The organism is Enterococcus sp. DIV1298c, from assembly GCF_017316315.1.
In the GTDB taxonomy this organism is placed as follows: Bacteria; Bacillota; Bacilli; order Lactobacillales; family Enterococcaceae; genus Enterococcus_B; species Enterococcus_B mangumiae.
Map to the genome: position 1 here is coordinate 1 of NZ_JAFLWG010000039.1, position 57,671 is coordinate 57,671.

Annotated in this window: 61 protein-coding genes and 1 riboswitch (1 of these 62 running past the window's edge); of the genes, 57 read left to right on the forward strand and 4 right to left on the reverse strand. The window is 39.0% G+C overall.

From position 1 onward, the window contains the following. The first annotated feature begins 135 nt into the window (after nt 1-135). From JZO83_RS09335 to JZO83_RS09500, 34 genes are all read left to right on the forward strand, one after another. On the forward strand, nt 136-543 hold the full coding sequence (locus tag JZO83_RS09335; RefSeq protein WP_207115577.1) for a contact-dependent growth inhibition system immunity protein: 408 nt from the start codon (nt 136-138) through the stop codon (nt 541-543). Between the two features lie 265 nt (nt 544-808). Further along, nucleotides 809-1,165, forward strand: a complete 357-nt coding sequence (locus tag JZO83_RS09340; protein WP_207115578.1) for a hypothetical protein — start codon at nt 809-811, stop codon at nt 1,163-1,165. An 18-nt stretch (nt 1,166-1,183) separates the two neighbouring features. Next, entirely contained in the window at nt 1,184-1,585 is a 402-nt protein-coding gene (locus JZO83_RS09345) for a hypothetical protein (protein WP_242542559.1), read from the forward strand. 102 nt (nt 1,586-1,687) lie between these two features. Beyond that, nucleotides 1,688-2,077, forward strand: a complete 390-nt coding sequence (locus JZO83_RS09350) for a hypothetical protein (protein ID WP_207115579.1) — start codon at nt 1,688-1,690, stop codon at nt 2,075-2,077. Between the two features lie 142 nt (nt 2,078-2,219). Then, nucleotides 2,220-2,591 carry a VOC family protein gene (locus JZO83_RS09355; protein WP_207115580.1) on the forward strand — a complete coding sequence of 124 codons (372 nt, stop codon included), beginning with the start codon at nt 2,220-2,222 and terminating at the stop codon, nt 2,589-2,591. Nucleotides 2,592-2,781: 190 nt separating this feature from the next. Further along, nucleotides 2,782-3,720, forward strand: a complete 939-nt coding sequence (locus JZO83_RS09360; RefSeq protein ID WP_207115581.1) for a rhodanese-related sulfurtransferase — start codon at nt 2,782-2,784, stop codon at nt 3,718-3,720. A gap of 194 nt (nt 3,721-3,914) precedes the next feature. Further along, a complete protein-coding gene (locus JZO83_RS09365) occupies nt 3,915-4,652 on the forward strand; it encodes a metallophosphoesterase family protein (protein ID WP_207115582.1) in 738 nt (245 codons plus the stop codon). A gap of 162 nt (nt 4,653-4,814) precedes the next feature. Further along, on the forward strand, nt 4,815-6,995 hold the full coding sequence (locus JZO83_RS09370; RefSeq protein ID WP_207115583.1) for a Tex family protein: 2,181 nt from the start codon (nt 4,815-4,817) through the stop codon (nt 6,993-6,995). Next, complete coding sequence (locus JZO83_RS09375; protein ID WP_207115584.1) at nt 6,992-7,459, forward strand: SprT family protein; 468 nt, start codon at nt 6,992-6,994, stop codon at nt 7,457-7,459. The genes JZO83_RS09370 and JZO83_RS09375 overlap by 4 nt, the downstream gene beginning before the upstream one ends. Nucleotides 7,460-7,478: 19 nt before the next feature. Beyond that, nucleotides 7,479-8,237: a YdcF family protein gene (locus JZO83_RS09380; RefSeq protein ID WP_207115585.1), complete on the forward strand. Its 759-nt coding sequence runs from the start codon at nt 7,479-7,481 to the stop codon at nt 8,235-8,237. A gap of 137 nt (nt 8,238-8,374) precedes the next feature. Next, nucleotides 8,375-9,709: a UDP-N-acetylmuramate--L-alanine ligase gene (murC, locus tag JZO83_RS09385; RefSeq protein ID WP_207115586.1), complete on the forward strand. Its 1,335-nt coding sequence runs from the start codon at nt 8,375-8,377 to the stop codon at nt 9,707-9,709. Between the two features lie 327 nt (nt 9,710-10,036). Continuing rightward, nucleotides 10,037-10,510: a MaoC/PaaZ C-terminal domain-containing protein gene (locus JZO83_RS09390; protein ID WP_206857232.1), complete on the forward strand. Its 474-nt coding sequence runs from the start codon at nt 10,037-10,039 to the stop codon at nt 10,508-10,510. 1 nt (nt 10,511) lies between these two features. After that, nucleotides 10,512-11,192 (forward strand): Bax inhibitor-1/YccA family protein, encoded by a 681-nt coding sequence (locus tag JZO83_RS09395; protein WP_206857234.1) that lies wholly within the window; start codon nt 10,512-10,514, stop codon nt 11,190-11,192. A 250-nt stretch (nt 11,193-11,442) separates the two neighbouring features. Continuing rightward, nucleotides 11,443-14,088, forward strand: coding sequence for a DNA polymerase I (gene polA / locus JZO83_RS09400; RefSeq protein ID WP_207115587.1), 2,646 nt, complete (start codon nt 11,443-11,445; stop codon nt 14,086-14,088). Between the two features lie 139 nt (nt 14,089-14,227). Continuing rightward, nucleotides 14,228-15,064 carry a DNA-formamidopyrimidine glycosylase gene (gene mutM, locus JZO83_RS09405; protein ID WP_206857245.1) on the forward strand — a complete coding sequence of 279 codons (837 nt, stop codon included), beginning with the start codon at nt 14,228-14,230 and terminating at the stop codon, nt 15,062-15,064. Beyond that, nucleotides 15,028-15,657, forward strand: a complete 630-nt coding sequence (gene coaE / locus JZO83_RS09410; RefSeq protein WP_242542560.1) for a dephospho-CoA kinase — start codon at nt 15,028-15,030, stop codon at nt 15,655-15,657. Before mutM ends, coaE begins: the two co-directional genes overlap by 37 nt. A 58-nt stretch (nt 15,658-15,715) precedes the next feature. Then, entirely contained in the window at nt 15,716-16,048 is a 333-nt protein-coding gene (locus tag JZO83_RS09415; RefSeq protein ID WP_207115588.1) for a CsbD family protein, read from the forward strand. 466 nt (nt 16,049-16,514) lie between these two features. Continuing rightward, entirely contained in the window at nt 16,515-17,000 is a 486-nt protein-coding gene (nrdR, locus tag JZO83_RS09420; RefSeq protein ID WP_207115589.1) for a transcriptional regulator NrdR, read from the forward strand. A gap of 22 nt (nt 17,001-17,022) precedes the next feature. Next, complete coding sequence (locus JZO83_RS09425) at nt 17,023-18,405, forward strand: DnaD domain protein (RefSeq protein WP_207115590.1); 1,383 nt, start codon at nt 17,023-17,025, stop codon at nt 18,403-18,405. Next, a complete protein-coding gene (gene dnaI, locus JZO83_RS09430) occupies nt 18,405-19,331 on the forward strand; it encodes a primosomal protein DnaI (RefSeq protein ID WP_010735315.1) in 927 nt (308 codons plus the stop codon). Before JZO83_RS09425 ends, dnaI begins: the two co-directional genes overlap by 1 nt. 187 nt (nt 19,332-19,518) lie before the next feature. After that, nucleotides 19,519-19,950: a hypothetical protein gene (locus JZO83_RS09435; protein ID WP_207115591.1), complete on the forward strand. Its 432-nt coding sequence runs from the start codon at nt 19,519-19,521 to the stop codon at nt 19,948-19,950. A gap of 229 nt (nt 19,951-20,179) precedes the next feature. Beyond that, nucleotides 20,180-20,872, forward strand: coding sequence for a tRNA (adenine(22)-N(1))-methyltransferase TrmK (locus JZO83_RS09440; RefSeq protein WP_207115592.1), 693 nt, complete (start codon nt 20,180-20,182; stop codon nt 20,870-20,872). A 2-nt stretch (nt 20,873-20,874) separates the two neighbouring features. Continuing rightward, complete coding sequence (locus tag JZO83_RS09445; RefSeq protein WP_207115593.1) at nt 20,875-21,996, forward strand: Nif3-like dinuclear metal center hexameric protein; 1,122 nt, start codon at nt 20,875-20,877, stop codon at nt 21,994-21,996. A gap of 14 nt (nt 21,997-22,010) precedes the next feature. Next, nucleotides 22,011-23,243 (forward strand): peptidase T, encoded by a 1,233-nt coding sequence (gene pepT, locus JZO83_RS09450; RefSeq protein WP_206857260.1) that lies wholly within the window; start codon nt 22,011-22,013, stop codon nt 23,241-23,243. Between the two features lie 200 nt (nt 23,244-23,443). Continuing rightward, on the forward strand, nt 23,444-24,382 hold the full coding sequence (locus tag JZO83_RS09455; RefSeq protein WP_207115594.1) for a YegS/Rv2252/BmrU family lipid kinase: 939 nt from the start codon (nt 23,444-23,446) through the stop codon (nt 24,380-24,382). Further along, complete coding sequence (locus JZO83_RS09460) at nt 24,363-24,635, forward strand: DUF1294 domain-containing protein (protein WP_206857271.1); 273 nt, start codon at nt 24,363-24,365, stop codon at nt 24,633-24,635. Before JZO83_RS09455 ends, JZO83_RS09460 begins: the two co-directional genes overlap by 20 nt. Before the next feature lie 10 nt (nt 24,636-24,645). Then, complete coding sequence (locus JZO83_RS09465; RefSeq protein ID WP_207115595.1) at nt 24,646-25,698, forward strand: lysylphosphatidylglycerol synthase domain-containing protein; 1,053 nt, start codon at nt 24,646-24,648, stop codon at nt 25,696-25,698. 216 nt (nt 25,699-25,914) lie between these two features. Beyond that, nucleotides 25,915-28,524 carry an ATP-dependent chaperone ClpB gene (gene clpB / locus JZO83_RS09470; RefSeq protein ID WP_206858872.1) on the forward strand — a complete coding sequence of 870 codons (2,610 nt, stop codon included), beginning with the start codon at nt 25,915-25,917 and terminating at the stop codon, nt 28,522-28,524. 281 nt (nt 28,525-28,805) lie between these two features. Next, nucleotides 28,806-30,713 (forward strand): BglG family transcription antiterminator, encoded by a 1,908-nt coding sequence (locus JZO83_RS09475; protein ID WP_207115596.1) that lies wholly within the window; start codon nt 28,806-28,808, stop codon nt 30,711-30,713. A gap of 1 nt (nt 30,714) precedes the next feature. Continuing rightward, nucleotides 30,715-31,104, forward strand: a complete 390-nt coding sequence (locus tag JZO83_RS09480; RefSeq protein ID WP_207115597.1) for a PTS sugar transporter subunit IIA — start codon at nt 30,715-30,717, stop codon at nt 31,102-31,104. 23 nt (nt 31,105-31,127) lie between these two features. After that, nucleotides 31,128-31,442, forward strand: coding sequence for a fructose PTS transporter subunit IIB (locus tag JZO83_RS09485; protein ID WP_206858876.1), 315 nt, complete (start codon nt 31,128-31,130; stop codon nt 31,440-31,442). Nucleotides 31,443-31,469: 27 nt separating this feature from the next. Continuing rightward, entirely contained in the window at nt 31,470-32,579 is a 1,110-nt protein-coding gene (locus JZO83_RS09490; RefSeq protein WP_206858878.1) for a PTS fructose transporter subunit IIC, read from the forward strand. Nucleotides 32,580-32,581: 2 nt separating this feature from the next. Continuing rightward, nucleotides 32,582-35,164 (forward strand): glycoside hydrolase family 38 C-terminal domain-containing protein, encoded by a 2,583-nt coding sequence (locus JZO83_RS09495; RefSeq protein ID WP_207115598.1) that lies wholly within the window; start codon nt 32,582-32,584, stop codon nt 35,162-35,164. A gap of 150 nt (nt 35,165-35,314) precedes the next feature. Then, complete coding sequence (locus tag JZO83_RS09500) at nt 35,315-36,169, forward strand: GRP family sugar transporter (protein WP_207115599.1); 855 nt, start codon at nt 35,315-35,317, stop codon at nt 36,167-36,169. Between the two features lie 80 nt (nt 36,170-36,249). Here JZO83_RS09500 and JZO83_RS09505 read toward each other — a convergent pair whose 3' ends face one another. From JZO83_RS09505 to JZO83_RS09515, 3 genes are read right to left on the reverse strand one after another with little or no spacing between them, the layout of a single operon-like run. After that, entirely contained in the window at nt 36,250-36,918 is a 669-nt protein-coding gene (locus JZO83_RS09505) for a hypothetical protein (protein ID WP_206858882.1), read from the reverse strand. Continuing rightward, nucleotides 36,911-37,405, reverse strand: coding sequence for a nucleoside 2-deoxyribosyltransferase (locus tag JZO83_RS09510; RefSeq protein ID WP_206858883.1), 495 nt, complete (start codon nt 37,403-37,405; stop codon nt 36,911-36,913). The genes JZO83_RS09505 and JZO83_RS09510 overlap by 8 nt, the downstream gene beginning before the upstream one ends. 20 nt (nt 37,406-37,425) lie before the next feature. Next, nucleotides 37,426-38,643: a GNAT family N-acetyltransferase gene (locus JZO83_RS09515; protein WP_207115600.1), complete on the reverse strand. Its 1,218-nt coding sequence runs from the start codon at nt 38,641-38,643 to the stop codon at nt 37,426-37,428. A 148-nt stretch (nt 38,644-38,791) separates the two neighbouring features. Here JZO83_RS09515 and lepA point away from each other — a divergent pair, with 148 nt between their 5' ends. The 13 genes from lepA (at nt 38,792) to eutP (ending at nt 48,583) form a co-directional block, all read left to right on the forward strand. Beyond that, nucleotides 38,792-40,627, forward strand: a complete 1,836-nt coding sequence (gene lepA / locus JZO83_RS09520) for a translation elongation factor 4 (RefSeq protein WP_207115601.1) — start codon at nt 38,792-38,794, stop codon at nt 40,625-40,627. 174 nt (nt 40,628-40,801) lie between these two features. After that, the gene (locus tag JZO83_RS09525; protein WP_207115602.1) at nt 40,802-41,065 is read left to right on the forward strand and encodes a hypothetical protein; all 264 of its coding nucleotides are present in this window, start codon (nt 40,802-40,804) and stop codon (nt 41,063-41,065) included. A 413-nt stretch (nt 41,066-41,478) separates the two neighbouring features. After that, nucleotides 41,479-42,615, forward strand: a complete 1,137-nt coding sequence (locus JZO83_RS09530) for a Fic family protein (protein WP_207115603.1) — start codon at nt 41,479-41,481, stop codon at nt 42,613-42,615. 360 nt (nt 42,616-42,975) lie between these two features. Then, on the forward strand, nt 42,976-44,364 hold the full coding sequence (locus JZO83_RS09535) for a C39 family peptidase (protein WP_207115604.1): 1,389 nt from the start codon (nt 42,976-42,978) through the stop codon (nt 44,362-44,364). A 261-nt stretch (nt 44,365-44,625) separates the two neighbouring features. Next, nucleotides 44,626-44,985, forward strand: coding sequence for a YxeA family protein (locus JZO83_RS09540; protein ID WP_207115605.1), 360 nt, complete (start codon nt 44,626-44,628; stop codon nt 44,983-44,985). Between the two features lie 255 nt (nt 44,986-45,240). Further along, complete coding sequence (gene rpsN, locus JZO83_RS09545) at nt 45,241-45,510, forward strand: 30S ribosomal protein S14 (RefSeq protein WP_207115606.1); 270 nt, start codon at nt 45,241-45,243, stop codon at nt 45,508-45,510. An 18-nt stretch (nt 45,511-45,528) separates the two neighbouring features. After that, nucleotides 45,529-45,696 carry a 50S ribosomal protein L32 gene (rpmF, locus tag JZO83_RS09550; RefSeq protein WP_206858898.1) on the forward strand — a complete coding sequence of 56 codons (168 nt, stop codon included), beginning with the start codon at nt 45,529-45,531 and terminating at the stop codon, nt 45,694-45,696. Between the two features lie 30 nt (nt 45,697-45,726). Beyond that, entirely contained in the window at nt 45,727-46,107 is a 381-nt protein-coding gene (locus JZO83_RS09555; protein ID WP_207115607.1) for a hypothetical protein, read from the forward strand. Nucleotides 46,108-46,146: 39 nt separating this feature from the next. Continuing rightward, on the forward strand, nt 46,147-46,554 hold the full coding sequence (locus tag JZO83_RS09560) for a NusG domain II-containing protein (RefSeq protein ID WP_206858902.1): 408 nt from the start codon (nt 46,147-46,149) through the stop codon (nt 46,552-46,554). Between the two features lie 288 nt (nt 46,555-46,842). Continuing rightward, entirely contained in the window at nt 46,843-47,007 is a 165-nt protein-coding gene (locus JZO83_RS09565) for a type II toxin-antitoxin system HicA family toxin (RefSeq protein WP_207115617.1), read from the forward strand. A gap of 34 nt (nt 47,008-47,041) precedes the next feature. Continuing rightward, nucleotides 47,042-47,470, forward strand: a complete 429-nt coding sequence (locus JZO83_RS09570; RefSeq protein ID WP_207115608.1) for a type II toxin-antitoxin system HicB family antitoxin — start codon at nt 47,042-47,044, stop codon at nt 47,468-47,470. 274 nt (nt 47,471-47,744) lie between these two features. Beyond that, the gene (locus tag JZO83_RS09575) at nt 47,745-48,098 is read left to right on the forward strand and encodes a BMC domain-containing protein (RefSeq protein ID WP_206858906.1); all 354 of its coding nucleotides are present in this window, start codon (nt 47,745-47,747) and stop codon (nt 48,096-48,098) included. Between the two features lie 50 nt (nt 48,099-48,148). After that, complete coding sequence (gene eutP, locus JZO83_RS09580; RefSeq protein WP_207115609.1) at nt 48,149-48,583, forward strand: EutP/PduV family microcompartment system protein; 435 nt, start codon at nt 48,149-48,151, stop codon at nt 48,581-48,583. 69 nt (nt 48,584-48,652) lie between these two features. After that, nucleotides 48,653-48,822, forward strand: a riboswitch (cobalamin riboswitch). Nucleotides 48,823-48,947: 125 nt separating this feature from the next. On the opposite strand, the gene JZO83_RS09585 is transcribed toward eutP, so the two are convergent. Beyond that, nucleotides 48,948-49,856 (reverse strand): PocR ligand-binding domain-containing protein, encoded by a 909-nt coding sequence (locus JZO83_RS09585; protein WP_207115610.1) that lies wholly within the window; start codon nt 49,854-49,856, stop codon nt 48,948-48,950. A 279-nt stretch (nt 49,857-50,135) separates the two neighbouring features. On the opposite strand from JZO83_RS09585, the gene JZO83_RS09590 reads away from it, so the two are divergent. The 10 genes in view from JZO83_RS09590 to pduL are tightly spaced (at most 29 nt apart) and all read left to right on the forward strand, a layout consistent with a single transcriptional unit that may run on beyond the window. Further along, nucleotides 50,136-50,417, forward strand: coding sequence for a BMC domain-containing protein (locus tag JZO83_RS09590; protein ID WP_206858911.1), 282 nt, complete (start codon nt 50,136-50,138; stop codon nt 50,415-50,417). Nucleotides 50,418-50,427: 10 nt separating this feature from the next. Beyond that, nucleotides 50,428-51,237 (forward strand): propanediol utilization microcompartment protein PduB, encoded by an 810-nt coding sequence (gene pduB, locus JZO83_RS09595; RefSeq protein WP_206858914.1) that lies wholly within the window; start codon nt 50,428-50,430, stop codon nt 51,235-51,237. A 20-nt stretch (nt 51,238-51,257) separates the two neighbouring features. Continuing rightward, complete coding sequence (locus JZO83_RS09600; RefSeq protein WP_206858916.1) at nt 51,258-52,919, forward strand: propanediol/glycerol family dehydratase large subunit; 1,662 nt, start codon at nt 51,258-51,260, stop codon at nt 52,917-52,919. A 12-nt stretch (nt 52,920-52,931) separates the two neighbouring features. After that, nucleotides 52,932-53,609 (forward strand): propanediol/glycerol family dehydratase medium subunit, encoded by a 678-nt coding sequence (locus JZO83_RS09605; protein WP_206858917.1) that lies wholly within the window; start codon nt 52,932-52,934, stop codon nt 53,607-53,609. A gap of 13 nt (nt 53,610-53,622) precedes the next feature. Beyond that, a complete protein-coding gene (locus JZO83_RS09610; RefSeq protein WP_206858918.1) occupies nt 53,623-54,129 on the forward strand; it encodes a diol dehydratase small subunit in 507 nt (168 codons plus the stop codon). A 29-nt stretch (nt 54,130-54,158) separates the two neighbouring features. After that, a complete protein-coding gene (locus JZO83_RS09615) occupies nt 54,159-55,988 on the forward strand; it encodes a diol dehydratase reactivase subunit alpha (protein WP_207115611.1) in 1,830 nt (609 codons plus the stop codon). Next, entirely contained in the window at nt 55,981-56,340 is a 360-nt protein-coding gene (locus JZO83_RS09620) for a glycerol dehydratase reactivase beta/small subunit family protein (protein ID WP_206858921.1), read from the forward strand. The genes JZO83_RS09615 and JZO83_RS09620 overlap by 8 nt, the downstream gene beginning before the upstream one ends. Then, nucleotides 56,337-56,855 carry a BMC domain-containing protein gene (locus JZO83_RS14490; RefSeq protein WP_206858929.1) on the forward strand — a complete coding sequence of 173 codons (519 nt, stop codon included), beginning with the start codon at nt 56,337-56,339 and terminating at the stop codon, nt 56,853-56,855. The genes JZO83_RS09620 and JZO83_RS14490 overlap by 4 nt, the downstream gene beginning before the upstream one ends. A 13-nt stretch (nt 56,856-56,868) precedes the next feature. Then, the gene (locus tag JZO83_RS09630; RefSeq protein WP_206858931.1) at nt 56,869-57,150 is read left to right on the forward strand and encodes a BMC domain-containing protein; all 282 of its coding nucleotides are present in this window, start codon (nt 56,869-56,871) and stop codon (nt 57,148-57,150) included. Then, nucleotides 57,143-57,671, forward strand: partial view of a phosphate propanoyltransferase gene (gene pduL, locus JZO83_RS09635; RefSeq protein ID WP_207115612.1) — the 5' portion only. The gene runs 98 nt beyond the window's last position; only the first 529 of its 627 coding nucleotides appear in the window; the start codon lies at nt 57,143-57,145; its stop codon lies off the right edge, out of view. Before JZO83_RS09630 ends, pduL begins: the two co-directional genes overlap by 8 nt.

The window sequence follows — 57,671 nt, forward strand, 5'->3', positions numbered from 1 at the left end:
GATAGTGAGTTAATCGGATTATTGAAAAGAGTTAAAAAGAGTTTAGAAATATAATTTATAGGTTTACTTAGAGCCATTAAGACGAGAATCTCAGAAATATAGATAACTTATTTATGAATATGGATGGATAGATCAATGGCAGAAAAAATAAAAGATATTTATCATATAAATGACGATTTTCCTATTGTAAGCAAGAAGTATGATATTTGGTTAAATAAATTATTGAATAAAACAGAAGATGATATAGATGAAAATGATGTTTACACAATGTTTTCTCAGCATGAGGTTGAGGAGTTAGCAATAAAAAAAGCGTTAGAATTTATTATAAACGATCCATTGGCTGGTGAATTATGGGACGGACAATTTTTAGAACAGTTAGCAAATGTGTCGATTGAGAAATTGAAAAAATATACAAAAGAACTAAAAGAATTACCTTCACACATAGATCAAAACATAGATAATCATCTGTGGGATTTTGCTTTTGAAAGAGACGAATTTATGGAGAAATATGAACAATTAAAAAAAATAATTTCTAACTTGTAAACTTTAGAAAGAGTGAAAAGATACTTTGAGCCAAAATCAATCGTCAATCAACAGAAAACATTCTTCGTACGAAATAAATGTCTTTACCGTGCAATCCGGCGATATATGGATCAATGAAACTAAATATTGCCTATTACGCATCGCATCAAGTATTACTGACTAGAGGCTTAAAACAGGTGAAGAACAGTACGATACAATAACTGAAAAAAGCAGGGAATATTACTACAGAACAATTAAATAAAGGTCAATGGAAGGAATGGATTCTATGATTGACAATAGGTTTTATGAAGGTTTTGAAGGAGAAGCGGAGCTTTCTTTTGTAGCTACTGATAATAAACTTATCATTTGGAACGGCTATTTTGAAACTATTTTAGATCATTTATTAGATTGTAATGTCGAAAAAAAGGGGATGGTGAAAGAATATTTTCATCATGAGGGATGGTATGATGATTCACCGTGGTTGATCAAGGATAAGTCGCTTATTATTGATCAATTAAGGTGTTTCGATATCAGCAAGATCAATCAAACTTCAATAAAAGAGATATTAGAAGAAGTAGTACAAGCAATTGTTTTATTTTTAGAAAATAATTATTTGAGTAAAATCTATATCAACTATGAGTAATAATTTTGGAGGTAAATGTTGAATATTGAATTATTACAAAAGAAAATTGATGATACGAAGTACTGGGATATGTCAATATTGGATATTCAAACTCAGTATTTTAATGACGAAGTATACATTTTTATAGAAAATGATGAAGAAACTTGTTGGAAAATTTGTTTTTTATCTTGTTATAAAGTTAGTTATGAGACCGATGCTAATTGGCGAAAGATAGATAACGTAAAAGAGATGCGAGGGGGACAACTTGGCTATGATGGACAAGATATCTCTTTGAAAAAATATGAAGGAAATCAGAACTTCGTGGAATGTTTCCTTGATCTATCGATTATGACAATGAATATCGTTTGTAAAGAGATTCAGGTGAAAAATAAATATGCAAGAAAATCGATTCTTTTGGCAAGAAAAATCAATTTGAAATAAATGTTTTGGTTTCTGACGAAAGTTAGAGGATCGAGCAGTAACGAATCAACCGATTTACCAACAAGAGCAATCCACGTAACTATTTAAACTAGGAGGATGCACATGTATAGACTACTTTCCGTAGAAGAATCAGTAGCTACACGGAATTTAGAGTTGGAAAATTTAGATACAGCTACAATTGATTTATGTTTTGATGATTCTGCGGTTACTAGTTTTAAAAATTTTGATTTTATGCAAATAAATGAAGTATATGATTGTAAAATTTTTCTTTTTGGTGGACAAGATGATAGTGGTGAAAAATTTCAATATATTAATGATGTTTCAATCGGCAGAACAGTTTTATCAGAAGTTGCAAACGAAAAAGGAGATGTTTACTATATCAATAAAATTTCTGCAAGCAAGTCCATTAGTAAACAAAAAAAGTTAAGCTACAAATATAGTCGAAAAGATCTTATTCAGGTGAATGCTATTATTCATCCCGATTTCGAATAATACTATATTAAAATATTTTTTAACTGATTTCTCTCATAATGAAAGACAACAATAACTCTCCTCATCCGCACCTCTCCAACATAGATTTTCAGTATAAGCTATGCTAAACTAGCAAAGACGAAAAAAGTGGAGGAATGAATGAATGTTTACGAATGAAATGAAAATAATGTTATATGTCGATGACGTCGAAAAAAATGCTACGTTTTGGCAGCAGATTGGTTTTGTGGAATTAGATCGTCAAGAGATGGATGGTACGTTGATTATTGAGATTGCGCAATCGAAAGATGCTGATACAGCGTTTGTCTTATATGATCGTGAATTCATTGAACAGCATTCACCAGGAACTGCTAGTGGCGCACCTTCATTGATGTTCTATAGTGAAGGGATTTTTGATCTATACAAAAAGATGCAAGAATTAGAAGTGACATTAGGTGATTTGGTTCAACTAGGGGAAGAATATGTCTTTAATTTTGCAGACCCTGATGGCAATTACTTTGCTGTGACTGGAAAATAAAGTAGTAAGAATGAAGTGAGGACTCCGGCTGGAAATTTCAGTCGGATTTTTTGTGACCTTAGAAATATAATTACAATAATTATTTTATGTAAACTGCCTCTTGCGCATAAATACACAAGCAGAAAAATCGTCATTTTATTTAGACTTCTTTATACTATTATGGAATGAATTGTAGGAAGGAAGTAACTAAATGGATTACCAAGTACTATTATATTATAAATATACAACGATCACTGATCCTGAACTTTTTGCGAAGGAGCATCTTGCTTTTTGTAAATCTTTGAATTTGAAAGGTCGTATTCTTGTCGCAGAAGAAGGAATCAACGGCACGGTTTCTGGAACGATTGCAGAGACTGAGGCATACATGGAAGCGATGCTAGCAGATGAACGTTTTGCGGATACATTCTTCAAAATCGATCCTAGCGAGGGGCATGCGTTCAAAAAAATGTTCGTTCGTGCGCGTCCTGAACTGGTTTCGTTAAAACTAGAAGATGATATTGATCCGAAAGAAATGACAGGGGCTTATTTGTCACCGAAAGAATTTAAAGAAGTGATTCTGGATGAAGATACTGTTGTCATCGATGCACGGAATGATTATGAATATGATCTTGGTCATTTTAGAGGGGCGGTTCGTCCGGATATTCGTAGTTTTAGAGAACTGCCACAATGGATTCGCGATCATAAAGAAGAATTCATGGAAAAACGTGTCGTGACTTACTGTACAGGTGGGATTCGCTGTGAAAAATTCTCTGGTTGGTTAGTGAGAGAAGGATTCAAGGACGTAGGTCAGTTACATGGTGGTATTGCGACATATGGTAAAGATCCAGAGGTCCAAGGGGAACTATGGGATGGCAAAATGTACGTTTTTGATGAGCGTATCGCGGTCGACATCAACCACGTTGATAAGCAGATTGTTGGTAAGGACTGGTTTGATGGTACGCCATGTGAACGTTACATCAACTGTGCAAATCCAGAATGTAACCGTCAAATGTTAGCATCCGTTGAAAACGAAGAAAAACATTTAGGCTCATGTTCCGTAGCATGTGCAAAACATCCACATAATCGCTATGTCAAAGAAAGAAATCTTTCTACAGAAGAAATCGATGCACAATTAGCAGTGTTTGCTTAATTCGTTTTTTTTAAAACTTAAAATAGAAGGTTAGCGACCATAAAATAAAATGAGAGTCATGAAATTTGTTTTGCAAATTTTCGTGGCTCTCATTTTAGCCTGAAATCAAGCGGTTGTTCCTTTAGCAAAGCGAAAAATGTTGCTACCTTTGAGGGAGAAATTGAGCTATAATCAAATGAAAAGGTGGTGTTATCATGAATCAACCATTTGTTTATGCAATCGGTGATGTCCATGGAAGTTATGATCTTTTTCAAAAATTACTGACATACTACGATCCACGTATCCATCAATTAGTGTTGATTGGTGATCTAAATGATCGCGGGCCAAAAACAAAAGATTGCTTGTTGTTAGGCATGAAGTTAGCAAAAGAGACGGGTGCGGTCTATTTGCGAGGAAACCATGAAGAATATTTCTTACAATTTCTCCAAGACCCTGAAGATTGGTATCCATCTTATTTACGAAACGGTGGAAGAGAAACAATGGAGAGTCTCTTGCATCCAGGTGCAGCAGAAGAGTATTCACCGACGGAGATCGCGATGATGATCCGTTCAAGATATTCAGAACTAGTTGATTTTTTATGCAATTTACCTTTATATTACGAATGGAAAGATTATCTTTTTGTTCATGCAGGTGTTGATTTAACAAAAAAAGATTGGCGAAAGACAAGTCCTAGTGATTTTTTATGGATCAGGGAACCTTTTCATGAGCGAAAGAATTTGACTGGTAAGACGATCGTATTTGGTCATACGATCACTCCATTGCTCCATGGGGATATGCAGACGACCGATTTATGGATACGAGATCAGAAAATAGGGATCGATGGGGGAGCTGTTTTTGGTGGCTCGATGCACGGTGTTGTTTTTGATCAAACTGGAATCATCCAAGATATCGAGTATCAAAACAATCAAGGTCCATGGCAACCTCGTTATTGACAGAAAAGGGCTGGAGAGCATTCTTATCCAGGCCTTTTTAGTTACATTTAGAAATACGAGATTCTATGATAAAATAGACCAGAATGACTTTTTTCGATTCTTGCTATTTATAAGTATAACCGAGAGCAAGTTTCGATTTTGACTTAGAAAAGAGGCTATGTAATGACAGACAAAATAAATCCAACGATTCTAGATCTTGTAAAAAAAGAATTGGCAGATTATCAAGCAAAGCAGTTAACGACTGTTTTAAATTTATTAGCAGAAGGCAACACGGTACCATTTATTGCCCGTTACCGCAAAGAAATGACCGGAAGTTTAGACGAAGTACAAATTCGTGAAATCGAAGAGCGCTATGCTTATTTGGAAAATCTTGAGAAACGTAAAACAGAAGTTTTGCGTCTGATCGATGAACAAGGGAAATTGACGCCAGAATTACAACAAAGTATTACGCAATCAGTGAAGATGCAGCAAGTAGAAGACTTGTATCGTCCTTACAAACAAAAACGAAGAACGAAAGCAACGATTGCCAAAGAAAAAGGCTTAGAACCGTTAGCCACTTGGTTATTGACGCTTACGTCGGCGGAGGTTTTTGCTGAAGCAGCGAAATACGTCACTGAGGAAGTCCCTACGCCGGAAGAAGCATTGCAGGGCGCACACGAAATCATTGCGGAGCAAGTCAGTGACAATGCAAAATTCAGGACATGGGTCCGTTCATATACGTACAACAAGGGTCTTTACGAAAGTACGGTCAAAAACAAAGAAAATGACGAAAAAGGCGTATACGAAATGTATTACGAGTTTTCTGAACCTATCCATAAAATCGTTTCGCATCGGATCTTAGCTACTAATCGCGGGGAAAAAGAAGAAGTATTGAAAGTCAGTTTAACGGTTGATGAAGCTGCAATTTTGACTTACTTGGAAAAACAATTGATTCATGATACAACTTCCCCTTCTGCTAGCTATGTTCGTTTAGCGATCCAAGATAGTTATAAGCGATTCATCCAGCCAGCGATTGAAAGAGAAGTTCGTAATGAGTTGACCGAAAAAGCCGATGAACAAGCAATCGCTATATTTGGTGAAAATTTACGTAACTTGTTGTTACAACCTCCTTTGAAAGGAAAAGTTGTCTTAGGCTTTGACCCGGCTTATCGTACAGGTTGCAAATTAGCAGTCGTTGACGCGACAGGTAAAGTGTTGGCGATCGAAGTGATCTATCCGCATAAACCAGCTAATCAAGCAAAAAGAGCCGAAGCAGGGCCTGCATTTGTAAAATTGATCGATCAGTATCAAGTGGATATGGTTGCGATCGGTAATGGTACTGCTAGTCGTGAATCGGAGTTGTTTGTTGCGGAACAATTGAAGCTAGCCAAACATCAAGCTTTTTATGCGATCGTCAATGAAGCAGGCGCTTCTGTCTATTCTGCGAGTGATATTGCTCGGAAAGAATTTCCAGAGTTACAAGTAGAAGAGCGTAGTGCTGTATCGATTGCAAGAAGACTACAAGATCCATTGGCAGAATTAGTGAAAATCGATCCTAAAGCAGTCGGAGTCGGACAATATCAACATGATGTTTCTCAAAAAAGATTAGCTGAACAGTTGGACTTTGTTGTTGAAACAGCTGTCAACCAAGTAGGGGTGGATGTCAATACGGCTAGCCCTCAGTTATTGCAGCATATTTCTGGACTTAACAAGACGACTGCACAAAATATCGTAACTTATCGTGAAGAGCAAGGGGCTTTTGCTTCTCGGGTGCAATTGAAGAAGGTCCCACGTTTAGGACCAAAAGCATATGAACAAGCCATTGGTTTCTTGCGTGTGCCTGGTGGCAAAAACGTGCTTGATAATACCGCGATCCATCCAGAAAGCTATCCAGTAGCAAAAGAAATCTTAAAGGCGAATCAACTATCTGAAAAAGATTTAGGAAGTAAAGAAGCCATCGAAAAATTAAGTCAGCTTTCACCGCAACACTTAGTGAAACAAGTACCGGTCGGTGAAGAAACGTTGAAAGATATTTTAGAAGGCTTGACTCAGCCAGGAAGAGATATGCGGGATGAAATGCCTGCACCGCTATTGCGTTCGGATGTATTGAGTATGGAAGATTTGAAGCCGGGTATGGAATTAAAAGGAACGGTTCGGAATGTGATCGATTTTGGCGCATTTGTTGATATCGGTGTGAAACAAGATGGTTTAGTCCATATCTCCAAATTAAGCAATAAGTTTGTCAAACATCCAACTGATGTCGTTTCGGTCGGGGATGTAGTGACTGTGTGGATCGAACAAGTGGACACGAACAAAGGGCGTATCAGCTTGACGATGCTCTCACCTTACGAGGAAAAAGCGTGACGCAAGAAGAATTACAGCAGTTGGTCGAAGAAGTTTCGTTGACCAGCTTCAATCGTCCGTTCAGTCATGAAGCAAAGTTCAATCAGCGGTTGAAAACAACGGGTGGCAGATATCATTTGAGCGATCATCACTTGGATTTTAATCCGACGATGTTTGCGGCAACCAATCAAGAAACGATTATCGGGATCATCAAACACGAGCTGTGCCATTACCATCTCCACTTGACCGGAAAAGGCTACCGTCATCGTGATGCGGATTTCAAACAGTTATTGGCAATGACCGGTGGGTTGCGCTATGCACCAGCAACCCCTCCAAACCGAAGACAAAAAATTGAAAGCTATCAATGTCAACGTTGTGCCAATTGGATCTATCGTAAAAGAAAAATCAATACAGATCGCTATTTATGTGGACGTTGCAGAGGACGTTTGGTATGGAAAGAAACCACGTATTCGAATGTTGAGTAATGCATGAGGAGTGAGAGAAATGACAGATGAACAAGCAAGAAACGCTGACTGGAATCGTTTATTGGCTTTTTTAGCAGAAGCTGATCCACAGAACTATTCGGAATTAAAAGCCCCAATGCTGATTTTAGCTGGGAACTGTTTACCTGTATTAGCAGATGAAGCGGCAAAGGCTTATTTGAACCAGCAAATTGACCAAATCGTTTTAGTCGGTGGGATCGGACATGCGACGAAGTATCTCTATCGAAATTTCGAGAAACAAGGGTATGATTTTGAACAAGGATTAAGCGAAAGTGAACTTTGTGCCAAGTATCTTATTGAAAAATATCAGTTACCTGAAGAAGCCATGCTATTAGAAACGAAATCGACAAATAGTGGTGAAAATGCTTTGTTTTCCTATGAGTTGTTAAGCAAACTTGGCTCTTTACCTGAGCGGATCTTGTTGATGAATGATCCTACTTTGCAACGACGGACAAAGGCAACTTTTGAGAAAGAATGGGGCAAGACATCGGTAGATTTTTATAATTATGTGCCGATTCTTCCTCAAGTGACAGAAAGTACCAAGGGATTCAGTTTCTCTGATCAAAGACTAAATGACTTATGGCCTGCTGATTATTTTCAAGCATTGGTATTAGGAGAAATGGTTCGTTTGAAAGATGATGCCCAAGGATATGGTCCCAATGGGAAAGGGTTTATCGGTCATGTCGATATCCCAGATGAAGTGTGGTCTGCTTATTTACGTTTGATTGCGATCAATGAAAAAGCGTCGCTCCAAAGGTGATAGGAAAGCTGATAGTTAAGTAATAGAGGGTCATCCGAATAAATTTGGTTGAAATTTTTTATCGTTTATAAGATAATGGGTTTCGTGTTGAATGTATGAATAAAATAATGGATGATAGTTAAGAGAAGAGGATTCAAATGAAAAATCAAGAAAACTTGTACCACTTTGTTGGTATTAAAGGCTCAGGAATGAGCTCGTTGGCACTTGTATTACATGAAAAAGGGTTAGATGTTCAAGGATCAGATATTGAAAAATATTTCTTTACTCAAAGAGATTTAGAAAAAGCCAATATTCCGATCTTGCCGTTTAATGCAGAAAACGTGAAACCAGGAATGATCGTAATCGCGGGCAATGCATTTCCAGATTCGCATGAAGAGATCCAACGAGCAAAAGAGCTTGGGTTAGAAGTGATCCGTTACCATGATTTTATTGCCGATTTTATCCAAAATTATACTAGTATCGCTGTCACTGGTTCCCACGGGAAAACAAGTACGACAGGTTTATTATCTCATGTATTGACAGGTATTCGTCCCACAAGTTATTTGATTGGTGACGGTACTGGCCATGGTGATCCAGAGGCAGAATTCTTTGCTTTTGAAGCATGTGAATATCGTCGTCACTTTTTGGCTTACTCACCTGACTATGTGATCATGACGAATATCGATTTTGATCATCCTGACTATTACACAAGTATCGATGATGTTTTCTCTGCTTTCCAAACGATGGCAAAACAAGTGAAGAAAGCGATCTTTGCTTACGGAGATGACGACTATTTACGAAAATTAGAAGCAGATGTGCCAATTTATTATTATGGTATGAATGAAGATGACGATATCCAAGCAAGAAATATTGAACGTACGACCACTGGTTCAGCATTTGATGTGTTCCATGGGGATGAATTTGTTGGCCACTTTACAGTTCCAGCATTTGGAAAACACAATATCTTAAATGCTCTTGGTGTCATTGCTGTTGCTTACTTTGAAAAATTAGATGTCAAAGAAGTGGCGGATGAAATGTTGACATTTCCTGGTGTGAAACGCCGTTTTAGTGAAAAACTCGTGGCTGACATGACAGTCGTTGATGATTATGCTCACCATCCAGCTGAAATCAAAGCAACGATCGATGGCGCGCGTCAAAAATATCCAGATAAACAAATCATTGCGGTCTTCCAACCACATACATTTACTCGTACGATTGCCTTGATGGATGAGTTTGCGGAAGCGTTAGATTTAGCGGATGAAGTATATCTATGTGATATCTTTGGTTCTGCCCGTGAAGAACAAGGGGACGTTAAGATCGAAGACTTAGGTGCAAAAATCAATAAAGGCGGTCAAGTAATCAAAGAAGACAATGTTTCGCCATTGCTAGACTATCATGAAGCAGTCATTATTTTTATGGGTGCTGGCGATGTTCAAAAATTTGAACAAGCTTACGAAAAATTGTTGAGCAGTACGACGAAAAACGTTCTTTGATCATTTAACGGAAAAAGAATTTAGTGCCAAAGAGGTTGTCTTGTGACGGCCTCTTTTTGCGTTTAGTTGCGGATGATTTTTTCTCAAAGCTCGTCTGTTTCTTTTTTAGTTATTGAATCTATCTGGTGTAGTTAAAAAATCTTAAAATATCCAGACAAAATACGACCGGTTTTTGTTCAATTGTGGTATAGTTCTCGATAAATAACGTATGGCAATTCATGCGCTGACTTACATAAGTGAAAGACATAAGCATGTTCTGTAACTTGCGTTTTTTGTATGATTTGGTACAATTGGTACGAATGAATAAATAAACTGGAGGGTTTAAACTTGAACATAAGTAAACCGCGTAAATTAGGAAAAACAATCAATGAGATCGAGGAAGGTGACTCGTTATCTTTAACAGAATCAATCGAAGATAACCAGTTATTATTGTATTTAGGATTAACAAATGATGCCAACCCTTTATATATCCAACATGATTTTGCACAGAAAACGGAATATCATCAACCAATCGTTCCATCTGTGATGTTAATGGGAATCATTACAAGTGCAGTGTCTAAACACTTGCCTGGTCCAGGTTCTCATGTGGTGAATTTTTCAGCTAATTTTGTCGAGCCGGTTTTTCATTATGAAACATTGACGTTTCAGTTTGAAGTCATTCGAGTGGATAAAATGAAAAATGTCGTGACTATTTCAGTGGAGGCAGCAAATACACAAGACAACCGTGTGTTAGATGCCGTAGTCATGGTCCAACCACCAGAATTAGAGCAAGAACCAACTCTTGAAAGTGAAGGTGAATAATATGAACAATCAAATTATTTCAAATAGTATCAACCGCTTTTATGCGAAAGTCTACGGATTTTTAGGAATCGGTCTAGCGTTAAGTGCGCTTACTTCTTATCTAGCAATCCAAGTCTTTCCGTATCAAGTAGCAAGCTTTATCAACAACTTCCCATTAGGTTTTATGGGATTATGGATCGTCCAAATCATTTTGGTGTTAGTTTTAGGCACGAAAGCTCAAAAAAATCCAAGCTTAGCCATTGGCGGATTCGTCGCATATTCCTTGCTGAACGGTCTCGTTTTAGCTGTCACTTTAGCTTTTTATGACATTGGAACGATCACGACTGCTTTTATCTCAGCAACAGGGATGTTTATTGGGATGTCAGCGATCGGGATGTTTACGAAAAAAGATTTGACAGGTGTTGGTCGTGCGGGAATGGCAGCATTGATCGGTGTGATCATCGCGATGGTCTTGAATGTCTTTATCTTGAGAAGTAGTGCAGTTGAACTGTTTATCTCATTACTACTTGTAGTGATTTTTGCAGGGATCACAGCTTACGACAATCAAAAGATCGGTAATGTTTATGTCCAATCAAATGGACAAGCAAATAGTGGCGTTGCCGTATTCTTAGCACTTCAACTATATCTTGATTTCATCAACTTGTTCTTAGCGTTCTTACGAATCTTTGGACGCAATAACTAAGCAATCAAGAAACATGGTGTAAGAGATAAAAATAGTGAATAACGAGAGAATCCACAGAGTTTGATGATCAAATTCTAGTGGGTTCTTTTTTTGTTCGATTAATGGTTTAGAAACCATTCTCAATTTTCTGTCTTCCGCCTTAGTGCTGACCGCTTTTCTCACAACCTTTCCCTTATCCGTTTTTTCTTTTCGCATTCTTAGGCATTCTTTGTTAGAATGAGAAAGAACTTTATAGTAAGGAGTTAAGCGGATGACAAAAAATAAATTATTACTCGTTGACGGAAATAGTGTGGCATTTCGTGCATTCTTTGCGCTGCACAATTCGTTGGAACGTTTTAAAAATCGTAATGGGTTACACACAAACGCTATTTATGCCTTTCATAATATGTTTGAGAACGTCATGCAAAAAGAGCAGCCGACGCATGTTTTGGTTGCTTTTGATGCAGGGAAAACGACATTTCGAACAGAGATGTATGCAGAATACAAAGGTGGACGTTCAAAAACACCGGGAGAATTTAAAGAACAAATGCCTTATATCCGTGAACTTTTAACAGGACTAGGCGTGAAATATTACGAGCTGCCAAACTATGAGGCGGATGATATCATCGGGACCTTAGCAGAAAAAGTAGATAAAGAAAAATTTGATGTGGTTGTCTTATCAGGTGACCGAGATTTGACACAGCTGGCATCAAAAGAAATCAAAGTCGATATCACAGTGAAAGGTGTAAGTGACATTGAAAGCTATACGCCAGAACACGTAGCAGAAAAATATAATGGACTTACACCAAATCAAATCATCGATATGAAAGGGTTAGCAGGTGATGCGTCAGATAATATCCCTGGTGTAACTAAAATCGGTGAAAAAACAGCAATCAAGCTGTTGAACCAATATGGCTCAATTGAAGGGATCTATGAGCATATCGACGAAATGAAACAAAGCAAGATGAAAGAAAATCTGATCAATGATAAAGAGCAAGCTTTCTTATCTAAAAAATTAGCAACGATCGATACCGATGCACCTGTGGAAGTCGATATTGACTCTCTTGCATACCAAGGGAAAGATTTGGAAAAGTTAGTGCCTTTCTTCAAAGAAATGGATTTCAAACAATTCCTTGCTAAATTAGATGTTGTCGAAGAACAAGCAGAAATGAAAGATATTTTATTTGAAGTCGTCCATGAATATGATGAAAGCATGTTCCAGACGAATATGGCTTTATATGTCGAAATGATGGGAGATAACTACCACACAGAAGACATCGTTGGTGTTGCTTGGGGAACATCAGAAAAAATCTATGTCACAAATGACTTAGCGATTTTTGAAAATGAAGCATTTCTTTCATGGGTCGGGGATAAGACGCGTTTGAAAAATGTCTATGATGCGAAACGTACGTATGTAGCATTGAACCGCTATGCGACCAAATTACAAGGAATCGACTTCGATGTCTTATTAGGTGCTTACTTATTGGATACCAATGAGAAAAGTGACGACATTGAAGGTGTTGCTACGCATTATGGCTATCATGATATCCAATCGGATGAAGCGATCTACGGAAAAGGCGCGAAGAAAGGATTGCCAGAAGATGAAGAAGTTTTCTTTGCTCACTTAGCACGGAAAGTTTCAGCAATCAATGGGTTGACTCCTAAACTAAGCCAAGAACTTGCAGAAAAAAATCAAGAGGATCTTTTCCGCAAAATGGAATTGCCTTTGTCGATTATTTTAGCTGAAATGGAGATCAGCGGGATCAAAGTGGATGCCACACGTCTACAAGAAATGAAAATCGAATTTTCAGATCGTTTGCGAGAGATCGAGCAAAAAATCTATGAAGAAGCTGGCGAAGAGTTCAATCTGAACTCGCCAAAACAATTAGGTGTGATCCTGTTTGAAAAAATGGGTCTACCAGTGATCAAGAAAACGAAAACTGGCTATTCAACAGCTGTTGATGTCTTAGAACAATTACGTGAGCAAGCACCAATCGTGGATGATATTTTGATCTATCGCCAAATCGCTAAAATCCAATCGACCTATGTCGAAGGCTTGTTGAAAGTGATCCAATCGGACGGCAAAGTCCATACTCGTTACGTTCAGACATTGACACAGACAGGTCGTTTGAGTTCGGTCGATCCTAACTTGCAAAATATTCCGATCCGTTTGGATGAAGGGCGTAAGATCCGTCAAGCCTTTGTTCCGCGAGATAAAGATTGGTTGATCTATTCTTCTGACTATTCACAGATCGAATTACGTGTGTTGGCGCATATCTCAGATGATGAGCATCTAAAAGCTGCCTTTTTAGAAGGGCAAGATATCCACTCAAGTACTGCCATGCGTGTATTTGGGATTGAAAAAGCAGAAGATGTGACACCAAATATGCGTCGTCAGGCAAAAGCAGTCAACTTTGGTATCGTTTATGGGATCTCTGATTATGGTTTATCGCAGAATCTAGGAATCACTCGTAAAGCAGCACAACAATACATCGATACTTATTTTGAAAAGTATCCTGGTGTGAAAGAATATATGGAACGAATCGTTCGTGAAGCGAAAGATCAAGGTTTCGTGGAAACTTTATATCATCGCCGTCGTTATTTGCCGGATATCAATTCAAGAAACTATAACATTCGTTCATTTGCGGAACGTACAGCGATCAACACGCCGATTCAAGGAAGTGCGGCGGATATCTTGAAAATCGCCATGATCGAATTGGACAAACGTTTGAAAGAATCGAACCTCCAAGCGACGATGTTACTTCAAGTACACGATGAACTAGTATTTGAAGTGCCAGAGAGTGAATTGGAAATGTTAGATAAATTAGTGAGTGAAGTAATGGAACAGGCAGTTACCTTACATGTCCCATTGATTACAGATAGCAGCTGGGGCAAAACATGGTATGAAGCCAAATAATTCTTTACTGTTATACCGATAAACAAACAACGAGGGAAGCTCTTTGGTCGGTTTCGTTCGATTTAAGAGCTTCTTTTTTCGATGAAAAAAGAACGTGGGAGTTCAATCAAATAAGTAAAAATTGCAGGTGAGAAAAAGCATGCCCGAATTACCAGAAGTTGAAACGGTCCGCAAAGGATTAGAGAAATTAGTGAAAAACAAAAAAATCAAAAACGTCCAAGTGTTGTGGCCGAGAATCATTGAACAACCAGAGGTACCGATTTTTGAAGCAACCTTAGTTGGTGAAACTATCGAAGCAATCGGTCGTAGAGGGAAATTTTTGATTTTTCATTTAAGTCATTATGACATGATCTCTCATTTACGTATGGAAGGAAAGTATCAATACGTTGAAAACGATGAACCAATCGATAAACACACGCATGTGATTTTTTCTTTTGAAGATGGCAGCCAATTGCGTTACCACGATGTCCGGAAATTTGGTCGTATGACGATTGTGGAAAAAGGTGCGAGCAATACGTATAAAGGAATCTTGAAATTAGGTCCAGAACCTTTACCAGATTTATTTTTATTGAAAGATTTCACTTTAGGTCTACAAAAATCACATAAAGCCATTAAACCATTATTACTTGATCAAAAACTTGTTACTGGTCTTGGAAATATCTATGTAGATGAAGCGTTATGGGAAGCGAAGATCCACCCAGAACAACCCGCAGATTCTTTACGTCCTAAAGAAATCAAGCTGCTTCGTCAAGCAATCATCGATGTGTTATCTCGAGCAGTTGAAGCTGGTGGCACAACGATCCGAAGTTATCTCAATGCGTTAGGAGAATCCGGTAGTTTTCAAGTAGCGTTACATGTTTATGGTCAAACAGGCGAGTTGTGTGTGCGTTGTCAAACACCAATCGTGAAAACGAAAGTTGCGCAAAGGGGGACGCACTATTGTCCAACATGTCAGAAACTAAGAATACCCAAGTAGGATTTGTGTTAGGGTTGACCGGTGGGATCGCAACGGGTAAAAGTACTGCGGCGGCTGTATTTCAGCAATATGGTTTTCCGGTGATCGATGCAGATCAAGTGGCAAGAGAAGTCGTTGAACCAGATACACCTGGACTCCAGGCGCTGGTTCAAGCTTTTGGAAAAGAAATACTGCAAAAGGATGGTCAATTAGATCGGCAAAAACTTGGCCAATTGATTTTTGGTTCTGTGACCGCTCGTGAGCAATTGAATCAAGTATTGGATCCATTTATCCGCGGGAAAATCACTGAAGAAATCGTGAAGAACAAAGCAACACATCCGTTGGTGGTAGTTGATATTCCATTATTATTTGAGGGACATTATGATGCTCAAATGGATGCTGTTGCAGTCGTTTATATTCCCGAATCCCAACAAATCGACCGATTGATGGCACGGAATCAACTAACGAAGCAAGAAGCGGAACAACGGGTCAAAAGTCAATTATCCATTGAGGAAAAGAAACGTCGCGCAGATATTGTATTCGATAATCGTCAAACAAAAGAAGATTTATCGGACGAAATCAAAAAATGGTTGTCGTTTAATCGCTTTCTTTGAGTAAATTGCAACATTTTGCTATGCTATTTATATAAAAGAAAGAGGGGGAGATGATACGATGGGTACATTCAAAAACCAAAAAGACAAGGTAGTAGGTTCTGCGAAAGAAAAAATTGGCGAGATTTTCCATAAAGAAGACTTGCTGGAAAAAGGACAGATCCAAGCGGAAGAAGGGAAGATCCGTGAAGATGAGTACCGTGCTAGAATTGCTGAATTAGAAGATCAACATGCTGAAAAAGAGTCAAAACGACAAGATTTGACTAAAGAACGTCAAGATCCTGAAGAAATTCGTAAAGAAAACCAAGACCCCCAAATGGATCATCGCTCAACAGAACAAAAGATCGAAGAAGAGCGTATGAAACGATACACCGGCATTGAAGAAAAGCTGTAAAGCTTTTTAGACGTCAAAATGACACAGAAAATCAAGAAGAAAAGAAACAGACTGGTCAGACTATGACCAGTCTGTTTTCGTTTGTCTACAAGAAAACACAGCAAATCTTTCACATCATGCGTTTTTTTGACTAGGACAGTCGCATTGTGGAATTGTTTCATGTTATACTAAAAGCAGTAATAAGAAAACGTTTATTACGATCCACATGATCTTTTCTTAGAGACTCCGTGGATGAAAAAATCAACAGATACTCAGCAATGAGGTTGTGAAAAGTACATTGACCTGAGCAGTAAGATAAAAATTGAAAAAATTCTTTTCATATTTTATAATTTTTAAGCTTAGTGTTGCAACTCAGCGTTTTGAACACCATAGATTCTTTCTGGTGTGACGAGTTGACTGATGTACCAACTTCATCTGATTCAAACAAATAAGCGATCAAATTACACCAAGAGAGGTGAAAATTACGATGAGATGTCCAAGATGTCAACACAACAATTCAAGAGTGATCGATAGTCGCCAAGCGGACGATGGTCGAGCAATAAGAAGACGCCGCGAGTGCGAAAAATGTTCCTTCCGCTTTACTACCTTTGAACGAATCGAAGCGGCACCACTATTGGTCATCAAGAAAAATGGTGAACGTGAAGAATTTAATCGTGATAAGATTTTACGAGGCCTGATCCGTTCGGCTGAAAAACGGCCTGTTGCGATGGAGCAAATGGAACAAATCGTCAACCATGTAGAAAATCGAGTAAGAAGTCTTGGCGAAAATGAAGTTTCAACGAATCTGATTGGCGAATATGTCATGGAAGATTTAGTAAACTTAGATGAAATTGCCTATATTCGTTTTGCAAGTGTGTATCGTCAGTTCAAAGATATGTCTGTCTTTTTAAAAGAACTGCAAGACATTGTCGATAAAGCAAAAGATACAAGCAAGAACGAAAATGACGCGTAATTAATAAAGGAGGGTGTATTCCTTGGAAAATGCGTGGAAAGAATTACAACCGAAAAATATTTACCAAGGAAGAAAAAGCAGTCCTTTGAAAGAAGAAGGAAAGTCTGCCTTGTTATCCCTTTACCAACCTTTGATCGGCGGAGAAGCGTTGAGTCTGTACTTGACGTTATACTCTGAGATCTCGTTAGAAACTGGGACAGGTCCAGAAAGCTTACATGCTGATCTATTGAGCAGTTTGAGTTGTGGCTTACCACAATTTTATGAAGCACGAAAGAAATTAGAAGGAATCGGTCTTTTAGAAGTTTATTTCAAAAACGATGAAAGCTTAGGCAGTTGTTTTCTTTATGAGCTGTTAGAACCGATGGATGTGACCGCCTTTTTCAACGATACGTTACTTTCTTTTTTACTTTTAGAAAAAGTCGGTGAACGTCGTTTTAGCCAATTGACCAAGTTATTCGAACCAAAAAATCTTTCGCATGAAGGGTATCAAAAAGTCACTAAAAAGTTTTTAGACGTGTATCGGTTCAATGAAACAGTCTATGCAGCAAATCAAGAACAAGTGGAATCGATCCAACAAAGATTCACACCAAGTGAAACAAAAACACTGATTGAAGAGTCTAGCTCGTTTGACTGGACGTTTTTGACTGATTGGTTGAAGAAACAACACATCAACCAATTGAAAGAAGAAGTCCTTAAACAAGTCAAAATGTATCAGCAGCTCTATGGTTTTGATGAGCTGACTTTAGGAGAACTGATTTTACAGTCCTTTGATTTTACAACAGAAGAAGTGTCTTTAAAAGAACTCCAAAGAATCGTCTTAGTACGCCAGCAACAACAACGTACATCACAGCAAGCAGACAGCACCTTAGATCCGGAGGAACCGCCTGAAATGAGTACGGCAGTCAATCAAGCTTTACCTAGTGCGGCACAACAATTGATCCAAGTGGCACGACAAACCCCACCAATGCGTTATCTCGAAGCGATAAAAAAAGAAAAAGGCGGGTACGTCTCTAAACAAGAAAATTGGCTGTTGCAAGATCTAGTTTCACAATCCGGTTTATCTAGCGGTGTTATCAATATTTTGATCAACTACGTATTAGTCATCAAGAATCATGCAAGCTTAAATGCGAGCTTTGTCAATACGATTGCGAATGAGTGGGCGCAAAAAAAGATCAACACCCCTGAAGAAGCCATCGAACATCTTCATACCTTGAAGACAAAGGCGAAACAACCGAAGACGACCAAACAAAACAATTCCTCAAATTATCGACGCAATGTCCGAAGAGAAAAATTACCAGATTGGGTCAATCAACCGAAAGACGAAACACAAATCAGTACAGAGAAAAAAGCCGAGATCGATCGTCGCTTTAAAGAGTATCTGGCTAAAAAGGAAGGTGAGAGCTAATGGAAGATGTGGGAAAAGAACTGAAGAAAATCATCAGTAAACGCAACTACCAAGAAAAATATTCCGAGATGATTGCTGAAGTTTTGAATGATGCGGATGTTCAAGCCTTTCTGTCAGCCCATCAAGACCGATTGACTCAAGCAGATATCGAAAAAAGTTATGCCAAACTTTATGAATACGTACAGGAAAAAAGGAAATATCAAACAAACGATCCAACCATGATCGCTCCAGGATATGAACCTAAATTGACTTTGAATTTCCATTACGTCGATGTGACGTATGTACCGACAGAAGCACTTTTAGCTCGTCAAAAACAAGAAGAGATCAAGAGCCGTGTCAAAGCAATGGATATGCCAAAAGACATCCAGTCTGCTTCCTTTGAAAACTTCGAACGAACAGATGGACGTGGATATGCCAGCTTAGAAGCATTAGACTTTGTTGAACAATACTCAGCTGATCCTAAAAGCTTCCATAAGGGGTTATATTTGGTAGGTAGTTTTGGTATCGGGAAAACCTATCTTTTAGGCGCAACAGCAAAAGAATTGGCAATCAAAGGATTTACGACCACATTGGTTCATTTTCCAACGTTTGCAGTTGAAATGAAGCAAGCGATCGGCAAAGACCAAGTGGCGGAAAAATTGGATGCTGTGAAGAAATCACCGATTCTGATGATCGATGATATCGGAGCAGATGCAATGAGCAGTTGGATTCGTGATGAAGTTTTTGGCGTGATCCTACAATATCGCATGCAAGAACAATTACCAACTTTCTTTTCATCAAACTTCACGATGAACGAATTAGAACAGCATTTGACTGTGACACAACGTGGCGATGAAGAACCATTGAAAGCAAAACGGATCATGGAACGGATCCGCTATTTAACAAAAGAGATCGAAATGACAGGACGAAATCGCCGAAATGGCTAATGTCTCAATCGCTCATCGAAAAATACAGGTTGGAGTATCTACTCTACTGTCACTGATTTTCACCTTTTCAAATAAAATTTTCATAAAATGAACAAAGTTAAGATGAAACGAATCCATGGACTTGAAGAAATAACCGGATGGAATCATCAAAAACGAGTAACGCAAGAAATTACACGGAGGATATATGATGAAAGCTATTTTAACTGGTCTAGTTGCTGCCGGTCTCTTATTTACATTGACAGGCTGTGGTAACGAAGAAGGAAGTACAGGTTCAATCGATTCGATCAATGCAGAATCGACAGTGGAAACAGATAGTTCTACCGAACAAAAACAAAGTGTATTTACTGGTACGATCGAAAGCTTCGGTGAAGCTGAAGGTGATGTTTATCAAATCACCATCAAAGATGTAAAAGAAATAGAAGATCCAGCGAATATTGGTTCTTCATTCAGCAATGATGGCGTGATCTTGAATGCCTCAGTGGATCAAATCACTGATGGTGTCGATTCCTTGAAAGAAGGAGAAAAAGTCGAATTCAAATTAGTCGAAATGGCAGTTATGACAATGTCGATCCCGCCACAAGTTCCTGGGAATTCGATCATTGAAATCACTGTTCAATAATTAAGTAAAGAAATCGAACAACGTTTTTTTGATTGATGAATGAAAAAGACTGGGACAAATGCCCAGTTCTTTTTTCTATTAAACGTAAACTAGTGTTATGATAGGTGTTAGAAAAAAGTTGTCGAATAAAATAAGATAACAACTAGTAAGTTTATGCTTATAGACATGTTTTGGCTAAAGGCATAAAAATTGTTCATAGCCAAGCATTCAGTAGTTAAGGAGTGGAAAAATGAATCACACAGATTTATCGAAACGTCTTGAAACTGTCGGACGTTTCGTACCAGATGCTGCTCGTCTAGCAGATATCGGTTCAGATCATGCTTATTTGCCTGTTGCATTAATGCTAAAAGGTAAAATCGACTATGCGGTAGCCGGAGAAGTCGTTAAAGGACCTTTTGAATCAGCGAAACGACAAGTGATGAAAAATGGATTGGCAGATCGGATCGAGGTACGCTTAGCCGATGGATTAGATGCAATCGAAAAGAAAGATCAAATCAATGCGATCACGATTGCAGGAATGGGTGGTTCTCTGATTCGTGACATCTTGGAAGCTGGGCGAAAAAATCAGCGAATATCTGGTGAGGAACGTTTGATCTTACAGCCTAACATTGGGGAGAAAACCTTGCGAACATGGCTGAAAGAAAACAACTACCAAATTATTGCAGAAGAGATCCTCGAAGAAAATAAAAAAATCTATGAGGTCATCGTAGCAGAAAAGAAAGAGCAAACGATCGAGTATTCTGAAAAAGAATTGATGTTTGGACCACACTTACTCGCAGAGAAAAACGAAATATTTTTAGCAAAGTGGCAACGTGAGTTGAAACAACGTGAAGTGATCTTAGAGCAGTTAAAAAATGCGAGTGAAAAAAACAGACGGGAGACGATCCAGCAAGAAGTGGATTGGATCAAGGAGGTTTTATAGATATGGCCATCAAAGCGCAAGAGTTCATCAAAAAATTTGAAAGTTATTGTCCACAATGGTTAGCAGAAGACGGCGATCCTGTGGGGTTGCATATCGGTACTTTGGATAAACCAATCGAACGTGTCATGATGACATTAGACGTCCGTCCAGAAGTTGTTGCTGAAGCCATTGAGAAAAAAATCGATCTTTTGATTGCCAAGCATCCGCCAATCTTTCGACCAGTCAAACGCTTGATCACTGATTCTCCGCAAGAGAAAATGTATGCTGATTTGTTAAAGCATGATATTGCTGTTTATGCGGCACATACAAATATGGATATTATCGAAGATGGCTTAAATGATTGGTTTTGCGAAAAACTAGGACTTGACGTAACCGGCTATCTCGTCAAAACGCATGAACAAGGTTATAAAAAATTGATCAGCTATCTGCCAGTCGACGATGCCCCAAGTTTAAGAGCTGCTTTAGCCAAAGCAGGTGCAGGTGAACAAGGCGCATACGACAGTACAAGTTTTACTTCTGTCGGACAAGGTCGTTTCCGACCAAAAGCAGGGGCAAACCCAACAATTGGTGAAGTGGGCCGTCCCGAACAAGTCCAAGAAGCAAAAGTTGAAGTGATTTTTCCAGAATCAATTGAAAAAAATGTTTTAGAAGCGATGTTTGCAGCGCATCCTTACGAGGAACCAGCCTTTGATCTGTTCTCGATCGATGCCCCAGTCAAAACATGGGGACTTGGTCGTATTGGTGAATTACCGATGGAACAATCATTGGATGATTTTGCTGAACAGGTGAAAGAAGTCTTTCAACTAGACGGTTTACGTGTGGTTCGACCAACAAATCCGCAAAAAATGATCAAACGCGTGGCAATCTGTGGCGGTAGTGGGGAGAAATTTTATCCCGCAGCGCTAGCACAAGGCGCAGATGTCTATATTACGGGGGATATTTATTTCCATACCGCACAAGACATGCAAAGTGCCGGATTGGCGGCAATCGATCCTGGTCATTATATCGAATCATTATGCAAAGAAAAATTTGTTGAAAAGTTTGAGAGTTGGAAAAAAGAAGAGAATTGGCAGGTTGACTTTTTTGTTTCAGAAACATCAACCAATCCATTTGAATTTAAATAAAAGGAGAGTCATCTATGTACGAAAATCTATTACCACGTTTTTTAAGATACGTCAAAACGGAAACACAATCCGATCCAACAAGCAACACTACGCCATCTACTCAAACACAAGTAGAGTTTGCGCAAGTATTGAAAAAAGAATTAGAAGATCTAGGCTTATCTGATGTGACTTACAATGCTGACAACGGCTTTGTGATTGCTACATTGCCAAGTAATGTCGATCATGACGTGCGTTCGATCGGTTTTATTGCCCACATGGACACAGCTGATTTCAATGCGGTAGGTGTCAATCCGCAAATCATTGAAAACTATGACGGTGAGTCAACGATCGTGTTAGATAAAGAAGGTCGTTTCACATTGAATACCAAAGACTTTCCTAATTTAACAAATTATGATGGGCATACATTGATCACAACTGATGGCACGACTTTATTAGGTGCAGATGACAAAGCCGGGATTGCAGAAATCATGACAGCGATGGAGATCTTGCTTAAAAATCCTTCGATCCCTCACGGTGAGATCAAAGTTGCCTTTGGTCCAGATGAAGAAATCGGGGTGGGGGCAGATAAGTTTGACGTCGAGCAATTCAATGTGGACTTTGCATACACGATCGATGGCGGGCCATTAGGAGAATTACAGTATGAAACATTTAGTGCTGCACAAGCGAATATCACGATCCAAGGGAAAAATGTCCATCCTGGTACAGCGAAAAACACAATGATCAATGCCTTGCAATTGGCGATCGATTTTCATAATGAATTACCAGCAGATGAAGTACCTGAAAAAACTGAAGGGTACGAAGGATTCTTCCATTTGATGGCATTGACAGGCAGCCCTGAAGAAGCGAAGATGAGCTATATCATCCGTGACCACAAACGTGAGTCATTTGAAGCACGAAAAGCGATGATCACAAGTATCCAAGAAAAAATGAATCAACGATTTGATCAAGAACGTATCCAAGTAGACATGTATGATCAATATTACAATATGCGTGAAATCATTGAAAAAGATATGAGTATCGTTGATTTAGCTGAAAAAGCGATGATCGAATTGGAGATCAAGCCAGTGATCGAACCAGTACGCGGTGGAACAGATGGTTCAAAAATCTCTTATTTAGGGATTCCAACACCGAATTTATTTGCCGGTGGCGAAAACATGCATGGGCGTTTTGAATTTGTCTCACTACAAGTGATGGAAAAAGCGACTGATGTGATCGTTAAAATTGCAGAATTGAATACACAAGCGTAATCGCTCTGTTTTCAACAAATAAAAAAGAGTAAAATTCAAACAAACATTTGGGATTGTTGGTTGATTGCCAGACTAAGTTGGCATATGATTGAAACGAGGGGACTTCGGTCAGCACTCGTAACACTGTTCATTGGGGGAGGGTGAGTGTTTTTTGCATCCATCCCCCTTGTTTTTTGCAGGAAGTAGGAGGAATAAGTCGCATGAAAAAATTACTCGTGTTTTATAACAAAAGTTCAGGAAGTGACGAAGGGGAAGACTTAGCAAACTGGTTCAAAGACTATGTTGCTGAACATCGTCCAGAACTTGAGGTCTACTTAACTGAAACTGGACCATCGATCAAAGATGAAACATTGAGACAAAAAGCGAAAGAACATGCAGTAGATACATTGGTCATCATCGGTGGCGATGGCACCATCCACCATATCATTCAAGCGTTCCAAGATGAGTTAGACCAGTATCAAGTTGGTTTATTGCCAGGTGGAACGATCAATAACTTGGCGAAAGTGTTGGGCATTCCTTTTGAAAAAGAAGAAGCCGCAGCAGCGATGTTAGAAGAATCGATCCGTAAAATCGATTATGGGAAAGTAAATGATAAAGTAGTGATTTCTACTTTGACGATCGGTATATTAGCCGACACAGCCGTTTGGATCAGTCAAAAAGAAAAGCAAAAGTATGGTTCATGGATTTTTATCAAACGTTTCGTGAAATTATTATTGAAAAAGAAAAAATATCATTTAGATATCAAAACAGAAGAAGAGCATTGGCAAGGAAAGACACAATTACTAACGATCACGATGTCCAACTCAGTCGGAGGATTCACTCGTTTCGATGATTCCGCAGCGCCAGATGATGGCAAGTTCCACATTACCATCGTGCCTTCATTAGATTTTTTCCGTTTTGCTTTTTATTTACCTCGAATGATCAAAGGAAAAATCTATTCTGTTCCTGGTATCAAGTACATGACTGCAAGTCAAATCAATATCCAAGCACGAGAAAAGAAAGTAACGACTCGAACAGATGGCGATATCACAGACGACTTGCCGATCGAATTAAAAGTCATTCCAGAAGGTATTGCAATCTACGTACCAAAAGAAGAAAATCAATCGTTGGAGGAAAGCGATGGAAGTATTGATGTATAATCCCTTGTGGTTTTACTTGTTCATTGTCAATGTGTATCTTTTTGGCTTGATGGGGTATGATAAACGTCAGGCAAAAAAAGGCGCATGGCGTGTTCCTGAAAGTAATTTGTTGTTTGTCAGTTTGTTAGGCGGAGGTTTGGGTGGTCTGATCGCTCAGCGTGTATTTCGCCACAAAACCAAAAAAGTAAAGTTCACGGTCGTTTTCATACTAGGAATTATGATCGATCTCATCTTGATCTATTTTTTCCATTAAGGAGTCATACATGTCTACTAAAGGAACAAAAATCAAAATTATCATTAATCTATTATTAGTAACTACTATTCTTGCTATTATTTATTATTTGATCAATCAATCTTTTGCAGATATTTTTAAAGAGTTGCTTTCAACAAGTGTCCAAGTACTTCTGGCAATGTTTTTTTTCGGCACACTTTACCAAGTCGTTGAAGGGCGTTCGATCAAAGAGATCGCAAAACCTTTTTCTGACTCGTTCAGCACAAGCGATGGCTTCTGGACTTCTTGTTATATTGCCTTTTACCGAATCGTCTCTTTTGGGACTGGTACACTAATTTCAGAAATTTATTTTTACAATAAAAAAGGAATGAAATTTTCTCAAGGAGCGGGAGTCACTGCGCTGCATATGATCATGTATAAACTAGCAGTGATCACTTATGCGGTCATTGGCTTGATCGTTCAATTCTCCTTGTTCTACGAAAAAGCACCAAATATGATTTGGTTCATCATTGCAGGGATCATTTTAACGGCTTTGATCATCTTATTTCTAGTAACAATATCTGTGAGTTTGAATCTGCAAGTCTTTTTCGTCAAAGTCTCCAATCGGTTATTCAAAAGTGACCGCCTGCGAGGCTGGGTCGATACGTGCAACACGCAAATTTATTCTTTAAGAGAAACTGTACAAACGATCATTAAAGACCGCACTGCGCTGCTCAGGATCTATTGTTGGAACCTATTGAAACTACTATGTTGGTATGTCATGCCCTACCTTTTTCTAGTAGAAAATCATCCAACACTTGATTTTCTTTTGACATTTTCATTTATTAGCTTTGCAGTCGTCTTGTCAGGAGTGTTGCCTACACCCGCGGGCATTGGTTCGTTTGAGTTTGTTTATCTTTTACTGTTTCGTCCAGTGGTTGGAACAGTTGATGCGGTTTCTTCCTTATTGCTTTACCGATTTGGTTCGTTTATTTTACCGTTCATCTATGGTTTTTTCTATGTGATTGCAGAAAGACGGAACATCTTACGTCAAGAAATCAACGAAGTAAAGGCAGAAAAAAAGCGTGCAAAAGGAAAAATCTGATTTGCTTTTGATACTCATATACTTAGAATCCGGAAGAAAAAATCTTCCGGATTTTATTTGTTTTTAGTGAGTATAATCTTTGACCAAAACTGACCAAATGAGTATAATAAGCATGTAAAGGTTAAAGAAAACGAGACTTTAGACGGATTGATTCGGACTAGAGACAACGCTATAGTTGACTTTGACTAAACAACTTCTACCATAGGAGGAAAATATATGAATAGCGAAAAAATGACAACTACGCTCCAAGAAGCGATTGCAGAAGCACAACAAGTAGCAATGACAAGAAAACACCAAGAAATCGATATCGTCCATTTATGGAAGATTTTTTTACAGCCAAATCATTTTGGGCGTAATCTTTATACGGATGCAGGGATCGATGCAGACGCATTTGAACAAGAAATCGATCGAGTGTTAGATGAATACCCAACGGTTTCAGGTAGCAATGTCCAATATGGTCAAAACCTTAGCCAAAATCTTTTTCATTTATTGAACGAAGCCGATCAGTTGAGAGAAAGCTTTGGGGATGAATTCTTATCGACTGAAATCGTGCTTTTAGCTTTGATGAAATTAAAAAATTACCCCTTGACTGTTTATTTGACAAAACAAGGACTGAATGAAAAAGAATTACGTAAAAATATCGAAGACATGAGAGGAGGAGAGCGTGTGACCTCTAAAAACCAAGAAGAACAATATAAAGCGTTAGAAAAATATGGTGTCGATCTAGTGCAACAAGTCCGCAGCGGAAAAATGGACCCGATCATTGGTCGAGATGAAGAGATACGTGATGTGATCCGTATTTTATCACGTAAAACCAAAAATAATCCAGTGTTGATCGGAGAACCTGGTGTTGGTAAAACAGCAATCGTTGAAGGATTAGCCCAACGAATCGTACGTAAAGATGTACCTGAAAACTTAAAAGACAAAACGATTTTTTCTTTAGACATGGGCGCCTTGATCGCTGGAGCAAAATTCCGTGGAGAATTTGAAGAGCGGTTAAAAGCAGTCTTGAAAGAAGTCAAGAAAAGTGATGGGCGGATCATCTTATTTATCGATGAGATCCATAACATCGTGGGGGCAGGTAAAACAGAAGGCAGTATGGATGCCGGTAACTTACTAAAACCGATGTTAGCGCGCGGAGAACTTCATTTGATCGGCGCGACTACGTTAGATGAATACCGTCAATATATGGAAAAGGATAAAGCGTTAGAACGCCGATTCCAAAAAGTATTGGTCAAAGAGCCAACTGTCGAAGATACGATCAGCATTCTTCGAGGATTGAAAGAGCGCTTTGAGATCCACCATAGCGTCAATATCCATGACAATGCTTTGGTTGCGGCAGCTACACTTTCCGATCGTTATATCACCGATCGCTTTTTACCTGATAAAGCCATTGATTTGATCGATGAAGCAAGTGCTACGATCCGCGTGGAAATGAATTCCATGCCAACTGAATTGGACCAAGTTACTCGTCGGCTTATGCAGTTGGAGATCGAGGAAGCCGCTTTGAAAAAAGAATCTGATGATGCAAGTAAGAAACGTCTAAAAAATCTCCAAGAAGAGTTGGCAGATCTTCGAGAAGAAGCCAACGCGATGAAGATGCAGTGGGAAACAGAAAAAGAAGAAGTAAACACTGTTTCCTCAAAACGTGCAGAAATCGACAAAGCAAAACATGAGTTAGAAGATGCAGAAAACAATTATGATCTTGAACGTGCCGCTGTTTTACGCCATGGAACGATTCCACAATTAGAGAAAGAATTACAAGAATTAGAGGCAAAAACGAAAGACAGCGACATCAAGATGGTGCAAGAATCTGTTACTGAAAATGAAATTGCCCAAGTCGTTGGTCGTTTAACAGGGATTCCAGTGACGAAACTAGTGGAAGGTGAAAGAGAAAAACTGATCAAGTTGAACGAAACACTCCACAAACGTGTCATTGGCCAAGATGAGGCCGTAGATGCAGTCAGTGATGCGGTGATCCGCTCGCGCGCTGGGTTACAAGATCCTAACCGCCCATTAGGTTCTTTCCTTTTCTTAGGACCTACAGGTGTAGGGAAAACGGAATTAGCCAAAGCATTAGCAGAAAACTTATTTGATTCTGAAGACCATATGGTGCGGATCGATATGAGTGAATATATGGAAAAACATGCCGTCTCTCGTTTAGTCGGAGCGCCTCCAGGCTATATCGGCTATGAAGAAGGCGGACAGCTTACAGAAGCGGTGCGAAGAAATCCATATACGATCGTCTTGTTGGATGAAATCGAAAAAGCTCATCCAGATGTCTTTAATATTTTATTACAAGTACTGGACGATGGCCGTTTAACTGATTCAAAAGGTCGTGTCGTTGACTTTAAAAACACGGTGATGATCATGACAAGTAACATTGGTTCACAATTGTTACTTGAAGGCGTCACAGCAGAAGGGACGATCCCAGAAGAAGTCGAAGAACAAGTGCGAACGATCCTACGTGGTCATTTCAAACCAGAATTCTTGAATCGAATCGATGATACAATTCTCTTTACGCCACTAAGTCTAAATAATGTCAAAGGAATCGTTGAAAAAATGGTCACTCATTTGGCTCACCGTTTAGAAAGCCAAGATATTCTCTTGGAAATCAGTGATGAAGCGAAAACGTGGATTGCCGAAAATGCGTATGAACCTGCTTATGGAGCTCGTCCATTGAAACGATTCATCACAAAAGAAGTCGAAACGCCATTGGCAAAAGAAATCGTAGCAGGCAAAATCATGCCAAAATCAAAAGTAACGATTACTTTGTTTGATAACCATTTAGCATTCGCAACAGAAAGTTTACCTGAAGAGGAATAACAGCAACTGTTCATCTAATTCTGTTGGTTGATGGAGTTGAACCCAGAACCTGTCAAAGCAGAGGACTATTCAAATAGTCTCTGCTTTGACAGGTCTTTTTTTTCGTCTATACTTAATAAACAATTGCTTAAATTTTCGTATGCTCCGACGAATTTAGAATAAGACGGAGAGAAAACCAAACACTAATCCTATGAATTACTGTATTCAAAACGGTAAAAGTAAGTGTTTTCATAAAACGTGAGAGAAGCTAAGATAGTAAATGTAGATGAGGTGATAGAGTGATGATCAATGAACGGGAAAAAGCAATCATTCAATATATTTTGATGAACCAACATACGACGATCACAAAAATAGCGAAACACATGAATTTATCAAACAAAACAGTTTCACAATCACTAAAATTGATCGATGAACTCTTTCGTGATACAACGATCGAACTAATCAGAAAACCACGAATCGGTGTTTCGATCATCGGTGATCCAACAGAGATTTTACGTGAGCTTGATACAACGACTGTGGCAACAGTTCCAGCTTCTAAAAAAGAGCGGATTCAATTCCTTTGTTTTGAACTCTTGAAAAAAAAGACCTATTTCACTCGCCAAGAACTACAAGATACATTATTCGTAAGTAAATCTACATTAGAAGGTGATATGAACCAAGTCCACGAGATTTTCCGTCATTTCAATGTCAGCATCGATCGTTTACCCGGTAAAGGTTCCTTTTTGAACTTATCGGAGCAAGAAAAGAGGCGCTTAGCATTTGATTTGATTTACTATTTTTGGGGGAGTAACTGGAAAATCACCAAAAAGAAACAGCTATATCTACACTCGATCCAAGGGATTCCTCCTTTCGTCAATGATTTTATTGACATGAACAACATCACATTGGTCGATACGTTGTTGCAAGAATATCTAAAAGACGCACGAACAAAGTTGAATGATACGACCTATCATTCATTGCTACTCCATCTGTTGATCATGATCGATCGAGTCAGAGAGGACAACTATTTAGAAACGGAAGAAGTGTATGGAAAAATAAGAGAAAATAAACCATTCGATTTATTTATTCTTAAACTGGAAAAAGCTTTTTCATTGACGTTACCTTCATCTGAAGTCCACTATATCCAATTACATTTGGAAGGCGATACATTACTTGAACAAACGACACAAATGAAAGAAGTGACGGACAAACGGATTCGACAACTGATCCATGAAAATGTAACCCTTTACAGTGAAAACATCCTTTTAGGGTTAGTCATGCACATCAAAGAAGCTGTCCTACGCATCCAAAAAGGACTGTTGATCCATAATCCATTTTTACAGGATGTGAAGAAAAACTTTCCAGCATCCTTTACGGAAGCAATCCAACTCGCGAATGCATTGAGCCAAACTTTCGCGATTAACGTACCAGAAGATGAAGTCGCTTTTATAGCTGTACACATCCAAGCAATGAAGGAACAAACTGAAGAAAAACAGCAAAAGAAAATCAGTGTCTTACTTGTTTGTAGCAGTGGGAAAGGAACATCGCAACTTTTAGCTGCTCGCATTCGTAGAAATTATGAAAAAATCGAGATTTCGCGGATTCTTTCGATCCAAGAGCTGATGCAGACATCGATCTATGAAGATCTAGTGATATCGACAGTCAACTTGAATCTGGATACGATCCCAACGATCAATGTTTCGCCTGTGCTGAACAAATTAGAACGTCAAAAAATTGAGTTGTTTCTAGAGAATGCACAAAAGAAACCTGAAAAATCAATGAATCACTTTGCAAACTTGATCAAAGAAGACTTGATCTTTTTGGGTCATTCATTTGCGGATTATCAAGAAGTGATCCAATTTATTGGGAAACAGTTGATCGAAAAAGGATATGCAGAAGAAGAAATCATTTCTTCCTCTTTAGAAAGAGAACAATTTTCTTTCACCTCTTTTGGCAAATTTGCAACACCACACGGGGCCCCTAAATATGTCAAAAAATCGGCAATCGTTTTTTTACGCTTGGCCAATGAATTGATGTGGGGAGAAACGAAAGTCAAATATTTATTTTTCATCTGTATCAAAGATGAAACAGCGCAAGAGCTTGAAGAAGTCTACGATACGATGCTGGAAATCATCGAATCTGGTGAAAAAAAATATTTATTAAAAGGAACAAAAACAGAGATCAAAAACTATTTGAAAGAGGAATTTTAATATGAGCATTGCAACTTTATTACCTTCTAATCATATTTTTCTAGATATGGAAAGTACCAACAAAGAAGCTTATATCCAGTCTGTGTTAGAAAGAGAACAACACTCAACAACAGGGATCGGCAATAACATTGCTATCCCACATGGGAAAAGTGAGGCAGTGATCGAACCATCAATCGTATTTGCTAGACTGAAACAGCCAATCGATTGGCAATCATTAGATGAAGAACCAGTTTCAGTTGTGATCTTATTGGCGATTCCAGAGTCACAAAAAGGCGATACACATTTAAGAATCTTATCTGAAATTGCGATGAAATTGATGGACGATGAGATTACTGCACAGCTAAAAACTGAAACAAATAAGGAACAAATCGCCAAACTATTGAGCGAATAAACAAACGAAAAGAGGAAAATAAGATGAAAAGAAAAATTATTGCAGTGACAGCTTGTGCTACAGGTGTCGCACATACGTACATGGCAGCCCAAGCTTTAAAGAAAGCAGCAGCAAAACGTGGCGATTTGATCAAAGTGGAAACACAAGGAGCGACAGGTATCGAAAATGAACTAACTGAAAAAGATTGCAACATTGGCGAAGTCGTTATTTTTGCAGTAGATACAAAAGTTAGAAACGAAGAGCGCTTCAAAGGAAAACAGATTTTAAAAGTACCAGTTGCAGCACCAATCAAGAATGCAGAAAAAGTCATCGAAGATGCACTAAAAATGGTCGACTAATCAATTATTCGTGGGGGAGAGAAAGTAATGAAAAAAATTGCAAGTGAAATCAAAAATCATGTTTTAACAGGAATTTCTTATATGATACCGTTAGTGATCGCTGGAGCGGTCATCATGGCCATTTCTCGTGTGGGCGGTTCATTTTTCGGTATTGTCGATATTTGGGACGGTTCACATGGTGAAAGTGCCAATGCAATCATTCGTTTATTACACAGTTTAGATGGTTTCGGCGGAACAGCTCTAGGTTTGATGTTCCCAGTGATCTCTGCATTTATTGCCTATTCGATTTCAGATAAATTAGGAATTGCTCCTGGTTTAGTCGGAGGGATGTTAGTCAAAGATATCAATGCAGGCTTTTTAGGTGCGATCGTATCTGGTCTGATCGCTGGTTATGCGTGCTTGTTGATCAAAAATAAAATCAAATTACCAAAATCAATGGCTTCAGTAGTTCCAGTATTTCTTGTCCCAGTATTAGGCACGCTGATCACCGTTCTTTTAGTCAATTACGTGATCGGGACACCATTTGCAGCATTGAATGTTGGTTTAGAATCATGGTTGAACGGATTAAGCGGCGGTAATGCGATCGTTATGGCAGCAGTAGTTGGTGCAATGGTTGGCTTTGACTTAGGCGGACCAGTCAACAAAGCAGCAGTGACAACAGCAATGGCACTATTGACAAGCAATGTCTATGCCCCAAATACAGCGGCACAAGTTGCAATCATCATTCCTCCGATCGGTTTAGGACTAGCAACGATTTTTGCTAAAAACAAATACAACAATGAATTAAAAGAAGCTGGAAAATCAGCAGTGATCATGGGTCTAGTCGGTATTTCTGAAGGAGCGATCCCATTTGCAGTAGAAAATCCATTGAAAGTGATTCCGATCAACATGATTGGTTCTGCTTTAGGTTCTGCGATGGCCGTTGGTTTAGGTGCAGTGAATACCGCACCGATCTCAGGCTTCTATGGCTGGTTCACCGTTGAGAAATGGCCAATCTATGTGATTTCGATTGCGACAGGTGCGTTGTTCATTGCGATCTTAACTAGCTTACTACGTTCAAAAGATGCTGGACAAGAAGTAGAATCAGCAGTTGAAGAATTCGATGAAGCTGCTTGGGAAGAACAGTGGGAAGCTTAACCATGACAAACATACACATTGTAAATCACACACATTGGGATAGAGAATGGTACTTTACTTCAATGGATTGCATCGTTTTAAGTGATCAGTTGTTTACAGATGTCTTGGAAGAGTTGAAAAGACAACCTAATGCTACGTTTGTATTAGACGGACAACTTTCGATCTTAGATGATTACTTGGAGCTTTATCCAGAGAAATTACCAGAGATCAAAGAATTAGTTGCGAAGGGTCAATTATTTATTGGCCCTTGGTACACACAAACCGATGCCTTTTTTGCATCAGGAGAGTCGATTTTAAGAAATGCAATGGTCGGTGTCTTTGAAAGTAAGAAGTACGGTGAGCATCTACCAATCGGTTATCTGCCAGATACCTTTGGTTTCAATGCACAAATGCCAACGATCTTAAACGAAGCAGGTTTTGACAATATCATTTTTTGGCGGGGCATCGACTTAGGTGAACATGTACAATCGCCTTATTTCAAATGGAAAAGTTTAAGTGGGGAGAATGAATTGTATGCTGTGAACTTTCCGCAAGGATACGGTGCGCAACAACAATTAGAACCGACAAAAAGCTATGTGGAAGGACGTTTAGATAAAGGCATCGATTTTATCAAAAGCTACGCAGACGAAACAGATATCCTGATTCCAACAGGAAATGATCAATTAGGGATCATTTCGTCTCTAGAAGAAAAAATCGAGAAAATCAATGAAATCGGGAAATATAACTATCAAACAAGCACCTATCAAGAGTTTATGAGATTGGTTCGTCAAAAAGATTTAGAGGAATATCAAGGGGAATTTCGTGCGCCTGTTTTTGCTCGGGTGCATAAAACGATCGGTTCTGTTCGGATGGATTTGAAACGTGAGATTTTCAGATTAGAGAACAAGCTAACATTAGAAATCGAGCCGATGTTAGTGATTGCTAAGGAATTAGGCATCGTTTTAAGTAATCGTTTAGTGATGAAAGCATGGAAAAAATTGTTCGAATGTCAAGCGCATGATAGTCTAGCTGGCTGTGTATCAGATAGTGTTGCACAAGATATCGCGCATCGGTTAAAAGAAGTATCAGAAATCTGTGATAGTATCGAGAATTTGGTATTGAAAAGAATCTCTGAAGGATTACAGTTGACCGATCAGCAATTTCTGATTTTAAATACTTCAGCTACGCCATTCAAAGGGAAAAAAGTAGTGAAGCTCATTTCAAAAGGCAATCAGATCGAAGTATTAGGCCATGAGTCTTCTGTCATTTCAATGGACTATGTGCCTAGTCGCCAAAATATCATGGAAGAAACGCCTGCGGGCAATCGTTTTATCGAAGAACCAGGATACTATATTTTACAAGTAGAAGTTGCTTGCTCATTTGATGGATTAGGTTATCAAGTGTTTGATTTCGTTGAACAGACATCCGTCGATCTGCCTGAGATGAATCCACGGACAACACTCACAAAAGGGAAATATTCCTTGAGTTTTGAAAAGGGGCAGCTGGTCTTTTCAGATGGCAAACAAACGATTCAAGATTTCTTGACAGTCATAGACGATAGCAACGCAGGGGACACGTACGATTATTCCCCGATACCAAACGATCACCCATTCGCTTTGACGTTTGATTCATGTAAAGGAACAGAAGATACTTTGGTCTTAGAAGGCAAACTAGAGCTTCCTTATACGTTGGAAGAACGGATCAAAGGTCAATCGACAACAAACTTCGCTTACCAACTTACTCTACGTTTAACGGAACAAGGAGAAGTATTAGGCGCACTCTCTTTTGAAAATACTGTTTTAAATCACCGTGTCCGAATCAAAACAAAGCTGAGTCAACCAATCGAGAAAGTCGTTTCAGCGATCCAATTTGGTTACTTAGAAAAAACGAATCGCTCAATGACCGATTGGGAGCAAAAATACTCTGAGATGCCAGTGAATATCGAACCATTTGAAAAGCAAGTGATTGCATATAGTCCAGAAGAAGCACTTGTGTTTTATACAGAACAAAGTAAAGAATACGAATATATCGATGATTCGTTATATGTCACAGTATTAGCTACGACTGATTCATTAGGTAAACCCGATTTGATGTACCGACCAGGCCGTGCGTCTGGCGATACAACGAAAAAAGGTCATATCATGATGGACACGCCGCTTGCGCAAATGGAAAATCAACTGATCGATTTTACTTTCTCCGTTCGCCTGGAATCAAAAGACATCTCTGAAAACACATTAGTGACCTGGAAAACAGAAAAAGAACAACCGTCGATTTCTTATCAGCTACAAGATTTGAATTATTTTGTTTATCGAATCGACAATAAAATCCAAAGTAGAATCCAGCCGCTTGCTTTAAGTGAACAAACGTATACCCAATTCTCTTTGACTTTAGAAGAGGGCTTGAGCGTTAGTGCCATCCATCATGCGTATTACTCAGAAGGAACAGTGATCCGCTTTGTCAATGCGACGAAAGAAGCGCGTTCACTTGATCCAGAAAAGCTTTTTGCAGGATATGGCTACACACGCATCAATGCCTTGGAAGAAGTAGTAGAGGATACAAAAATGATCAGCGGCTATGGCTTAGCCAGTTATTTGTTAACAAAATAAAAAATATGTTGAGGCACAAGTAGAGGAACGTGAGTTGCTTCTGGAACACCGTTTATCGGCGGTTGTATGTAGGCCGTCCATCGGGTTTTAGAAGTGACGAACTGGCTACTTGTGTCTTTATTTAGTTGTGAAGTTGAAAGAGGAGAAATTATGTCGATACACCTTTTATTTTTAGCGTTGATCCCAGCACTCGGATGGGGAATGATGCCGATACTATCTAAAATCATGGGCGGCAAGTCTGAGGAACAGTTGATTGGTACAACGATTGCTGCATTATTGTTTGGCTTGATCTTTAGTTTGACCCAACAGGTAACTTATCAACTATCTGTATTTATCATTTGTTTTTTATCCGGCGCATTTTGGGCTGTCGGACAATACTTTCAGTTCCGTGCGTTAGAAAAAGCAGAAGTATCAAAAGCGATGCCGATCTCTGTGGGAACACAACTCGCGTTTGTCACACTCGTTTCTGGTATTTTTCTATTAGAGTGGACGAGTGTCTTTGTCGCACTCCTGTCGATTTTAGCACTAGCTGTCATTTTAGTTGGGGTATTGTTGGTGACAAAAACAAGCAAAGGGAAGGGTGCAGTGGCAAAACAAGTCATTCTCTTTTTATGTATCTCTTCTGCTTTTTTGATGCTTTATGTAACGATCACAAGTTATTTTGGTATCCATGGAGTACAAGTTTTCTTGCCACAATCCATTGGCATGTTCGGTGGGGGAATCATCATCTCAATGAAAAAGATCAATCAATTGAGACTCAAAGCCATTACTCGAAATATCGTTACCGGAAGTTCTTGGGTAATTGCTAACACGACATTATTTGCAATATCTTCTTCTTTAGGTGTCGGTGTCACTTATTCGTTCTCGCAAATGAGCCTACTTGTGGCAACCTATGGAAGTATCATTCTTTTAAGAGAAAAGAAAACCGCAGGAGAAAAACGATCGGTTTATTTTGGGACACTGGTATACGTAGTCGGTGTCATTGGGATGAGCCTTTTAAAGTAAAGAATCAAAAAAAGTGACAAGGGATGTTGTTTGATCCCTTGTCACTTTAATTATTTATTTGTCTCGAATAGTGTTGTCGATCAGTGATCCAATTTTTGCAATCGGTAACTCTCAAAATGCATCGGGTCTTTTTTCACTTGGACCCACGCATAGATGCCCATGATGAACGCCCCAATCGTGTTCGTCAATAAGTCACCCATCGTATCCATCAAGGCTTCACGTCCGACAAAAAGCGTACCGTCAGAAGCAGCAAAACGTTGCAGGTTCATGCCTAAGAATTGATCGCATAAGAACTCCCAAAACTCCCAGAAAACACCGCATAGTCCAGCAAAAGCAAACCCGAATAAAAGAAACAACCACGGACTAGTCTTTTCGATTGCCGCATCTTTCAACAAGAAACCAATCAAACCATAACCTAATGCAGTCAGAACCATTGGGCTAACTGCGTGTAGGATTTTATCCCAAAATGAAATGATGCTGATCAAATGTAATCCTGTTCCTAAAAATACAGAGATGAACAAGAAAAACCAATAAAATAAAACAATCGCATCAGGCACATGGATCTTGAATAATCGGCGGACGATTTGTGGTAAATAAATCAATAGGATTCCTGCTAATGACTCAACGATAAACGTAATTCCTTGAGTCGTTGAATATTTGTTCGTCACAAATTCGAAAATATTGTAACCAACAACGAAGAACCCAAAAATCGTTAAGGCGAGTTGCACTTTCTTCACTGTCTTACTCATGGATGTTTCCCCCTGCTAGATAAGATTCCAACGCTTCGATCAACGCTTCTTCAGAAGAAACAATCGTACCGTTCAATTTGATCAAACCAACTGTATAAAGGTTCAAATAATGGAACTGATTTTCACCGATGTGTTGCAATGCATCTACTTTTTTCGGATGAGTCGCTCCTTGTTGGCGAGAGTCGGTATATAAGCCAATAACTGGAATACCCTTTGCATAAGCTACCCCGATTTCAGAAGCAACACCGGCATCGATCGTTAGTCCGTCTAAGAGGGCAATCATCAAATCGCTTTCCAGAACTTTTTCTGTATCTGCCAAGGCAATCATTTTGCTGTCTGCATAAGCAGTTTTGTCATTGATTGCTTCGTTTTCTTGTGGAAGGTAGATCGTCAAATCAGATGATATCCCTCGGATTTTTTTTGCAAGAGATTCATTATAAAGTAAATCTCCTTTTGCAAAGAGTGGCGCTGCAAAATAAATATTCATTTGTTTCAGTCTCCTTAATATTAGAAATAGTCACTGAAGTAAGCTTCCATGTTCGGGATGATCTGTTCAAGTATCTTGACCATCTCCTCGTCAGTTGTTAAACGCTCGATTCGAGCAAGATAAGAAGCACGACGATAATTCATCATTAGGCACGTCAAAGTTTGGATATCTAAGCGAACTTCTCGCCCGATCGGTTCATCAACGATCGATAGATCACCATTTTGCCAACTCAAGCCGAACACACCATTATTCCAAGGTGCAACGGCATCTTCCACGACAAAATGGAAATCTTCTGCTGTACCAGAAAAAGGAAATCGCTGGATAAATTCTTTCACGTCAACGATCCTTGCCATAAAATAAGGCTCGATCTGTTCTTTGATCTGGCTATCTTCTAATAAGAAAGCAAGTGGTTCATTTTTATAGATATCACCATGTACCCAATAAACCATGGAGAAGTGGGCAGAGATGAAATTCCACAATCCGTTACGTGCTTCCTGATTCAGATAAAACATCTCTTTCACGTGGAATACTTCTTCTGCGACCCAATAAAACAGTACACCAGTTGGTTCATTGTTGCTATTATAATAGATCGCCGCAGTTCGTTCTTCTTCATTTTCGAAACGCCAATATTCTTCCCAGTGAAACGCACTACGGAACAATGCTCCGTGATTTTTACTGGCAAATTGTTGATACACTCGAAAAACATCTTCGTGATCGACAGGTACTCGTTCAACAATACCAGAAACAGGCACTTGTTTAGGTAGCTGCGTATCACGTATTTTAAAGGATAACTTATCTGACATAATTTCCCAACCTTTACGCCTGTAGTAGGGAATATTGTAAGGATAGAGATAAGAAATCCACTGTTTATTTTTACGCATGTTGTCTAAAGCCACGATGATCAAGTCTTGCATCAATCCATGATTAGCGTATTCAGGATAGGTGCCGACACCAGTTACACCACCCATTTGGTAATGTGTCCCGTGGATATTGACTTCACAAGGATAGATCGCGATTTGAGAAATCAGTTTTTCTTTATGAAACCAACCGAATACATTGGATAACTCCAGGATCGGTCGCTTTGAACGCACGAATTCCCGTTTGTTTTCAAAACCACTTTCTTCAATATCTGAGTCAGTGACTTGAAAAACATAGGAGAGTAACTCATTAAACTGGTCAACATGTTCCTCCGTGACAGGCTTCAACTCAAAATTTTCTCTAAAATCTGTTTGGTCCATTTTTTCAACTCCAATTTATTTGCTTGTTCACAGTATAACAAAAGTTTCTAAAAAAAACTTCTAAAGTCCTTAGAAGGAAAAAGTCTTTAAATTCCTCCTTTTCGTTGGTATAATGAAAAGTGCTGATTATATGAAAAGAGGAGACGCTATGGATATAAAGAAAATGAAACAACGCCAAGAGCAAATTCGAAATTTTTCGATCATTGCTCATATCGACCATGGGAAATCAACATTGGCCGATCGGATTTTGGAAAAGACGAACACTGTGACGTCTCGTGAAATGCAAGATCAGTTATTAGACTCCATGGATTTAGAACGCGAACGTGGGATCACGATCAAACTAAATGCCGTAGAATTGAACTATACTGCAAAAAATGGCGAAACGTATATCTTCCATTTGATCGACACCCCAGGGCACGTCGATTTTACCTATGAAGTATCACGAAGCTTGGCTGCCTGTGAAGGCGCCGTCTTAGTCGTGGATGCCGCACAAGGAATTGAAGCACAAACATTAGCCAATGTTTATTTGGCATTAGACAATGACCTAGAAATTTTACCAGTCATCAATAAAATCGATCTACCAGCCGCAGATCCAGAGCGTGTACGTAACGAAATCGAAGAAGTGATCGGTATTGATGCCAGTGAAGCAGTGTTAGCAAGTGCAAAAGCTGGGATCGGTATTGAAGAAATACTGGAACAAGTCGTTGAATATGTACCAGCACCTTCTGGCGATATCGAAGCACCTTTGAAAGCATTGATTTTTGATTCTGTCTATGACAGTTACCGTGGGGTCGTATTGAACGTCCGTATTACTGACGGTATGGTCAAACCAGGTGATAAAATCAAGTTGATGAGTAATGGTAAAACGTTCGATGTAACTGAAGTCGGCGTGTTCTCACCAAAAACGATTGCTCGTGACTTCTTGATGGTCGGTGATGTTGGTTATATCACTGCCAGCATTAAGACAGTCCAAGATACAAGTGTGGGGGACACAGTGACACTGGCGGACAACCCAGCTGCTGAAGCATTGCCTGGCTATCGTAAAATGAATCCAATGGTCTATTGCGGTTTGTACCCGATCGACACATCACGTTACAATGATTTACGTGAAGCCTTGGAAAAACTTCAACTGAACGATGCTGCGTTGCAGTTTGAACCAGAAACATCACAAGCACTTGGCTTTGGTTTCCGTTGTGGTTTCTTAGGATTGCTTCACATGGATGTTGTCCAAGAACGTCTGGAACGTGAATTCAATCTTGAATTGATCACTACAGCACCATCAGTAATCTATCATGTCAATAAAACAGACGGTTCAATGGTCGTCGTCGATAACCCTGCTGATTTCCCAGAACCAGTAACGATCCAAGATGTTGAAGAACCTTTTGTCAAAGCACAGATCATGGTTCCTAATGAGTACGTTGGTGCAGTCATGGAACTTTCCCAACGCAAACGTGGCGATTTTATCACGATGGACTATTTAGATGATTACCGTGTCAACGTCGTTTATAACTTGCCATTGTCAGAGATCGTCTTTGATTTCTTCGACAAACTAAAATCAAGTACGAAAGGCTACGCCTCACTTGATTACGAAATGTCAGGGTATCAAAAGAGCAAGCTAGTCAAAATGGATATCTTGCTAAATGCTGAAAAAGTCGATGCATTAAGCTTCATCGTTCACCGTGATTTTGCGTATGAACGTGGAAAAGCAATCGTTGAAAAACTGAAAAAATTGATCCCTCGTCAACAATTCGAAGTACCGATCCAAGCAGCAATCGGTCAAAAAATCGTTGCCCGTTCAGACATCAAAGCCTTACGTAAAAACGTATTGGCAAAATGTTACGGTGGTGACGTTTCCCGTAAACGTAAACTTCTTGAAAAACAAAAAGAAGGTAAGAAACGAATGAAACAAATCGGTAACGTCGAAGTTCCACAAGAAGCCTTCATGGCCGTTCTTAAGATGGATGAGGATGAACCGAAGAAATAGGAAGATTTGAGTTCTATTAAAGAGAATTAATCGAACAGTTCCACACAATAAAGTTGAAGATATTGAGAAGACCTTAACGACACCATTTTGAAGATGTCGTTAAGGTTTGTTTTTACTATAATAGAGGTAAATCATAAGTATCCTAAACTATCTAAAGATTGGAGTTGCTACCTCATGAAAGTATCTTTATCTTTAATACTTGATACCATTGCAGAAATAGTAGAACCGGACTGGACACAGGAATTTGAAGAATCTTTAATTACAATGACTAGAAAATTAATTAGATCTGGTGACCTTTATATCATTAATAAAGACGAAATAAATAGTTTAGAAATAGATCAAGAACGAAAAGATAAAATTTACAAGCAAATCTCAGAGTTTACTGGTGAAATGCCAAAAGATGATTTTGATATATTTGTTCAGTTTCGAACCTCTTGATTTTAACAATCTTATTCTAAAAGGTTAAGTGAGTCGTGATTATGCATTTTAGAATAGAGTGATGATGAAACTTGATTTATTTTTTAAAGAGTATATAGGTTATATTTAAAAGTCAGATTTATCTACTCGCTAAAATGGCAAAAGAGAGAATATTACGTATATACTCCAATTCATCTAAGTTAAACAGTTAATTAATGGATTTTAAAAAAGAGTCAATCTGAGTCTTGATGCTTAGATTGATTCTCTTTGTGTATTTGAATGCTATAAGAAATGATTTCTTTGATGAGGACAATCCTTGTGCTCAAAAATCAGGTTATTATATATTTATAAATCTCATTCTATTTGATTAAAAAGATTGATTTTGATCAAATAGAATGAGATAATTTGCTTATCAAATTCTATGGAGGTCAAAGATGGTTGCAATTAAAGGAGTTGAATTACTTCCACCCAAAGTAACTATGGAGCAGGCATTGAAACTTTACAGAAAAATAGCGAAAATAAAATCTACAGTAGGCAAGTTGAACTCAGAGCTAGAGCATTCTATCGTAAATGCTCAACTAATACAAATGCTGACACTTAATGAATCTGTGCAATCTACAAGAATTGAAGGGACTCAAGTGACCTTTGCAGATATGATTGAAGACGCAACTAAGAAAAATAAAAGTACCGAGGTAATTGAAGTAGAAAATTATATGAGAGCCTTATCTGAAGGAATCGATTTAATTACTAATGGAATGCCAATTTCATCACGCTTAATTAAGCAGCTACATGCTGTTTTAATGGGAAAAAACACTCGTGGAACTACTTCTTCTGCAGGCGAGTTTCGAACAATTCAAAATTTTATTGGCCCTACTAATAAAATGGAGGATGCAGTATATATTCCAATTGGTGCGCACGAAATTGGAGAATACATGACGAACTTAGAGTATTATATTAATGGAGAAGAACACCATTCTTTTGAACATAAGGATATTTCAGATATGGAATATTTACTAGATGAGAATTCTGATCCGCTAATTAAAACAGCAATTTTGCATGCGCAATTTGAATCAATCCATCCTTTTTTAGATGGAAATGGGCGAATGGGAAGAATCTTGATTGTACTCAGTACAATGAAAGATGGTTTGATAAATCATCCTGTATTTTTTGTAAGTGAGGAGCTAGAAAAAGAACGTTTACGATACTATAATTATCTAAATGGCGTTCGCGGAAAAGAAGCAGACTGGTTCGGCTGGATTGACTTTTTTTTGGATGCTTGCCAAAGAATGTCAGATAGTATGTTGCATAAGCTAGAGAGTTTTACAGAGTTAGCAAGAATTGGTATTAAAGAAATTAACTCACAAAGCGGAAAAATCAATCATATATGGATGGCTACTTTTAATAAACCTTATATTACAGTTAGTGAAGTTGCGAGTAATCTAGGTATTGGCGTTTCAACTGCAAGAAATGGCTTAAATCACTTAGTTGATTTGAAACTAATTGATGTAGATAAAGCTAAAAGAAAAAATAAGGTATATGTTAATTATGATTTGTTGCGTATTCTTGGGTAAAGAATAATCAAGATATAACTACTTATTAATTTAAAGGTTAGATATAAATTTTTAAGTTAATTGAAAATAAAAACAAGATAATAGGTAGTTTCTATCAATTAAGATCAATAATTCAACTAAAGAAATCTGGAATACGAAGTAAGTACTTCTATTTCAGATTTTTTTGTTATTTCCTCGTATGTGATAAATGGAATAGTCTTGCTTTTCATTTATTTCTGACCAATCTTTTTACTCGGACAAAAAAATAGATTCATGTATAATTTAATCAAGAGTTTATATTACTATTGTTATAATATTTTCGAATAACATCATATGTTAAAATCTATTGCTATTTTTTGTTCATTTATAAGGAGGAAAAAGATGAAACGGGGATCTATCACTAAAGGTATATGTGGGGGCATGATAGTTGCTATTCTATCGAGTTCGTTTGGCATGAGTCAAGTGTTTGCGGAAGAGTCGTCTACAGTGGATACCACCACAGAATCAACTCAAACATCAGAAGTCGTACAAGTCCAAAATACAGAAGCAAATGAAGTCAGTCAGAAAACAGGAACGACTGAAACAGTAATACCGACACAAGAGTCCCAACAGACACAACAAGTACAATCGAGTGAAGTAACAGAAGTGCAACCAGAGCAACCACAAACCGCAATCGTCGATGGGGTAGAGGTGATTTTGGAAGCTCCGGAAAAAGCTGGTAAAAATGAAGCTGATGTTACGCAAGCGCCAAAAGAGGAGTTGATCGAAGGTTCACCTAGACTTTTTCGTGCGGCAGTGCAAACGATCCCAATGTATCGGTTGTTCAATCCACACAGTGGTGAACATTTTTATACGAGAGATACTGGCGAGCGGGATAATCTGAGAAGGATTGGTTGGAATTACGAAGGAGTTGGGTGGCAAGCTCCGACAAATGGAGATCCAGTGTATCGTTTGTACAATCGTTATAATGGCGAACATTTTTATACATTGAACGCAAAAGAACGCGATAGTATCACGAAACAAGGATGGAAATATGAAGGAATCGGTTGGTACTCATATAAAGGCGCGAATGCTATCCCGGTCAGTCGTTTGTATAGTAAACGGGTGAACTGGCATCATTACACATTAGATGAAAACGAGAAAAAAGTCATTACAAAACAAGGCTGGGTCTATGAAGGCGTTGGTTGGTATGCGGTTGGAAATGGGCAGCAAAGTCAAGATGACTATAAATTATTAGGTGTGAAAAATTACAACCAGTATGCTTTAGGTGCACCAAGTGGCTGTGAAGGTGCTTCTTTATTACAAGCTCTTCAATACAAAGGGAAAATCACTAATTGGAGTTTAACTCAATTCTTGAATACGATTCCTAAATCACCAAATGGTAATCCGAACAGCGGCTTTGTCGGTAGTCCTTTTGTCGAAAATTCATGGACGTACTCTGCAATTTACCCTGCACCTTTGACGACATGGGGCAAAAAGTATGGAAATGTCCAAAATATTTCGGGCAGCTCCATGAATACGTTGTTAAATGAAGTCAAAAATGGAAATCCTGTTGTTGCTTGGGTCACGATCAATTTCCAACCGATTCGTTGGGGGAATTGGAATTTTGGTGTTGCAGCAAATAATAACCATGCAGTAACTCTTGATGGGTACAACAAAGGAAGTAATCAAGTCCACGTTTCAGATCCTATCAGTGGTTCTTATTGGATGAATCGAACGACATTTGAGAATATTTACAATGCACGTAAATATGCGGTAGTCGTTAGATAGAATCAGTAAAACTTAAAAACGAAGGAAATAGGGTCCATAAAGAACGCTTTTTTCATAACCTGTAAAAGTCCAAAATAACTTTGCTTATTTTGGTTTTTACAGGTTATTTTTAGTACCTATTTTTAGCAAAAGCTTTGGCAGTGGCTCGTTTAAAAAGCTCATTACGTTAATGTAAGTTAATCATAGGAAGAATAGATTTCGCCTCATCATCATATTTAGTATGATTTAGAAAGAAAAAAGAATGAGAAAGTGGGAATGGTGATGGGTAAACTAGTCAAAGGATTATTGGTAGTTGCACTTGTTTTAGGAATAGGGGCATTTTTTATCGAATCAAAAACAGAAGGATTTCAAGCATTAACGGATAATTTTTTATCTGATAAAGAAGTAAAAGAGTATTATGTTAAAACGAGTACTGGCGATAAAAAAGGAAATGATTATCTTTATACTTTTGATGGATACGATGAAGCCGGTAATCAGCAAACAGTGAAAAAAATGGTTGATCGCGAGTTACAACAAAATAAATACTTAAAAATCGATGCAAAAGGTCTTCAAGGAAAAGGTTGGAGTGAAATACCAGAAAATGAAGTGCCAGCGAAGGCATTGGAAAAACTCAACTCGTAATGTTTCGGTCGATAAATTTGATTTGACATTAATTACAAACTAATAGGATGAAAGCTCACTAAGATGTATTTATTTCATACATGTCAGGGGGCTTTTTTTATATTTAAAAAGATGTCAGTTTAAGGTCTTGCTTCATTTCGACCGATTAGTATTTCTTTTTTGACAAACCAAACTAGACGTGGTAAAGTAGTTCTACTCAAAACGTAATTATTACGATTTGGATAATATAAAGTGAAATAAAGGAGCAGAATATTAGTGGCAAAAAAATCAAAAATTGCAAAAATGAATAAGCAAGTAGCTTTGATCAATAAATATAGCGAACAACGCCAAGAATTAAAGGAAGCAAAAGATTATGAAGGGTTAGCTAAGTTACCAAAAGAGTCTAATCCTAATCGTTTGAAATTAAGAGACCTGACGGATGGCCGTTCTCGCGGCTATATGAGAAAGTTCGGGATGTCTCGAATCACGTTTAGAGAACTGGCTCATCAAGGATTGATCCCAGGAGTTAAAAAAGCAAGTTGGTAAAATAGGAGGAAAACAGTCATGGCAGTACCAGCAAGAAAAACATCCAAAGCAAAAAAACGTTTACGTCGAACACATCAACGTCTATCCAAACCAGAGATTTCTTTTGATGAGTTGTCCGGTGATTATCGCCGAAGTCATCATGTTTCGTTAAAGGGCTATTATAAAGGGCGAAAAGTTATCGAATAAACGATTAGTCATTCAAGGAGGTCTCAAGAGATGGAAATTATTTATCCGCCATTAGTCGAGCAAGGAATCAAGTATTATTTGGAAACAGAAAACGAGCCTACTGTAGACAAAGGTGAATTCTATCGAGCAATGGTCGATAAGAAATTGATCACAGAAACTGGACTTCCAACACAACATGCGATTGATCAAGGGTTTATCAAAGACTATTACGAAAAACAGGACCTGTCCTTTGATGAATTTCTAACGATCTATCCATTTTTCCAAAAATATGACTCCGGTTTGTTCAAATGTATTGACGGCTTCTGGGAGATTCCTGTAGACTTGAAAGCAGAATTGATCGAAATGCTTGAAACAGATCAACTAGAGTATGATGACGCACAGCAAATCAACATCTACTTGGAAGATCGCTGAGCATTAAGAGAAAAGAAAATCCAACAAAGGACAATCTAAATGAACAACTTTCGTAAAACAGGTATAAAACCTTGGGATATCATCATTATTTTTGTGTTGATCGTGGCTTCTTTAGTACCGACAATCGTATTTGCTTTGTCATTTGATAAAGAAGAAAGCGAAAATAGTGTCAAGTATGCGGTAGTCAAAATCGATGGCAATGAAGTTGACCGTTTTGATTTAGACGATATCAGCAGTAAGAAGGTGACCTATCACCCATCTGATACACAATATAACATTGTTGAAATCAATGAAGGTAAAATCAGAGTGAAAGAAGATAATAGCCCTGATCAAATCGCGGTAAGAACCGGTTGGATCTCAGAACCAGGACAAACCAGTATTTGTTTACCTCATCGACTAGTGATAACTATCGAACAAGAGGGGCAGTCGGATTATCATATCTATTAAGTAAAGAAAAACTACTATTGTCAGCTTGGATAAAGTTGGGGGTAGTAGTTTTTTGCGGTTTCACTCCAAGTGATGTGAGATGTCGCTGAAAAATAATTTGGAAGATATAAAGTATTTGATCTGTAAAAGAAAGAGTTGGGCTAGTTTTAATGTATCAAAGCATTGAAGTTTCGTTATACAAGTAGGATAAACTAATAAAAATTTAGCATTTTCTCCCCACACGTGTTAGTACGTGCTATAATATTTTTGTAAGGGAGTATAGTGCAAAAGCCGCTTACAGGAAAAGAAATGCTTAGGTTATTGAAGAAAAATGGTTGGATTGAGCGAAGGCAGGAAGGCTCTCACCACCACCTTTATAAGGATGATGTTAGAATTACTGTTCCTGTTCATGCCAATCAAGATCTCGGTCGAGGACTTGAGCAAAAGATTTTGAAAGATGCGGGATTGAAATAATCTCGCATTTGGCTAGCAGAAAGGGGGAACTGAAATGTTAAGCGAGCCTTTAGCGAAAACATATCCTGCTATTTTTAAACCAGAAGAAGATGGTGGTTACTTCATTGAATTTCCTGATATCCAGGGGGCTTACACAGGGATCAATGAAAATGATATCTCTTATGGAATCGCAATGGCAGAAGAGGTTTTAGGCATGGTTTTGGCGGATTATATCGAGCATGGAGATTCACTACCAGAGCCAACCCCGATCAATCAGATTTCTATAGAAACAGATTCCTTTACGACGTTGATACGTGTAGATGTTGCTAAATATTTAAAAGACACAGAATTGATCAAGAAAACATTAACGATCCCAAGATGGGCGGATACCTTAGGGAAACGGGCTGGTATAAATTTTTCGGTCTTGCTAACAGAATCGATTGCAAATAAAGCCGATGATATCCTCCATCCAAGAAAAAAATAATAGATAAGGCAAGAACCAAAAATAAAGCATTATCTGTTTACCTCATCGACTAACGATAACTATCGAACAAGAGGGGCAGTCGGATGATCATATCTATTAAGTAAAGAAAAACTACTATTCTCAGCTTGGATAAAGTTGGGAATAGTAGTTTTTTTGATTTGATGAAAAAGCTTTCATAAGTCGCAAATATTTGTTACTTCCTCAAATCAAAGACAAAATACTTCTATTTTTCTATGCTAGAATATAGTTATTATTAGATAGTAGGGGGAGGCAAATGGTGGCAAACGAAAGACAAATTGAACGAACGATCCAAGAATACGTTCCAGGAAAACAGGTCACACTCGCACATATTATCCCGAATGCTGATCGTGAAGTATTTGTAAAGCTTGGATTGAGCGAGGCGAGTAATGCAATCGGTATTTTAACGATCACTCCAAGTGAAGCGTCGATCATCGGTGCAGATATCGCTAAAAAGTCAGGAGATGTGTCGATCGGTTTCATGGATCGATTTAGTGGATCAGTTGTTTTTACTGGTGAGGTTTCTTCTGTTGAATATGCACTGCAACAAGTCATCCAAACAATGAATACGGTTCTTGGGTTTGATATCCCTGAGATCACAAAAACATAGGATATCCGCAATCACTGATTGTTGATTCGCGAGAAACGGCAGGTGAAAAAATGCGTCGGGTGATTTTTATTGGACAAACAGGTAGTGGTAAAACCACCTTGTCACAGTGGCTACAAAAGAAAGACATTTCTTATCATAAGACTCAACAAGTGTATTATCTGGATGATTCAATCGATACACCTGGCGAGTTCATGGAGAATCAGTTTTACTATAATGCGTTAGTCAGCGCTTCGATCGAGGCAGAGGTGGTTGCATTCGTTCAAGATATTACAAGCGCTCAAAATTATTTTCCTCCTTATTTTTCATCAAGATTCAACAAAGAAGTAATCGGTGTGATCTCAAAAGTTGACTTAGCAGATGAACAGACACGAGCAAAAGCCCGTGAATTGTTGCAATTAGCTGGTGCATCTAAGATTTTTGAAGTTTCTACCATAACAGGTTTTGGTTTAGACGAATTAGAGAAACACTTGTCTACGAAAGGATAGGTGGCAGAAATACGGTTTAAAATAAAGTGCTTCTGTTATCTATTGACCATGATTGTGAAGTAATGTATAATTGGAAATAATAAAAATATAAACACATGATGTTAAGGGAACAAGGTGAGAATCCTTGACAGACCCTTTTTACTGTATATGCAGACGACCCCTCATTTAGCCACTTACGGGAAGGCGAGGTAGTAGGATGAAGCAAAGTCAGGATACCTTACATGATGTGAAAGTGATTTTATTGGGAAAATCATTTTGCGATTCAAACCGATCAATAGACGGCTTGTTTGGTGAAGTGTTTTTTCGAAAACACTTCATTTTTTTTATTGAAAAAAAGACAGTCGGCCAACTGTCTTTCATTGGATCAGCTCTTTCTTCTAAATGAAGCGGGAGTTGTTCCGGTCTCTTTTTTGAATAGTTTACAGAAATAACTTGGCTGAGTGTAGCCAATACGATAGGCGATTTTTTGTACGCTCAAATTCGTTTGAAGCAGTAATTCTTTTGCTTGTTCGATCCGTTGTTTATTAAGGTAGTTAACGAAACTGATCCCTAATTCTTTTTTGAAAAGTCGGCTAAAATAATAGTGACTCAAATAAACATGGTTTGCTACTTCATCTAGTGTGATATTGCGCGAGAGATTCTTGTTGATATATTTGATCGCTTTATTGATTTCTCCATGATCGGAGTTACCTTCTTTATTCTTAGTTTTACCTGTTTTTTCTTTCGGTGTACTGAGATTGAATTTGATCCGGTCTCTAGGATGGTCTTCTTCTTTTCCGTAATGTTCAGCGATCGTTTCAAAAAGTGAAGCGGCAGCCGTGATTTGTTTCTTATTCACGACACGTACTTTATTACGTGCATGCCTCAGTTCAGCATAGTCCTTCCAATTCGTGATCGATGGGTGGATGCGATCGATTTGATTCTCCTTGATATCAGCTACTTGTACTTGACCAAAAAGTGCAAAGCCATGTAGTTGTCGATCGTATATCAAAGGTAATGAGATATCAGTCAAGCCAGCATGGCATTGATAGATATGTGGTTTTCCGGTTTTTGATGCTTCTAAACCGCCATAAGCATCACATTTTTGGCACAGATGTTTCAATTGTGGATTTGCGCGTATGGTTTGGCAAAAAGGAGAAAAATTAAACAAATTTGACGTTTCTTTACCGTGGATATCAACTAATACAGCGCCATAATCGACTGCTAATGCAAATTCTTCCATTATCTTGGTAAGTCTATCTAAATAAATTCCTTTTGGATGACCTTGAATCATGCAACAGCCCCCTTTCATCGCACTAATTCTAACAGAAAAACACTAGTTATTGTACAAAACATCACAAATAGTACGATTTTGACTATCAAATGACAAGATTTTAATAGATTGTTTCGCTTAAATTATTAAAATTTAAGCTTATTTGTCGTGTTTTCTTTTTTTATTCACAGCAAATTATTATTATTTTCTAAATTCATAAAAAAAAGATGGAACAATTATTTTCCATCTTTTTTTTATATGATGATATTGTAAGCGCTACTAAAATTAGGAGGTATGACAATGGGTCAAGAAGCTTTAGGCATGATTGAAACTCGAGGATTGATCGGTTCAATCGAAGCAGCAGATGCAATGGTGAAGGCAGCGAATGTGACGTTGATCGGCACTGAAAAAATCGGTTCAGGTTTAGTTACTGTAATGGTCAGAGGAGATGTAGGTGCGGTCAAAGCCGCAGTTGACGCTGGCGTTGCAGCAGCAGGGTCTGTTGGGGAAGTCGTTTCAAACTACGTGATTCCTCGTCCTCATTCTGAAGTTGAGAGAGTACTCCCAAATTTAACTGACTGAGGTGATCTGAATGGTTGATAATAATGCAGCAGTAGAAGAAATCTTAAAAAAGGTTTTGAATAAAATCGAATCAAATGAAACAAAGGAAAATACTTCGGGGGGAACAAACAAAATGATTGAAAAACATTGTGGCTTAACAGAATTTGTCGGTGCATCAGAATTTGGCGATACGATTGGTTTGGTGATTGCAAATGTTGATTCATCTTTATTGGATACGATGAAATTAGAGAAAAAATATCGTTCAATCGGTATTGTGGGTGCTCGTACAGGTGCTGGGCCACATATCTTGGCGGCTGACGAAGCAGTTAAAGCAACAAATACAGAAGTGATCTCAATCGAAATGCCTAGAGATACAAAAGGTGGCGCTGGTCATGGATCGATCATCATTTTCGGTGGCGATGATGTTTCAGATGTGAAGCGTGCGGTTGAAGTGACATTAAAAGAAGTAGATACTCGTACGTTTGGTGATGTTTACGCAAATGAAGCGGGCCATATCGAATGTCAATATACTGCTCGAGCGAGTTATGCGTGTAACAAAGTATTTGGTACTCCAGTGGGTAAATCATTTGGTTTGATCGTTGGCGCACCAGCGGCGATCGGTGTAGTAATGGCAGATACAGCAATGAAGGCAGCAAATATCGAAGTTGTTAGTTATGCAACACCACAAAATGGCCAAAACTTTTCAAATGAGGTAACGATGACATTTAGTGGCGATTCAGGAGCTGTACGTCAAGCGGTGATCTCTGCGCGTGAAATCGGTATCAAATTATTAGGTACATTGGGCAGCGAACCAACGAATGATCAGCCATCATATATTTAAATTGGAGAGTGAGTTAATAGATGAAATCGAAACGATTTGAAGAATTATCAAAAAGACCTGTAAACCAAGATGGATTTGTTGATGAGTGGATAGACGAAGGTCTGATCGCCATGCAAAGTCCCAATGATCCAAAACCAAGCATCAAGATCGTTGCTGGTGAGGTCGTTGAATTAGATGGAAAAGCAAAAGAAGATTTTGATTTGATCGATGCGTATATCGCGCAGTATGGAATCGATATCACTCGTGCAGAAGAAGTAATGCAGATGTCATCCAAAGAATTAGCAAATAAAATCGTTGATCCAAATATTTGCCGTGAAGAAATCATCCAATTGACGACTTCAGCAACACCAGCAAAAATCAATGAAGTTGTCGGCTACATGAATGTGGTTGAAATGATGATGGCCGTTCAAAAAATGCGTGCACGTCGTCGTCCAACAACACAATCTCACGTAACGAACTTACGTGATAACCCTGTTCAGATTGCTGCGGATGCCGCTGAAGGCGCTTTACGTGGATTTGATGAGCAGGAAACAACAGTCGCGGTTGCACGTTATGCACCGTTTAATGCAATCTCGATCATGATCGGTTCACAAGTTGGACGCCCAGGCGTATTGACACAGTGTTCATTGGAAGAAGCAACTGAGCTTGACCTTGGTATGAGAGGGTTCACTGCGTATGCTGAAACGATTTCTGTTTATGGTACAGAGAAAGTATTTACTGATGGCGATGATACACCTTGGTCAAAAGGGTTCCTTGCTTCATGTTATGCGTCTCGTGGCTTGAAAATGCGTTTCACTTCTGGGACTGGTTCAGAAGTACAAATGGGTTATGCAGAAGGCAAATCGATGTTGTATTTAGAAACTAGATGTATCTATCTAACAAAAGCAGCAGGTGTACAAGGACTGCAAAATGGCTCGATCAGTTGTATTGGTATCCCAGGTGCGGTGCCTTCAGGAATCCGTGCGGTCTTAGCGGAAAACTTGATTGCGATGTTGCTTGACCTTGAAGTGGCTTCTGGAAATGACCAGACATTCTCTCACTCAGATATCCGTAGAACAGCTCGTTTATTGATGCAATTCTTACCAGGAACTGATTATATTTCTTCAGGATATTCTGCGACTCCAAACTATGACAATATGTTTGCGGGTTCAAACTTTGATGCGGATGATTTTGATGACTACAACATCTTACAGCGTGACCTACGTGTTGATGGTGGATTACGTCCAGTAGAAGAAGCAGAAGTGATCAAAGTTCGTAATAAAGCAGCAAAAGCGATGCAAGCGTTATTTGCAGAATTAGGGTTACCAACGATCACAGACGAAGAAGTAGAAGCAGCAACTTACGCTCGTGGTTCTGATGACATGCCTGCTCGTGACATGGTTCAAGATATCAAAGGAGCAGAAGAGTTGTTAGCGAGTGGGGCTACTGGGTTAGATCTAGTGAAAGCTTTATCTAAAACAGGCTTTGAAGATGTCGCTGTCAGTGTGTTGAATCTATTGAAACAGCGTGTTGCCGGAGACTTCTTACAAACTTCTTCTATCTTTGATAAAGATTGGAATGTCATCTCTGCTGTCAATGATAAAAATGACTATGCAGGACCAGGAACTGGGCACCGTCTAGATGGCTCAGAGTGGGAAAAAGTGAAAGCAATTCCTAACGCAATCAACCCGCAGGATATATAGGAGGAGTATGAAATGGCAGAAATCAACGAAAATTTATTAAGATCGATCATTCAAGAAGTCTTGACTGAAATGGATACAAATAAAACTGACCAAACAGTAGCATTCAAAAGCACACCGTCTACTGTTGCAGCGGCAGATAACAACTCTGAATCTTGGTTCCGTTCCATCGGTGTTGCTCAACCCGGCAATGCACCAGATGAAGTGGTTATCGCAGTTGGACCTGCATTTGCGGCATCTCAAACAACGAGTATCATTGGCTTGAGTCATAAAGATATCTTGAAGCAAATCATTGCAGGGATCGAAGAGGAAGGCTTAAAAGCTCGTGTAGTCAAAGTATTCCGTTCTTCAGACGTGGCATTTGTTGCGGTTGAGGGAGACAAGCTTTCTGGTTCAGGTATTTGCGTGTCGATCCAATCAAAAGGAACAGCGATCATTCACCAAAAAGATTTACAACCATTGTCAAATCTTGAATTATTCCCACAAGCACCACTGATCACACTTGAAACGTATCGTGCGATCGGTAAAAATGCTGCGAAATATGCAAAAGGGGAATCACCAAATCCGGTTCCGATGATGAACGACCAAATGGCACGTCCAAAATACCAAGCACAATCTGCTTTACTTCACATCAAAGAAACAAAGCATGTTGTCATTGGGAAACCAGCAGAAGAAATTGCTGTAACATTATAACGAGGTGAAACAGATGAACGAACAGACATTAGAAAGCTTGGTAAGAAATATCTTACAAGATATGAACAATAAACCGACTGGAACAACTGAAGTTGCAAGTGGCACCCAAGCGACGACTGCTGACTATCCAATTGCTGTCAAACATCCAGAATGGGTAAAAACAAAAACAGGCAAAACATTAGAAGATATCACACTGGCCAATGTATTGAATGGCTCGTTGACACCCGAAGACTTGAAGATCACACCATCGATCTTAAAAGCACAAGGTGAGATTGCGCACAGTGCCGGACGTAAAACGATTTCTTCTAACTTTGATCGTGCCGCAGAATTGACAGCGGTTCCTGATGAGCGTGTTTTAGCAATGTACAATGCGTTACGCCCGTATCGCTCAAGCAAACAAGAATTGCTGGACATTGCGGATGAATTGGAAACAAAATACAATGCGAAAATCTCTGCTGCTTATTTCCGTGAAGCAAGTGAGCATTACGAAACACGTAAGAAGCTTAAAGGGGATAATTAAGAGATCTTCAGTTATCGGGAGGAATATACATGAAACGTATTATAGGTATTGATATTGGAAATTCCTCAACGGAGATCGCACTTGCAGAGATCGATAAGAATGATCAAATTCAATTTCTACAATCGGCTATTACTGAAACAACGGGGATCAAAGGAACGAAGAAGAATCTCTTTGGGATCTATAAAGCAATCAATGAAGCTTGCGCAAAAAATGATCTGACCATCTCCGATATCGATTTGATCCGTATCAACGAAGCAACGCCTGTCATCGGTGACGTGGCGATGGAAATGATCACTGAAACGATCATCACCGAATCAACGATGATCGGTCATAATCCTAAAACGCCTGGTGGGCATGGTTTAGGCGTAGGGAAAACGATCAAATTATCAGAATTAGTCAAAAAAACATTCAGCGATGACGACTATGTCGTCGTCGTTGAAAAAGAAATCGAATTTGACCAAGCGGCGAAATGGATCAACCAGATCGTTGAAAACAATATTCGGGTCACAGGTGCGATCCTTCAAAGCGATGATGGGGTGTTAGTCAATAATCGCTTGACCCATAAAATCCCGATCATTGACGAAGTGGCGTATATTGAAAAAATCCCATTGGGTATGTTAGCTGCGGTTGAAGTAGCGCCAGCTGGTCAAGGGGTTGCTCAGTTATCGAATCCATATGGTATTGCGACTGTATTTGAACTTGATTCAGAAGCAACGAAAAGTATCGTTCCTATGGCTCGTGCGTTGATTGGCAACCGTTCTGCCGTCGTGATCAAGACACCACAAGGCGATGTGCAAGCACGTGTGATTCCAGCAGGTAGCATCGAGGTCACGGGAGGGAATCGTCGCAAGATCGTGGAAATCTCTGCTGGTGCAGAAGATATCATGACGGCGGTGAGTTCTTTTGCCGAGATCGACAATGTGACTGGTGAATCAGGTACAAACGTCGGTGGGATGTTGGAGAAAGTTCGGCTAACGATGGCGAATCTAACGGAACGTCCGCTCGCAGAGATTTTCATCCAAGACTTACTTGCAGTTGATACTTTTGTTCCAATCGAAGTCAAAGGCGGTGTTGCCGGTGAATTCTCAATGGAACAGGCAGTTGGTATCGCTTCGATGGTCAAATCGGATCATTTGCAAATGTCTAAAATCGCACAGTCGATTGAAGAAGATTTGAAAACACCGGTTGAGATTGGTGGGGCGGAAGCAGAGGCGGCGATTCTAGGGGCGTTGACGACGCCGGGTACAAGCACGCCTTTAGCGATTTTAGATTTAGGTGCTGGTTCTACCGATGCGTCGATCATTGGGGAACAAACCGTTTCTGCTACTCATTTAGCTGGTGCGGGAGATATGGTGACATTATTGATCAAGTCGGAGTTAGGGATTGATGATATTTATTTAGCTGAAGATGTCAAAAAATATCCTTTGGCAAAAGTAGAGAACATTTTCTATATCCGTCATGAAGATGGCAGTGTGCAATTCTTTGAAGAACCTTTAGATCCTCACTTATTTGCAAAAGTTGTCGTTGTCAAACCAGAGGGCCTCATTCCGATTCCGCTAGATATTTCAATCGAAAAAATCAAATTAGTTAGACAGACAGCGAAAAAGAGAGTGTTTGTCACAAACACGATCCGAGCATTGAAACGTGTCAGCCCGACTGGCAATATCCGTGACATTCCATTTGTTGTGATCGTCGGAGGTTCGGCGCTTGATTTTGAGATTCCTCAAATCGTGACAGATGCGTTATCTCACTATGGGTTAGTTGCTGGGCAAGGGAATGTGCGTGCATGTGAAGGTCCTAGAAATGCCGTCGCTACTGGCTTGATCCTTTCACATCTGAGGGGGAATGAACATGGATAGACCTTCGATCATCATCTACGTAGATGGAATCGACGAAGCAATCTTGACCTCATTACTCTATGGGATAGAAGAAGAGAGCATTCCGTATAAGTTAGAAGCAAAAGCGTTCAATAATGCAGCCCAAGCGGCATACGAAGCGGCTTTAGCTTCTCCATTACAAGTAGGGATCGGCGGAAGCAAGGATACACTTTGCTTACACCATAAAAGCTTGAAAAGAGAAGCACCTTATCAAGTATTGCAACATGTTTCGATCGTCCCTTCCACGATTTTGAGAAACTTAGGAAGCAATGCTGCACGGATCGTCAAAAGCATTCCGTTAAAATCACTGGAATTATTGGAGGTGAATCAATGAACCAAGCAATTGGATTGATCGAATCAACAGGATTAGCCAGTGCTATCAACCTTTCTGATATCATGGTGAAATCCGCAAATATTGAACTTTTGAGTATAGAAAAGACTAAAGGATTTGGCTGGATGACCGTTATGGTCCAAGGCGATGTTGGGGCTGTAAAAGCAGCAATCGATGCCGCAAAATCCGCCGCGATCTCGATGGATGCCTACGTCTCTTCTCTGGTTATTCCAAGACCAGGAGACAATATTCTTCATGTCTTCTCTTCAAAAGAAGAGAAAGCTGAACCAAAGCAAGAAGAAGCGCCTGTCGCTAAGGTTGAGGAAACAGCAACGAAGCAAGAATCCTCAGCTGAAAAAGCTGTAGAGCCGAAGAGTGAAGAAGTGCCAGTTATCAAAGAAGATAAAACGACACTTCCTACAAGTCCTGTCGATACAGTGTCTGACAAAGCTAAAACCCCAAAAGATCCACCAAAAAAAGGAAACAAAACTGGGGCAAAGAAAAATAAAAAAAACTAGGAGGAACACATAAATGAATGATGCATTAGGAATGATCGAAACAAAAGGTTTAGTAGGAGCTGTTGAAGCAGCTGACGCAATGGTAAAAGCAGCAAACGTACAATTGATCGGAACAGAAAAAATCGGTTCTGGTTTAGTAACGATCATGGTGCGCGGAGATGTTGGCGCAGTCAAAGCAGCGACAGATGCTGGTTCTGCTGCGGCTGAACGTGTAGGTGAAGTGGTTTCTGTACACGTGATCCCACGCCCACATCATGATGTGAATAAACTATTAGCTGGTCAAGACAATGCTTGATTTTTCAAAAGCTGAGTTGAAAGAAATCGTCCGGAAAGTGATCGCAGATCTTGATCAAACCTTTCCGATCGGGATCTCAAATCGTCATATCCATCTGACACCAGCTCACTTTGAACAGCTTTTTCCTGGACAAAACATTGAGCGATTACGTGAGTTGAAACAACCAGGGGAGTTTGCAGCAAAGCAAACGGTGACGTTGATCGGTCCAAAGGGAAAGATCGAACGAGTAAGAATCCTTGGTCCGTTTCGCAATCGTTCACAAGTGGAAGTTTCAAAAACCGATGCGCGTCTGTTAGGAATCAATCCACCAATCAAGCTTTCTGGTGATCTTGACGAAGCAGTTGAAATCACTTTGATGACTGAAGCTGCTACGATCACGATTCCAGCTGCCATCATTGCACAACGTCATATCCATTTGAATCTTGAGGATATGAAACGTTTGGATCTGGCTAAAGATGAGTTGGTGTCAGTCGAAATTTTATCTGGTGAACGAGCAACTGTCTATCATGAGGTTGCCTTAC

Coding starts and splice junctions, on each gene's coding strand:
- JZO83_RS09335 (WP_207115577.1), top strand. CDS start 136: ATGGCAGAAAAAATAAAAGATATTTATCATATAAATGACGATTTTCCT.
- JZO83_RS09340 (WP_207115578.1), top strand. CDS start 809: ATGATTGACAATAGGTTTTATGAAGGTTTTGAAGGAGAAGCGGAGCTT.
- JZO83_RS09350 (WP_207115579.1), top strand. CDS start 1,688: ATGTATAGACTACTTTCCGTAGAAGAATCAGTAGCTACACGGAATTTA.
- JZO83_RS09355 (WP_207115580.1), top strand. CDS start 2,220: ATGTTTACGAATGAAATGAAAATAATGTTATATGTCGATGACGTCGAA.
- JZO83_RS09360 (WP_207115581.1), top strand. CDS start 2,782: ATGGATTACCAAGTACTATTATATTATAAATATACAACGATCACTGAT.
- JZO83_RS09365 (WP_207115582.1), top strand. CDS start 3,915: ATGAATCAACCATTTGTTTATGCAATCGGTGATGTCCATGGAAGTTAT.
- JZO83_RS09370 (WP_207115583.1), top strand. CDS start 4,815: ATGACAGACAAAATAAATCCAACGATTCTAGATCTTGTAAAAAAAGAA.
- JZO83_RS09380 (WP_207115585.1), top strand. CDS start 7,479: ATGACAGATGAACAAGCAAGAAACGCTGACTGGAATCGTTTATTGGCT.
- murC (WP_207115586.1), top strand. CDS start 8,375: ATGAAAAATCAAGAAAACTTGTACCACTTTGTTGGTATTAAAGGCTCA.
- JZO83_RS09395 (WP_206857234.1), top strand. CDS start 10,512: ATGAACAATCAAATTATTTCAAATAGTATCAACCGCTTTTATGCGAAA.
- polA (WP_207115587.1), top strand. CDS start 11,443: ATGACAAAAAATAAATTATTACTCGTTGACGGAAATAGTGTGGCATTT.
- mutM (WP_206857245.1), top strand. CDS start 14,228: ATGCCCGAATTACCAGAAGTTGAAACGGTCCGCAAAGGATTAGAGAAA.
- JZO83_RS09415 (WP_207115588.1), top strand. CDS start 15,716: ATGGGTACATTCAAAAACCAAAAAGACAAGGTAGTAGGTTCTGCGAAA.
- nrdR (WP_207115589.1), top strand. CDS start 16,515: ATGAGATGTCCAAGATGTCAACACAACAATTCAAGAGTGATCGATAGT.
- dnaI (WP_010735315.1), top strand. CDS start 18,405: ATGGAAGATGTGGGAAAAGAACTGAAGAAAATCATCAGTAAACGCAAC.
- JZO83_RS09435 (WP_207115591.1), top strand. CDS start 19,519: ATGAAAGCTATTTTAACTGGTCTAGTTGCTGCCGGTCTCTTATTTACA.
- JZO83_RS09440 (WP_207115592.1), top strand. CDS start 20,180: ATGAATCACACAGATTTATCGAAACGTCTTGAAACTGTCGGACGTTTC.
- JZO83_RS09445 (WP_207115593.1), top strand. CDS start 20,875: ATGGCCATCAAAGCGCAAGAGTTCATCAAAAAATTTGAAAGTTATTGT.
- pepT (WP_206857260.1), top strand. CDS start 22,011: ATGTACGAAAATCTATTACCACGTTTTTTAAGATACGTCAAAACGGAA.
- JZO83_RS09455 (WP_207115594.1), top strand. CDS start 23,444: ATGAAAAAATTACTCGTGTTTTATAACAAAAGTTCAGGAAGTGACGAA.
- JZO83_RS09460 (WP_206857271.1), top strand. CDS start 24,363: ATGGAAGTATTGATGTATAATCCCTTGTGGTTTTACTTGTTCATTGTC.
- JZO83_RS09465 (WP_207115595.1), top strand. CDS start 24,646: ATGTCTACTAAAGGAACAAAAATCAAAATTATCATTAATCTATTATTA.
- clpB (WP_206858872.1), top strand. CDS start 25,915: ATGAATAGCGAAAAAATGACAACTACGCTCCAAGAAGCGATTGCAGAA.
- JZO83_RS09475 (WP_207115596.1), top strand. CDS start 28,806: ATGATCAATGAACGGGAAAAAGCAATCATTCAATATATTTTGATGAAC.
- JZO83_RS09480 (WP_207115597.1), top strand. CDS start 30,715: ATGAGCATTGCAACTTTATTACCTTCTAATCATATTTTTCTAGATATG.
- JZO83_RS09485 (WP_206858876.1), top strand. CDS start 31,128: ATGAAAAGAAAAATTATTGCAGTGACAGCTTGTGCTACAGGTGTCGCA.
- JZO83_RS09490 (WP_206858878.1), top strand. CDS start 31,470: ATGAAAAAAATTGCAAGTGAAATCAAAAATCATGTTTTAACAGGAATT.
- JZO83_RS09495 (WP_207115598.1), top strand. CDS start 32,582: ATGACAAACATACACATTGTAAATCACACACATTGGGATAGAGAATGG.
- JZO83_RS09500 (WP_207115599.1), top strand. CDS start 35,315: ATGTCGATACACCTTTTATTTTTAGCGTTGATCCCAGCACTCGGATGG.
- JZO83_RS09505 (WP_206858882.1), bottom strand. CDS start 36,918: ATGAGTAAGACAGTGAAGAAAGTGCAACTCGCCTTAACGATTTTTGGG.
- JZO83_RS09510 (WP_206858883.1), bottom strand. CDS start 37,405: ATGAATATTTATTTTGCAGCGCCACTCTTTGCAAAAGGAGATTTACTT.
- JZO83_RS09515 (WP_207115600.1), bottom strand. CDS start 38,643: ATGGACCAAACAGATTTTAGAGAAAATTTTGAGTTGAAGCCTGTCACG.
- lepA (WP_207115601.1), top strand. CDS start 38,792: ATGGATATAAAGAAAATGAAACAACGCCAAGAGCAAATTCGAAATTTT.
- JZO83_RS09525 (WP_207115602.1), top strand. CDS start 40,802: ATGAAAGTATCTTTATCTTTAATACTTGATACCATTGCAGAAATAGTA.
- JZO83_RS09530 (WP_207115603.1), top strand. CDS start 41,479: ATGGTTGCAATTAAAGGAGTTGAATTACTTCCACCCAAAGTAACTATG.
- JZO83_RS09535 (WP_207115604.1), top strand. CDS start 42,976: ATGAAACGGGGATCTATCACTAAAGGTATATGTGGGGGCATGATAGTT.
- JZO83_RS09540 (WP_207115605.1), top strand. CDS start 44,626: ATGGGTAAACTAGTCAAAGGATTATTGGTAGTTGCACTTGTTTTAGGA.
- rpmF (WP_206858898.1), top strand. CDS start 45,529: ATGGCAGTACCAGCAAGAAAAACATCCAAAGCAAAAAAACGTTTACGT.
- JZO83_RS09555 (WP_207115607.1), top strand. CDS start 45,727: ATGGAAATTATTTATCCGCCATTAGTCGAGCAAGGAATCAAGTATTAT.
- JZO83_RS09560 (WP_206858902.1), top strand. CDS start 46,147: ATGAACAACTTTCGTAAAACAGGTATAAAACCTTGGGATATCATCATT.
- JZO83_RS09565 (WP_207115617.1), top strand. CDS start 46,843: ATGCTTAGGTTATTGAAGAAAAATGGTTGGATTGAGCGAAGGCAGGAA.
- JZO83_RS09570 (WP_207115608.1), top strand. CDS start 47,042: ATGTTAAGCGAGCCTTTAGCGAAAACATATCCTGCTATTTTTAAACCA.
- JZO83_RS09575 (WP_206858906.1), top strand. CDS start 47,745: ATGGTGGCAAACGAAAGACAAATTGAACGAACGATCCAAGAATACGTT.
- eutP (WP_207115609.1), top strand. CDS start 48,149: ATGCGTCGGGTGATTTTTATTGGACAAACAGGTAGTGGTAAAACCACC.
- JZO83_RS09585 (WP_207115610.1), bottom strand. CDS start 49,856: ATGATTCAAGGTCATCCAAAAGGAATTTATTTAGATAGACTTACCAAG.
- JZO83_RS09590 (WP_206858911.1), top strand. CDS start 50,136: ATGGGTCAAGAAGCTTTAGGCATGATTGAAACTCGAGGATTGATCGGT.
- pduB (WP_206858914.1), top strand. CDS start 50,428: ATGGTTGATAATAATGCAGCAGTAGAAGAAATCTTAAAAAAGGTTTTG.
- JZO83_RS09600 (WP_206858916.1), top strand. CDS start 51,258: ATGAAATCGAAACGATTTGAAGAATTATCAAAAAGACCTGTAAACCAA.
- JZO83_RS09605 (WP_206858917.1), top strand. CDS start 52,932: ATGGCAGAAATCAACGAAAATTTATTAAGATCGATCATTCAAGAAGTC.
- JZO83_RS09610 (WP_206858918.1), top strand. CDS start 53,623: ATGAACGAACAGACATTAGAAAGCTTGGTAAGAAATATCTTACAAGAT.
- JZO83_RS09615 (WP_207115611.1), top strand. CDS start 54,159: ATGAAACGTATTATAGGTATTGATATTGGAAATTCCTCAACGGAGATC.
- JZO83_RS09620 (WP_206858921.1), top strand. CDS start 55,981: ATGGATAGACCTTCGATCATCATCTACGTAGATGGAATCGACGAAGCA.
- JZO83_RS14490 (WP_206858929.1), top strand. CDS start 56,337: ATGAACCAAGCAATTGGATTGATCGAATCAACAGGATTAGCCAGTGCT.
- JZO83_RS09630 (WP_206858931.1), top strand. CDS start 56,869: ATGAATGATGCATTAGGAATGATCGAAACAAAAGGTTTAGTAGGAGCT.